The sequence below is a fragment of the Caldisphaera sp. genome (assembly GCF_023256325.1).
In the GTDB taxonomy this organism is placed as follows: Archaea; Thermoproteota; Thermoprotei_A; order Sulfolobales; family Acidilobaceae; genus Caldisphaera.
On sequence record NZ_JAGDXI010000038.1, the window covers coordinates 1 to 54,595 of the forward strand.

At 31.7% G+C, this 54,595-nt stretch carries 62 protein-coding genes and 3 tRNA genes; 30 read left to right on the forward strand and 35 right to left on the reverse strand.

Annotated features, from left to right (window positions below; translation table 11 throughout):
• Positions 1–152 precede the first annotated feature (152 nt).
• The 3 genes from Q0C16_RS05095 to Q0C16_RS05105 form a co-directional block, all read right to left on the reverse strand.
• Complete coding sequence (locus tag Q0C16_RS05095) at positions 153–467, reverse strand: hypothetical protein (protein ID WP_292320110.1); 315 nt, start codon at positions 465–467, stop codon at positions 153–155.
• 130 nt (positions 468–597) lie between these two features.
• Positions 598–888, reverse strand: coding sequence for a hypothetical protein (locus Q0C16_RS05100; protein ID WP_292320111.1), 291 nt, complete (start codon positions 886–888; stop codon positions 598–600).
• A gap of 60 nt (positions 889–948) precedes the next feature.
• The gene (locus Q0C16_RS05105; RefSeq protein ID WP_292320113.1) at positions 949–1,530 is read right to left on the reverse strand and encodes a hypothetical protein; all 582 of its coding nucleotides are present in this window, start codon (positions 1,528–1,530) and stop codon (positions 949–951) included.
• 115 nt (positions 1,531–1,645) lie between these two features.
• On the opposite strand from Q0C16_RS05105, the gene Q0C16_RS05110 reads away from it, so the two are divergent.
• Positions 1,646–2,170 (forward strand): nicotinamide-nucleotide adenylyltransferase, encoded by a 525-nt coding sequence (locus Q0C16_RS05110; protein WP_292320115.1) that lies wholly within the window; start codon positions 1,646–1,648, stop codon positions 2,168–2,170.
• On the opposite strand, the gene prf1 is transcribed toward Q0C16_RS05110, so the two are convergent.
• The 3 genes from prf1 to Q0C16_RS05125 form a co-directional block, all read right to left on the reverse strand.
• Positions 2,167–3,273: a peptide chain release factor aRF-1 gene (gene prf1, locus Q0C16_RS05115; protein ID WP_292320118.1), complete on the reverse strand. Its 1,107-nt coding sequence runs from the start codon at positions 3,271–3,273 to the stop codon at positions 2,167–2,169. The two genes, Q0C16_RS05110 and prf1, sit on opposite strands and share 4 nt — an antisense overlap.
• Positions 3,274–3,413: 140 nt before the next feature.
• Positions 3,414–3,785, reverse strand: a complete 372-nt coding sequence (locus tag Q0C16_RS05120; protein WP_292320120.1) for a hypothetical protein — start codon at positions 3,783–3,785, stop codon at positions 3,414–3,416.
• A 77-nt stretch (positions 3,786–3,862) separates the two neighbouring features.
• Entirely contained in the window at positions 3,863–4,222 is a 360-nt protein-coding gene (locus Q0C16_RS05125; protein WP_292320122.1) for a hypothetical protein, read from the reverse strand.
• Between the two features lie 167 nt (positions 4,223–4,389).
• On the opposite strand from Q0C16_RS05125, the gene Q0C16_RS05130 reads away from it, so the two are divergent.
• The 4 genes from Q0C16_RS05130 to Q0C16_RS05145 all read left to right on the forward strand — a co-directional run bounded on the left by Q0C16_RS05130 (position 4,390) and on the right by Q0C16_RS05145 (position 7,696).
• Entirely contained in the window at positions 4,390–4,692 is a 303-nt protein-coding gene (locus tag Q0C16_RS05130; protein WP_292320123.1) for a hypothetical protein, read from the forward strand.
• Entirely contained in the window at positions 4,631–5,275 is a 645-nt protein-coding gene (locus Q0C16_RS05135) for a hypothetical protein (protein WP_292320125.1), read from the forward strand. The genes Q0C16_RS05130 and Q0C16_RS05135 overlap by 62 nt, the downstream gene beginning before the upstream one ends.
• Before the next feature lie 68 nt (positions 5,276–5,343).
• On the forward strand, positions 5,344–6,066 hold the full coding sequence (locus Q0C16_RS05140; protein ID WP_292320128.1) for a replication initiator protein WhiP: 723 nt from the start codon (positions 5,344–5,346) through the stop codon (positions 6,064–6,066).
• A 463-nt stretch (positions 6,067–6,529) separates the two neighbouring features.
• Positions 6,530–7,696 (forward strand): proteasome-activating nucleotidase, encoded by a 1,167-nt coding sequence (locus Q0C16_RS05145; RefSeq protein WP_292320130.1) that lies wholly within the window; start codon positions 6,530–6,532, stop codon positions 7,694–7,696.
• Positions 7,697–7,717: 21 nt separating this feature from the next.
• Here the strand turns inward: Q0C16_RS05145 and Q0C16_RS05150 are convergent, their stop codons facing one another.
• The 8 genes from Q0C16_RS05150 to Q0C16_RS05185 form a co-directional block, all read right to left on the reverse strand.
• On the reverse strand, positions 7,718–8,725 hold the full coding sequence (locus tag Q0C16_RS05150) for a DNA cytosine methyltransferase (RefSeq protein ID WP_292320132.1): 1,008 nt from the start codon (positions 8,723–8,725) through the stop codon (positions 7,718–7,720).
• A complete protein-coding gene (locus Q0C16_RS05155; protein ID WP_292320133.1) occupies positions 8,700–9,305 on the reverse strand; it encodes a transcription initiation factor IIE subunit alpha in 606 nt (201 codons plus the stop codon). Before Q0C16_RS05155 ends, Q0C16_RS05150 begins: the two co-directional genes overlap by 26 nt.
• Entirely contained in the window at positions 9,292–9,852 is a 561-nt protein-coding gene (locus Q0C16_RS05160; RefSeq protein ID WP_292320135.1) for a tRNA (cytidine(56)-2'-O)-methyltransferase, read from the reverse strand. Before Q0C16_RS05160 ends, Q0C16_RS05155 begins: the two co-directional genes overlap by 14 nt.
• Before the next feature lie 46 nt (positions 9,853–9,898).
• The gene (hflX, locus tag Q0C16_RS05165; RefSeq protein WP_292320137.1) at positions 9,899–10,993 is read right to left on the reverse strand and encodes a GTPase HflX; all 1,095 of its coding nucleotides are present in this window, start codon (positions 10,991–10,993) and stop codon (positions 9,899–9,901) included.
• Positions 10,994–11,488, reverse strand: a complete 495-nt coding sequence (locus tag Q0C16_RS05170; protein WP_292320139.1) for a multiprotein bridging factor aMBF1 — start codon at positions 11,486–11,488, stop codon at positions 10,994–10,996. It abuts the gene before it with no gap.
• A gap of 83 nt (positions 11,489–11,571) precedes the next feature.
• Complete coding sequence (locus Q0C16_RS05175) at positions 11,572–12,330, reverse strand: phosphoribosyltransferase family protein (protein WP_292320142.1); 759 nt, start codon at positions 12,328–12,330, stop codon at positions 11,572–11,574.
• Between the two features lie 15 nt (positions 12,331–12,345).
• Positions 12,346–12,579, reverse strand: a complete 234-nt coding sequence (locus Q0C16_RS05180) for a 30S ribosomal protein S17e (protein ID WP_367117913.1) — start codon at positions 12,577–12,579, stop codon at positions 12,346–12,348.
• 79 nt (positions 12,580–12,658) lie between these two features.
• Positions 12,659–13,030 (reverse strand): hypothetical protein, encoded by a 372-nt coding sequence (locus Q0C16_RS05185; protein ID WP_292320146.1) that lies wholly within the window; start codon positions 13,028–13,030, stop codon positions 12,659–12,661.
• A gap of 428 nt (positions 13,031–13,458) precedes the next feature.
• On the opposite strand from Q0C16_RS05185, the gene Q0C16_RS05190 reads away from it, so the two are divergent.
• Entirely contained in the window at positions 13,459–14,826 is a 1,368-nt protein-coding gene (locus Q0C16_RS05190) for a digeranylgeranylglycerophospholipid reductase (protein ID WP_292320147.1), read from the forward strand.
• Here Q0C16_RS05190 and Q0C16_RS05195 read toward each other — a convergent pair.
• Positions 14,823–15,728, reverse strand: a complete 906-nt coding sequence (locus tag Q0C16_RS05195) for a prenyltransferase (protein ID WP_292320149.1) — start codon at positions 15,726–15,728, stop codon at positions 14,823–14,825. The two genes, Q0C16_RS05190 and Q0C16_RS05195, sit on opposite strands and share 4 nt — an antisense overlap.
• A gap of 110 nt (positions 15,729–15,838) precedes the next feature.
• On the opposite strand from Q0C16_RS05195, the gene cysS reads away from it, so the two are divergent.
• A complete protein-coding gene (gene cysS / locus Q0C16_RS05200) occupies positions 15,839–17,260 on the forward strand; it encodes a cysteine--tRNA ligase (RefSeq protein WP_292320151.1) in 1,422 nt (473 codons plus the stop codon).
• 31 nt (positions 17,261–17,291) lie between these two features.
• Here cysS and Q0C16_RS05205 read toward each other — a convergent pair whose 3' ends face one another.
• On the reverse strand, positions 17,292–17,630 hold the full coding sequence (locus tag Q0C16_RS05205; RefSeq protein ID WP_292320152.1) for a hypothetical protein: 339 nt from the start codon (positions 17,628–17,630) through the stop codon (positions 17,292–17,294).
• A gap of 13 nt (positions 17,631–17,643) precedes the next feature.
• On the reverse strand, positions 17,644–18,165 hold the full coding sequence (gene hsp20, locus Q0C16_RS05210; RefSeq protein ID WP_292320154.1) for an archaeal heat shock protein Hsp20: 522 nt from the start codon (positions 18,163–18,165) through the stop codon (positions 17,644–17,646).
• Between the two features lie 137 nt (positions 18,166–18,302).
• Here hsp20 and Q0C16_RS05215 point away from each other — a divergent pair, with 137 nt between their 5' ends.
• Positions 18,303–18,557, forward strand: a complete 255-nt coding sequence (locus tag Q0C16_RS05215; RefSeq protein WP_292320156.1) for a hypothetical protein — start codon at positions 18,303–18,305, stop codon at positions 18,555–18,557.
• A gap of 464 nt (positions 18,558–19,021) precedes the next feature.
• On the opposite strand, the gene Q0C16_RS05220 is transcribed toward Q0C16_RS05215, so the two are convergent.
• The 4 genes from Q0C16_RS05220 to Q0C16_RS05235 all read right to left on the reverse strand — a co-directional run bounded on the left by Q0C16_RS05220 (position 19,022) and on the right by Q0C16_RS05235 (position 21,029).
• Positions 19,022–19,297 carry a hypothetical protein gene (locus Q0C16_RS05220; RefSeq protein WP_292320158.1) on the reverse strand — a complete coding sequence of 92 codons (276 nt, stop codon included), beginning with the start codon at positions 19,295–19,297 and terminating at the stop codon, positions 19,022–19,024.
• Between the two features lie 186 nt (positions 19,298–19,483).
• Positions 19,484–20,041: a hypothetical protein gene (locus tag Q0C16_RS05225; RefSeq protein WP_292320160.1), complete on the reverse strand. Its 558-nt coding sequence runs from the start codon at positions 20,039–20,041 to the stop codon at positions 19,484–19,486.
• Positions 20,042–20,046: 5 nt separating this feature from the next.
• Positions 20,047–20,556: a 50S ribosomal protein L11 gene (locus Q0C16_RS05230; protein WP_292320162.1), complete on the reverse strand. Its 510-nt coding sequence runs from the start codon at positions 20,554–20,556 to the stop codon at positions 20,047–20,049.
• A gap of 83 nt (positions 20,557–20,639) precedes the next feature.
• Positions 20,640–21,029: a CBS domain-containing protein gene (locus tag Q0C16_RS05235; RefSeq protein WP_292320164.1), complete on the reverse strand. Its 390-nt coding sequence runs from the start codon at positions 21,027–21,029 to the stop codon at positions 20,640–20,642.
• A gap of 98 nt (positions 21,030–21,127) precedes the next feature.
• Here Q0C16_RS05235 and Q0C16_RS05240 point away from each other — a divergent pair, with 98 nt between their 5' ends.
• Entirely contained in the window at positions 21,128–23,083 is a 1,956-nt protein-coding gene (locus Q0C16_RS05240) for an aldehyde ferredoxin oxidoreductase N-terminal domain-containing protein (protein WP_292320165.1), read from the forward strand.
• Here Q0C16_RS05240 and alaS read toward each other — a convergent pair.
• Together alaS and Q0C16_RS05250 are read right to left on the reverse strand one after the other, a co-directional pair.
• Positions 23,078–25,795 (reverse strand): alanine--tRNA ligase, encoded by a 2,718-nt coding sequence (gene alaS, locus Q0C16_RS05245; protein WP_292320227.1) that lies wholly within the window; start codon positions 25,793–25,795, stop codon positions 23,078–23,080. The two genes, Q0C16_RS05240 and alaS, sit on opposite strands and share 6 nt — an antisense overlap.
• 65 nt (positions 25,796–25,860) lie before the next feature.
• A complete protein-coding gene (locus Q0C16_RS05250) occupies positions 25,861–26,193 on the reverse strand; it encodes a 50S ribosomal protein P1 (RefSeq protein ID WP_292320167.1) in 333 nt (110 codons plus the stop codon).
• A gap of 255 nt (positions 26,194–26,448) precedes the next feature.
• Here Q0C16_RS05250 and Q0C16_RS05255 point away from each other — a divergent pair, with 255 nt between their 5' ends.
• Entirely contained in the window at positions 26,449–26,850 is a 402-nt protein-coding gene (locus Q0C16_RS05255; RefSeq protein ID WP_292320169.1) for a CBS domain-containing protein, read from the forward strand.
• Positions 26,851–26,953: 103 nt separating this feature from the next.
• On the opposite strand, the gene Q0C16_RS05260 is transcribed toward Q0C16_RS05255, so the two are convergent.
• Positions 26,954–27,031: transfer RNA gene (locus Q0C16_RS05260), tRNA-Arg, on the reverse strand.
• Between the two features lie 249 nt (positions 27,032–27,280).
• Here Q0C16_RS05260 and Q0C16_RS05265 point away from each other — a divergent pair.
• The 7 genes from Q0C16_RS05265 (at position 27,281) to Q0C16_RS05295 (ending at position 32,570) form a co-directional block, all read left to right on the forward strand.
• Positions 27,281–27,925 carry a 50S ribosomal protein L1 gene (locus tag Q0C16_RS05265; protein WP_292320172.1) on the forward strand — a complete coding sequence of 215 codons (645 nt, stop codon included), beginning with the start codon at positions 27,281–27,283 and terminating at the stop codon, positions 27,923–27,925.
• A 5-nt stretch (positions 27,926–27,930) separates the two neighbouring features.
• The gene (locus Q0C16_RS05270) at positions 27,931–28,953 is read left to right on the forward strand and encodes a 50S ribosomal protein L10 (protein WP_292320174.1); all 1,023 of its coding nucleotides are present in this window, start codon (positions 27,931–27,933) and stop codon (positions 28,951–28,953) included.
• A gap of 2 nt (positions 28,954–28,955) precedes the next feature.
• Complete coding sequence (locus Q0C16_RS05275) at positions 28,956–29,360, forward strand: hypothetical protein (protein ID WP_292320176.1); 405 nt, start codon at positions 28,956–28,958, stop codon at positions 29,358–29,360.
• A gap of 79 nt (positions 29,361–29,439) precedes the next feature.
• Positions 29,440–30,108 carry a GntR family transcriptional regulator gene (locus Q0C16_RS05280; protein ID WP_292320178.1) on the forward strand — a complete coding sequence of 223 codons (669 nt, stop codon included), beginning with the start codon at positions 29,440–29,442 and terminating at the stop codon, positions 30,106–30,108.
• Positions 30,109–30,166: 58 nt separating this feature from the next.
• Positions 30,167–31,147, forward strand: coding sequence for an FAD-dependent oxidoreductase (locus Q0C16_RS05285; protein ID WP_292320180.1), 981 nt, complete (start codon positions 30,167–30,169; stop codon positions 31,145–31,147).
• Positions 31,148–31,155: 8 nt separating this feature from the next.
• Positions 31,156–32,199: a 4-demethylwyosine synthase TYW1 gene (gene twy1, locus Q0C16_RS05290; protein WP_292320182.1), complete on the forward strand. Its 1,044-nt coding sequence runs from the start codon at positions 31,156–31,158 to the stop codon at positions 32,197–32,199.
• Positions 32,200–32,243: 44 nt separating this feature from the next.
• A complete protein-coding gene (locus Q0C16_RS05295; RefSeq protein WP_292320183.1) occupies positions 32,244–32,570 on the forward strand; it encodes a hypothetical protein in 327 nt (108 codons plus the stop codon).
• On the opposite strand, the gene Q0C16_RS05300 is transcribed toward Q0C16_RS05295, so the two are convergent.
• Positions 32,531–33,307: a hypothetical protein gene (locus Q0C16_RS05300; protein ID WP_292320185.1), complete on the reverse strand. Its 777-nt coding sequence runs from the start codon at positions 33,305–33,307 to the stop codon at positions 32,531–32,533. The two genes, Q0C16_RS05295 and Q0C16_RS05300, sit on opposite strands and share 40 nt — an antisense overlap.
• 132 nt (positions 33,308–33,439) lie before the next feature.
• On the opposite strand from Q0C16_RS05300, the gene Q0C16_RS05305 reads away from it, so the two are divergent.
• The 6 genes from Q0C16_RS05305 (at position 33,440) to Q0C16_RS05330 (ending at position 37,060) form a co-directional block, all read left to right on the forward strand.
• A complete protein-coding gene (locus Q0C16_RS05305) occupies positions 33,440–33,700 on the forward strand; it encodes a hypothetical protein (RefSeq protein WP_292320186.1) in 261 nt (86 codons plus the stop codon).
• Between the two features lie 17 nt (positions 33,701–33,717).
• A complete protein-coding gene (locus Q0C16_RS05310) occupies positions 33,718–34,059 on the forward strand; it encodes a hypothetical protein (RefSeq protein WP_292320189.1) in 342 nt (113 codons plus the stop codon).
• Positions 34,060–34,091: 32 nt separating this feature from the next.
• Positions 34,092–34,200, forward strand: a tRNA-Tyr gene (locus Q0C16_RS05315).
• Positions 34,201–34,556: 356 nt separating this feature from the next.
• On the forward strand, positions 34,557–35,396 hold the full coding sequence (gene udp / locus Q0C16_RS05320) for a uridine phosphorylase (protein WP_292320191.1): 840 nt from the start codon (positions 34,557–34,559) through the stop codon (positions 35,394–35,396).
• Positions 35,397–35,443: 47 nt separating this feature from the next.
• Complete coding sequence (locus tag Q0C16_RS05325) at positions 35,444–36,418, forward strand: MBL fold metallo-hydrolase (RefSeq protein WP_292320193.1); 975 nt, start codon at positions 35,444–35,446, stop codon at positions 36,416–36,418.
• A 129-nt stretch (positions 36,419–36,547) separates the two neighbouring features.
• Positions 36,548–37,060 (forward strand): hypothetical protein, encoded by a 513-nt coding sequence (locus Q0C16_RS05330; protein ID WP_292320195.1) that lies wholly within the window; start codon positions 36,548–36,550, stop codon positions 37,058–37,060.
• An 8-nt stretch (positions 37,061–37,068) separates the two neighbouring features.
• On the opposite strand, the gene fdhE is transcribed toward Q0C16_RS05330, so the two are convergent.
• The 6 genes from fdhE to Q0C16_RS05360 all read right to left on the reverse strand — a co-directional run bounded on the left by fdhE (position 37,069) and on the right by Q0C16_RS05360 (position 41,913).
• Positions 37,069–37,785 (reverse strand): formate dehydrogenase accessory protein FdhE, encoded by a 717-nt coding sequence (fdhE, locus tag Q0C16_RS05335; protein ID WP_292320197.1) that lies wholly within the window; start codon positions 37,783–37,785, stop codon positions 37,069–37,071.
• 5 nt (positions 37,786–37,790) lie between these two features.
• The gene (locus Q0C16_RS05340) at positions 37,791–38,855 is read right to left on the reverse strand and encodes an electron transfer flavoprotein subunit alpha/FixB family protein (protein WP_292320199.1); all 1,065 of its coding nucleotides are present in this window, start codon (positions 38,853–38,855) and stop codon (positions 37,791–37,793) included.
• The gene (locus tag Q0C16_RS05345) at positions 38,855–39,703 is read right to left on the reverse strand and encodes an electron transfer flavoprotein subunit beta/FixA family protein (RefSeq protein WP_292320200.1); all 849 of its coding nucleotides are present in this window, start codon (positions 39,701–39,703) and stop codon (positions 38,855–38,857) included. Before Q0C16_RS05345 ends, Q0C16_RS05340 begins: the two co-directional genes overlap by 1 nt.
• An 11-nt stretch (positions 39,704–39,714) precedes the next feature.
• Positions 39,715–40,032, reverse strand: coding sequence for a ferredoxin family protein (locus tag Q0C16_RS05350; RefSeq protein WP_292320202.1), 318 nt, complete (start codon positions 40,030–40,032; stop codon positions 39,715–39,717).
• Positions 40,029–41,342, reverse strand: a complete 1,314-nt coding sequence (locus Q0C16_RS05355) for an FAD-dependent oxidoreductase (protein ID WP_292320204.1) — start codon at positions 41,340–41,342, stop codon at positions 40,029–40,031. Before Q0C16_RS05355 ends, Q0C16_RS05350 begins: the two co-directional genes overlap by 4 nt.
• A gap of 142 nt (positions 41,343–41,484) precedes the next feature.
• The gene (locus tag Q0C16_RS05360; RefSeq protein WP_292320206.1) at positions 41,485–41,913 is read right to left on the reverse strand and encodes a translation initiation factor IF-2 subunit beta; all 429 of its coding nucleotides are present in this window, start codon (positions 41,911–41,913) and stop codon (positions 41,485–41,487) included.
• Positions 41,914–42,038: 125 nt separating this feature from the next.
• Between Q0C16_RS05360 and Q0C16_RS05365 the strand changes: the two genes are divergently transcribed.
• Together Q0C16_RS05365 and Q0C16_RS05370 are read left to right on the forward strand one after the other, a co-directional pair.
• Positions 42,039–42,112, forward strand: a tRNA-Ala gene (locus Q0C16_RS05365).
• 29 nt (positions 42,113–42,141) lie between these two features.
• Positions 42,142–43,203, forward strand: a complete 1,062-nt coding sequence (locus tag Q0C16_RS05370; protein WP_292320208.1) for a TIGR04084 family radical SAM/SPASM domain-containing protein — start codon at positions 42,142–42,144, stop codon at positions 43,201–43,203.
• Between the two features lie 6 nt (positions 43,204–43,209).
• On the opposite strand, the gene Q0C16_RS05375 is transcribed toward Q0C16_RS05370, so the two are convergent.
• Entirely contained in the window at positions 43,210–44,175 is a 966-nt protein-coding gene (locus Q0C16_RS05375; protein ID WP_292320210.1) for an NAD-dependent epimerase/dehydratase family protein, read from the reverse strand.
• Positions 44,176–44,474: 299 nt separating this feature from the next.
• Between Q0C16_RS05375 and rimI the strand changes: the two genes are divergently transcribed.
• The 3 genes from rimI to Q0C16_RS05390 all read left to right on the forward strand — a co-directional run bounded on the left by rimI (position 44,475) and on the right by Q0C16_RS05390 (position 47,235).
• Positions 44,475–45,035, forward strand: coding sequence for a ribosomal protein S18-alanine N-acetyltransferase (gene rimI, locus Q0C16_RS05380; RefSeq protein ID WP_292320212.1), 561 nt, complete (start codon positions 44,475–44,477; stop codon positions 45,033–45,035).
• Positions 45,036–45,167: 132 nt separating this feature from the next.
• A complete protein-coding gene (gene coaBC, locus Q0C16_RS05385; RefSeq protein WP_292320214.1) occupies positions 45,168–46,409 on the forward strand; it encodes a bifunctional phosphopantothenoylcysteine decarboxylase/phosphopantothenate--cysteine ligase CoaBC in 1,242 nt (413 codons plus the stop codon).
• The gene (locus tag Q0C16_RS05390; RefSeq protein WP_292320217.1) at positions 46,402–47,235 is read left to right on the forward strand and encodes an NAD+ synthase; all 834 of its coding nucleotides are present in this window, start codon (positions 46,402–46,404) and stop codon (positions 47,233–47,235) included. Before coaBC ends, Q0C16_RS05390 begins: the two co-directional genes overlap by 8 nt.
• Here the strand turns inward: Q0C16_RS05390 and Q0C16_RS05395 are convergent.
• A complete protein-coding gene (locus tag Q0C16_RS05395) occupies positions 47,227–47,880 on the reverse strand; it encodes a hypothetical protein (protein WP_292320219.1) in 654 nt (217 codons plus the stop codon). The two genes, Q0C16_RS05390 and Q0C16_RS05395, sit on opposite strands and share 9 nt — an antisense overlap.
• A 58-nt stretch (positions 47,881–47,938) precedes the next feature.
• Here Q0C16_RS05395 and Q0C16_RS05400 point away from each other — a divergent pair, with 58 nt between their 5' ends.
• Positions 47,939–48,730 (forward strand): ABC transporter ATP-binding protein, encoded by a 792-nt coding sequence (locus Q0C16_RS05400; RefSeq protein WP_292320221.1) that lies wholly within the window; start codon positions 47,939–47,941, stop codon positions 48,728–48,730.
• Positions 48,720–49,925 carry an ABC transporter permease subunit gene (locus Q0C16_RS05405; protein WP_292320223.1) on the forward strand — a complete coding sequence of 402 codons (1,206 nt, stop codon included), beginning with the start codon at positions 48,720–48,722 and terminating at the stop codon, positions 49,923–49,925. Before Q0C16_RS05400 ends, Q0C16_RS05405 begins: the two co-directional genes overlap by 11 nt.
• A gap of 227 nt (positions 49,926–50,152) precedes the next feature.
• Here the strand turns inward: Q0C16_RS05405 and serS are convergent, their stop codons facing one another.
• Both serS and Q0C16_RS05415 read right to left on the reverse strand, forming a co-directional pair.
• On the reverse strand, positions 50,153–51,526 hold the full coding sequence (gene serS, locus Q0C16_RS05410) for a serine--tRNA ligase (protein WP_292320225.1): 1,374 nt from the start codon (positions 51,524–51,526) through the stop codon (positions 50,153–50,155).
• 540 nt (positions 51,527–52,066) lie between these two features.
• Positions 52,067–54,463, reverse strand: coding sequence for an STT3 domain-containing protein (locus Q0C16_RS05415; RefSeq protein ID WP_292320226.1), 2,397 nt, complete (start codon positions 54,461–54,463; stop codon positions 52,067–52,069).
• Positions 54,464–54,595: the final 132 nt, after the last annotated feature.

Below are 54,595 nucleotides of genomic sequence, written 5' to 3' on the forward strand. Positions count from 1 at the left end.
GTTTAAAATTTCGTCGAGGCCTTTGATACCCAGCTTTGTTAGAGACAATATTCACCACTTCAATCCTATCCATTGATGGTATTACATTTTCTGAATATAAATCTTTTTTCGTTTTTTAAGTACAAAAATTTTTCGTTTTTTAAACTTTTTAACTATTGAATAGAATCTATCATATCTTTAAATGGCTTTTCATCGCCATTCTCTAAAGAATCAACTATACTATCAATTTTTGATGAATCAAAATTTAATGCTCTACATATTATTTTAAATAAAAGCCTTGTAGTGCTACTAGATGAAATTTCTTTTATTAAATTATATGCTTGCAAGGGGTTTTCAATAACTAATAATTTAAAAGACTTCTTATAATAAGTATATGAATTATGATTTAAATTTATGTATAGGCCTAGGGCAACTTTTTTTACAGTTTCATCAATTAATTCTACTATATTGTCAAGCCCCTTGCCCAATAAGTTCACCAGCTAATTACTATTTATTTCCGTCCGTTTTTATTTTTTGCCTTTAGATAATTAAATTCTATAAAACCAGAATATATAATATTTTATATTCATAATTATGAATTAATAAAATCATATTTACTTAAATTAGTGTGTTAACTATATCCTGAAAATTGTTAGGCATAACTTTTTTATTTTTATAAAGATTTTCATAAACCTTATCCAAATACTCTAGAAACAAAGGACAAGTGTCAAACCTACCATCTCTATCACATTTAGAATTTTTGTTTTTCATGGTAAGCATCAGAAAGCATTGTACTGTTTTTTTGTCAAAATAAGGGCATAATTTATATTGTGCTTTAGCGCTTTTTAGCATTTTTAAAATCCATTTTTTCTTTACATCTTGGTCATTTGTCTGCTTTGGTTCACTCACTTCCCTCACCTAAAAACTTAGTTATTAGCTCGAGAATAATAACCTAATTAGAAAAATACTTTACAAAATAAAAACCAAAACTAAAGATAAAATAAAGAGAAAAACCCATAAAGCAATGTCCAACCTTAATATTTTTTCTCCATCTAAAGGAGGTATCGGAATCAAATTAAAGAGAGATATATACGCATTTACCCAACCTATCTCTCTAAGAAAAGCAGAATATAAAGGAAAGCCAAACGATGCTACATACAAAGCTATTGCTATTACTATATTTGTTATGGGACCACCTGCAACAGAGTATAACAAACCTTTCCTTGATACTGGTCCAAGAGTCCATGTCTTAACATAACCCGGCATCAAAAGCTTAATAGGTAATATTGAAGATACAAGCGTTATTAATACTCCCAATACATTAGCAGTATATCTAGAAGCCATATGATATTTTCTTGATAAATACCTATGCATATACTCATGAGAAATAAAACCAACAATAATGCCTATGAATATAGGTGACATATAAAAATATAAATTAATTATTTGGCTTCCTCCTAAAGCAATTGCTATAGATAAAACACCTATTATCCATGATAAAGGCTCTCCAATCTCAGCAAAAATAGCAGCTCTCCACGATTTTTCTTCCAATTTTAACCCCCTCTTATTTTCATGTTAACAGAATAAAAAATAATTAGTAAAGTTCAGATTTAGAAATATTTATGTTTTTAAGTTTGAGAATATAAAACTTAACTGGGGCATTAATTTGGTAGAGAGGGCATTAATATATGGAAGATTCCAACCGTTTCATCTAGGCCATCTGAGCTTAGTTAAGTGGTCCTTTGAGCAAGGATTTGATGAAGTAGCCATATTAGTTGGAATGGCCTCTGAAAACTATACTCCTAGAAACCCATTTACTGCAGGAGAAAGAATAGAGATGGCAAGATTATCAGCAAAAGACAGCGGCATTCCATTAGATAAGATCATAACAGCCACAATACCTACTCTAGAAATCAGCATTGGATGTGCATATTATGTTTTATCTTATATACCAAAAGTTAAAGCAATTTTAACAAGAAACCCTGTTATAAGTAAGGCATTTGCCGATGCCGGTATTGAAGTATTAACACCACCACTTTTTAATAGAAACGAATGGAGAGGAGAAGTGATAAGGGAACTTATGGCAAAAAATGATAAAAAATGGAAGAATTATGTTACTCCTTCTGTTGTAAATTATATAGAAGATATAAATGGGATTGATAGAGTTAGAAAAATAAATTCAGAAGACTAAGATATTTTGTATCTTAATATACCCGCTATTCCCCCAAAAGTTTTGTAAAACCAATCGGATTCAGGCAAGCTATTGGGTATTATAATAACCTTTGCACCTGATTTTTCTGCTTCTTCTTTCCATCTCTCTATATTCACATCCTCATGCAAAAGTAAGATTGAGACCATACCCATTTCTAATGATCTCTTAACATCATCTTCTCCATAAACAACTAGCCCGGTATTCCTTGCTAAATGTCCTTTAAAAGTCTCTAATGCTTCATTAGCCTCTCTGTAAATTGCGAATTGAACAACATTTTGTGCCTTCATTATAACTTCTCTTAAACCTTGTTCCCCTTGATAGGCAACGTCTATAAGCTCTTTATTGACTAATTGCTGCAACCTATAATCTAAATAACCTCCCTTAACAAAATCTTCCTTAGCATATCCTGGACCAGCTATTATGATTGCTTTTAGTTTCCCCATTTCTAAATATGGTAAAAAGTAGTTTGTTACTCTTTCCCCTAACCTTTTTAAAAATTCATCAACCATTTGTTCTATAATTCTATCAATTCTTCGCTGACTTTGCCCACCCATCATATGCTTTCCAGGTATATAATCTTCCACCTCATCTAAGACTTCAAGCCTACTTCCCTTTAATATACCTATAGTTGCTTGATCCCTTTCAACTATTACAATACCCACAACATCTTCACTTTGAACCATTTCCTCTAATATTTCTAAGACAAACTTCTTATCCGTTCTATAATAAAAAACTGGCACCTTTTCTGGAGGACTAAACATATCGCATATGAATTCTCCTGTCTCCATATTTTCTCCGCAAAACGCTACCAAACCGTTTGCAGGGATTTTTTGAAGCATTGAAACTCTATCCATAGCTGCTGAAACTGCTCTTTTTACAGCTTGCCTTGTTCTTTTTAGCTTAATGTTATCGCTTATTGATAATTCATCCCTTAATAATTGCAATACGTCTCCTATAGGCCTTCCTGGAGGAACATAAAGACTTAGTAAAACAGTTGCTGGTGCATTCCATTCTTTTAGTTCCTTTAATACCTGAGCTAATTGTTTTTTATCTATCAACAGCTTTTCTTCTAAGCTTGACATCTTTGTTCCCTCTTGGCTATCACACTTTATTACTATTTAATGAATTCATTTTTATAGTGTATCTAGAGTTAAAAACCTTTTACTTAGTTAAAATTTCCCTTTAAAGTAGGTATATAAAGCTTAATATTAAAGTATAATTTTTATGAAGCTACTTTTTTATATTGCCTTTCACACATAACAGAAGATATAGCGGATATAGCAGATATTAATGGTCTTACATTGGTATAAATGGGATCTCTTGGACTAGAGTTCCTCATAACTGCATTTGCCTTATCAGATAAGATGCAGGCCTCAACTTCCTTTACTAAGCTATGCCCATTTTTATTATCATAAATTATTTTCTGTATCTCCATCACAAACCCTTGCAATATTGCTTTCCATTGTCTAACTAAAATTAAACTATCGTTAACAGAATTTTTAGATACTTCAAGCAATCTTTTTTCAGATTTATCTAGGCCCTCTATGTACTTCATTAGCTCCATTTCGATGCCTGCAAGTTCATCAAGTGACAAGGCCCTCCCCTTTTTTATTATATGTAAATAAGATATATAAGGTGTGAATCTAAGAAAATTTGTTTAAAAATTTCTATTTAAAAACCTTCTCCATCTGATTGATTTTCTATAAGCTCTCCTACTTCTTCAGGCGAGTATCCTCCGCTATTTAGAAGCTCCATGGAATAGAAATAGCCTTGACGGTCAATAATTACAGCCTCATCTTTAAGAAGTTCGTTTAAAGCGTATCTAATCTTATCTTCGCTAGCTAAACCAGATAAATACCTATGAAAGTCCTTAATACTCATCTTACCATTTTTCCTTAATAAATCCAATAAAATGTCCTTCAACTCTTCTTCATTCGGGGCTGTATAAACAACTAAATCTGTGTCCTCATATATTACCGAAAGGTTATCCGATATTACTTTTTCTTCCTCAACTTCTTTTCCATCAGACACTTATATCACCAGCTTTTCTTTAGTTTCAGGCAAAACCTATAAATATCTCTGTTTTTCTATATTATATTAACAAAATTCTGAAAAATTATAAATATTAACATGTAAAAATATGTTAACAATTAATGGACATTTATAAATTTTTATTTTATCAAAAAATTGGGGATAAAATGACAACAATTAAAGGAAAGCTCTATGAGAAATCAGTAAAAGAAGCATTACTAAGCCAGATGAAGAACAAAATTGACATTAATGAAGCTGTTGAATGGCTATATGAAGATTTTGGAATAAAAATAAATGGTTCTTGGGAAAATTTAAGGAGGGCAGTACTAAATAATAGTGAGATAACTCCAAATGATGTTGCAGTTTTCATGATAGAACAAGGGGTTGAAGTAGATGAAGGTGCGTGGAGTGTATTGCCAGCAACAGGATTGCGAGGCAATAGACCAAATAATAAACATAACAAAACCTGAAAAAGGTGGAATACCAGGATATAATATTTATCATGTTATAGAAACATTGAGAATTTTTAAAAACAAAGACGTTGGCAGGCCATTTCTTTCCTCATATTTTAATTTGGGAGAAGCCTCTATAAAAACCATGCTTAGGAGGCTTAAAGAAAACAAACTAATTATACAAATGGGAAAGCGCAATAAATTAACCGATAAAGGAGAAAAAATATTAAAAATATTTGAATCTAAATTAAAAATATTTGAATCTAAATTAAAAATAGAAGGGTTAGAAGAATGCGAAATTTTAATAATGGAAATGGAAGCCCCTCCAAAAGATTTAACTTCTATACATGAAATAAGGGATGAAATAATATCAAATAACTGCAGGATGGCAGTTATTGGTTTTATAGAAAACAACAGTATTGGTTTTCCAGGTTTACCAGATTACTTACAAAGTGAATTAATAAGATGCTCAGAAGAGTTCTCTAATATTGTTAACCGGGGGGTTATCATTATAACTCCTAAATCATGCCTTCAAAGCCTCTATTCTTTTTATGTTGAGATCATAAAACAATGTTGTTTAACTACTAACATTCAGAATTAATGAAAACTTAGTAATACTAAGAAGTACCCAGCAAATCTTTTACAATAAAATACAATAAGGGGGGAATAATGAATAATGACAGAATAGATGATCTAATAAATCAAATAAAAAATAATGAAAAGGGGGGTCCTAGAAGTAGATTAGTTGATGCAATACTTATTTTATTAATATCAAGGCCTATGAGATCTAATGAAATAGCTCAATATTTAAATAAAGAAACAAAATATATTTCTAGCTATTTATCATATTGGAAAGAAAGAGGTTTTGTTGAATATGATATGGGCCTTTGGTATTTAACTCCTAAAGGAGAAGATTTTGCAAGAGAAATAATATCAAAAACTTCTGATGAAAAATTCAATGAGTTTGTTGCTTTGGCACAAAAGGTAGCGGGTGAATTAGTTAAGAAGACAATAAACGACAAAAGTAATATCAGCGAGAAAGGTAAAACTAAGGAATCTTTGTCATTTATTGCGAGTAAAACCAATCTAGCAGACAATAAACGACAAAACAGGGTTTCCCAAGTTGCATGCGTGCTACAACAATTAAAGGATAGCATAGATGAAGAAGAAATGGAAATAACATCGTTTCTCCTTACACACTATGCAAAATATGGAGTAACATATGTTTATCTGGATCAGATAACGGAAAGACTTAATGCAGACTATAATTGGTTATTAAAAAGGTTAAGAAATTTACAAAGTAAAGGAATTCTTTATATATATACAGATCCAAGACTTGGTATTAGAGTTGGGTTAACTAGAAATCTTAAGGACATGTTAAAAAATTGTTAGCATTATAACTAATACTACTTCTTCTGAAATATTATAGTATTAAAACTAAGGGGATGAAACCGTAAGAATTCATTATTAATATTACTGTTTGTATAATGATGACTGTATTATTGTTTTAATTAATATAAGAAAAATAGATTTGAGTTAGAGGAGATTTTTAGAATGTGTAGTAGTATATATAATATAGCAAACACCATAAAAGAATGATAAAAATAGTGTTTAGCATTATTTTATTAAGATAATTTTATTATAAAAGGAAATTTTATAATAGATATACTTAATAGCTTAGATAATTTAATTCAGAAAAGGGAAAAATTACCTATGATGAGTGGTGACGTTACTGAAATTGATGATACAGGACACTCTGAGGTTAATATTAATAAAGGAATTTTAACTTTCCCTCAACACTTAGCTTACCAGGTTAAAAACTAATGAATGCTATTATTAATCAGGTGAAATTGAATTGTCAATAAGCGATTCAAACAAGAAGGCCAGTCAAGATGATGAAGATGAAGACATTTCTTATTTAAAAGAAAGAATAAGATATTTAACACAAATGAAAATTTCACTAGAAAGAGATCTTGAGTATTATCGTCAAGAGATGACTAAACTTTTAGAACCACCATATATAGAAGCCATGCTTTTAGAAGTATTAAACGATGGGAGAGCAATAGTTAAAAGTTCAACAGGACCTAATCTTGTTGTTAAGATAGGAAACAGTATTGATACTTCAAAACTACGGCCTGGGATATCTGTTGCGTTAAATAATAAGGGCTCTACTATAGTGGAAGTTCTTCCAAACATTTACGATCCATTTGTAGAAGCAATGGAAATAGAAGAAACGCCAGGTTTTACATTTAAAGATGTTGGGGGCCTTCAAAACCAAATAAGGGAGATTTATGAAGTAGTTGGCCTACCAATAACGAGGCAGGACCTCTTTAAGTCTTTAGGTATAGATCCACCAAAGGGTGTTTTATTATACGGTCCACCAGGAACTGGTAAGACACTACTTGCGAGGTCTCTTGCTGGTGAAGTAAAAGCTACGTTCATAAGAGTAGTTGCTAGTCAATTTGTTAACAAGTTTATTGGTGAAGGGGCTAGAATCGTAAGAGAAGTTTTTAAACTGGCAAGGGAAAAGAAACCTACAATAATTTTCATAGATGAAATGGATGCTATAGGATCTAGAAGAATTGAGATGGGGACAAGTGGAGATAGAGAAGTTCAAAGAACTTTATTGCAGCTATTAGCTGAGATCGATGGTTTTGATCCTTTAGATAGCGTTAAAGTAATAGCTGCAACCAACAGAGTCGATCTATTGGACCCAGCTCTTCTAAGGCCAGGAAGGTTTGATAGAATTATAGAAGTGCCATTACCAGATAAAAATGGAAGGTTAGAAATATTGAAAATCCATACAAAGAATATGAAACTTAAAGACGTTGACCTAGAATTTATAGCGCAAATTACTGAGGGATTTTCCGGGGCAGAAATAAAGGCCATAACTACGGAAGCAGGCTTTTTCGCTATTAGAGAAAAGCTCAATTATGTAAATCAAGATCATTTCATTAAGGCTGTTGACAAGGTTAAGAAAAGATTAGAAGAGAAAAAGCAAATACTAGGAATTCATATCTAATTTAATTCTTAACAATTGGTTTTACATCAATTTTTGATTGTTAACCCCCCGGTTAACAATGTTTTCTTTTAAATAATTCATTACATATAAGGCAATTTCTTTTGATAAGGGAGGCGGAACCGCTTCGCCGATCATATTGTATTGGGAATCTCTTCCTCCTAGGAAAACATGATAGTCTGGAAAACCCATTAAACGGGCTTGTTCTCTAACTGTTAATAACCTATCCTCAAATGGATGTATAAATCGTGAAGATCCCATAACTGTTGGAGCAGGTCTATATGGATTTAACCTTATAAAATTTCTGAATCTTTTATTTTCAGCTCCTTCGAATTCTATCATAGCCCTTCCCCATCTAGCATTAGAAACTCTTTTCCTCAGCCTTTTAGTTAATGGTTGAGGCTCTTCATGATTAGGAGGCCAATATGATCCTGGGTTTGGCAAATCTTTTAATGCTTCTTCAACGCTTATCATTCTTTGTTTTTTTAGTTCTAGTTTTAAATTGGAAACAAAAACCCTAGTTCTCATGCTAGGCACTCCATGATGTTCTGCGTACAACACATTAAAATAGATCTCATCATAGCCTGATCTTTTTAATTCTTTAAATATAGATTCTTTTATATCGTCTTGCAAAATACCGGCAACGTTTTCTATTACAAAAAATTTCGGTCTAACTTCATTTATTATTCTAATTGCATGTAAATAAAGCTGTCCTATGGGATCGCAATAAAGTCTATCTATAGGATCAGTTTTCCTATTTTTGTTTGTAGGAGTAAAGGGCTCGCAAGGAGGGGAGGCTATTATTACATCAAAGTCTCCTCTTTGATATCCTAAAGATTTTAGGACATTATAATCTATTTCTTTAACATCATCTGCTATTTGCTCTGTTTCGGGGAAATTAGCTTTATATGTTTTTGAAACTGGTGGATCATTTTCTATGGAAACCAAAATATCAAATCCTGCTTCCTTAAATCCTCTTGAAAATCCACCTGCCCCAGAAAATATATCAAGCACTGAAAACTTTGCTCTCATCCTGTTTTATTTCCTCCTCTAATAAAGAAATTCTTTTCTTTAATATATCTATGTATTGCTTATTATCATCTAGCTCTAGCATGCTACCACATTTGGGGCAAATAAAATCGTATTCAAATGCCACATCAAATGTATATCTTGTGTTATCCTTTGGGCATTTATAAAATTCATTATTACTTTCATATGCTACTCTTGATTTAAGCTTTTCCAAAACAGCTTTTTTCCTCCTTATTATAGCTAAGCTGACACCTCTCATATCTATATACCAATAATACCTGGTTGCTCCAGTTTCTGGATGTTTGCCTCTTCTATAGGTTGAAAGCCTAGCATCATATAATAATCTTAAGACCTTTCTAACATCACTTTGTCTATAAGACGTCATGCTTTCTATCTCTTCATCGCTAATTCCTCTTTCAGGATCCGTTTTTAATAATATATCAAGTATCTCTGATGCCATCTTATCATCGGTTTCTGCCTTTAATGCTAAAAGCCTAACAAATTCTCTTAGCTGATTTATATAATTTAGTTGAACTTCTTCCTTACTATCCCCTTCATCATCTTTCAAGTTATCTTCTTTCAACCTTTTTCCCTCTTTTAGATGGTATTATTCTATATTGTGCGTCCCTGTAGTTATATAATAGTTCTCTGCCTTTAAATAATCTATCTAAAAAAATTGCTAAAGCAGCAACTTCACTATGAGGTTGCCATCCTACTGCTACATTGTAATCGGAGTTATCATAATAAAACCTTTCAACTTTTTCTGCCCCAACTATTATGAGCTTTTTCTTAGGGACAGAAGATATCTTATCTATAACATCTTCGACTCCTAGACCATACATCGTTAAATTAATTACTTCTCCTCCTTCTTCTTTCCATTTTTTGACGAATTCTTTTCCATTAACATTGCACAAATAATCGATCTTTCCTCCCCAACTTTTAGATGCCTTTATTAATGATTCCTCAACCTTATTATCACAAATACCTTCTAAGATAAATCCATTTGCTCCAAAGGCTCTTGAAACCAATGCAACATGAGTTGTTATTCTTTTATCCCTTTCTGGTCTATGGCCAAGTCTTAATACATAAACCTTTTCATATATCTTCGAAAGGTTTTCTAGACTATCCATTTTTATACCTAATTTGCTAAGAAAAACATGGTTTATTAACTATATATTAAATGTAAACCTTAATTTTTCTGCTTATACCTATAATTTCTTTTAGCAATTCATCAATTCCTATGTTTTTCTTTGCTGAAATTGGTATGATTTTATTTATAAAGGGAAATGATTTTTTTATAGACTCTGTTTTGTTAGAAATTTCATCACTTTTTATTTCGTCTATTTTATTTAAAACGAAAACTATAGGTTTATTTATAGCATTTAGTTTCTTTAGTATGTCAGTTCCAGCTAATATTTTTTCTTTTATATCTTTTTCACTCTCAGTTATATCGATAACAAAAACTATAATATCTGAAATTGTAACTTCTTCTAACGTTGAATAAAAGGCCTCTATTACTTCAGGAGGCACATCTCTTATGAATCCAACTGTATCTGCGAATGCCAGCTTTAAACCATCATATTTTATCATTTTATGCTTTGGAAAAAGAGTAGTAAAATATTCTGGACCAACAGGTTTAGACTCACCTGTTATTAAATTAAAAAGGGAAGTTTTACCTGCTGAAGCATAACCAACAATTGGGATGCTTATCATTCCTAGTTCTTTTCTTCTCATTAACCTTTCTTGCTCAGTTTTTCTTAACTGCTCAAGTTCCCCCTTTATTTTTGCAAGCCTTGATGTTAACTGTTTTTTATAAGTATCAATTCCATATTTACCTGGGCCTAAGAAACCAGCAAGTTCTCCCAATTTAGTTCTCCTTATATATTCTCTAATTATAGGTAGGTCGTGTTTAATCCTTGCCATTTCTATTTGGAGTAACGCTTCTTTACTTCCCGCATGCTGAGCAAAAATTTCTAATATAAGCTGAACTCTGTCCAGCACTCTTATTTTAGTCTCCTTTTCTAATTTAAATACTGATGAAGGTTCAATATCACCATAATAGATCACTGTATCGAATTCTAAATCTTTCTTGTTATTTTTAATAATTTCTATAAGGTTATCAGTTATTCTTCTACCTCCCCTAAATTTCTTAAATCCAACAATCTCATATCCTGCAGTTTCAGCTAGAATAATTGCTTCATCGAAATGTTCATAGAATTTGCTAGATAAAATCAAAAAAGCTTTTTTCTTATTGTTTCCATCGAAGTCCAATTAATCTTCATCCCTTCTTACAACTACAACATCTCCAAAAGTTACCTTATCTGGAGATAAACTATTTTCTTCTCCTTCATCAAATTCAACAGGCTGAAGGACTTTAACCTTAAGTATTTGCTCTATCTTCTTTGCAAGATCTATAGATGGTTTAACTTTTTCACTTTCAATTTTTTTGAGTAATGCTTCACTTATTTTAAGCTTTTGGGCAAGAACCGCTTGGGTCCAACCTTTTGATTCTCTTCCTTTCCTTATTTCTTCTCCATATCCTTCAACGATTTCAAATTGGTCCATTGACTTGAATGCTTTCTTTGGTTTTTCTACCTTTTTTTGCTCTATCTTTCTCTCGGGCGCAGGCAATGCTCTTCCACTCTTCATAAGCTTATTATAACAATTTGCACACAATATCATTTCAGTTCCATCGACAAGCGCTTTAAAAGGCTTCCCTTTTATCAGGGAGCCACACATTTCGCAGTAAATTTCTTCCTCTCCCAATCTAGCTCGCCACAATTATAAATGTAGAAAAGAGCTTTTTTGGTTATGCTTATTTTTTTATGTTATAAAAATAAGGTGTTTTATCATCTATTCTTTATAACTAGCCCTGTCATAGATTTTGCTTCTTTTTCAAACTCATTCTTTTCCCATGGAAAAACTACCCATTTGTCTACTTCTTCAGCATAGAAATCTGGTACAAGTCTAGTCCAAGGCTTCATATATAATGTTGTGGTCTTTATTTCAGATGGCATGTAAAGAGAAATAGCTTGTATTGCAAATTCCAATGTTAGGCCTGAATCGCTTACATCGTCTACCAATAAAACTTTTTTATCTTTTATAGGTAAAGTAACTGGTTGTCTCATATATGGTCTTTCTCCTTTCTGACCTGCAGCTATGTATAATTTTATTTCCATTGAACCGATGTCATCAATACCTAACCTATCTGCTAGCAACCTTCCCGGGATTACTCCACCCCTTAAAATAGATATTATAACATCAGGCCTATATCCTGATTTTAGTATCTTTTCTCCTATTACATTAATATCATTTTCTATATCTTCCCATGATAATAGCAGAACTTCTATTCCTCCATGGTTAACTGGCAAGATGTAGATTTCTTTAGCTTCTTCTTCATCTTCTTTTATCCTATAATCAACCCCATCTACAAATACAACAAAACCTGATTTAGGGTTTCCATCAGGATCTATGGCTATTGATAAATCTGGATATTTATTTATTAATTTTTTTAAAGCCTCTTTCCAAGAATTTGCATCTACTTCAATTGTTTCATTGCCATTGGCCTTATATTTTAAAGCAGCTAGAAGTTTAATTTTTATGCTCAAAGTTAATCTCCCAGCTCATTGCTGGGCAGTGCCTGTATTTTCTTCTATAATCTTTTGTTTCTTTTTGCTTAACTTTACTAAACTAGTTATATAACCTGCTACCTGATTTCTTAATCTCTTCGATTTATAAGAAGTAATTTTTCCCACAACTTGTTTATTCATATTAAAGTCTTCTGTAAACAGATCTGGATGATCTCTTAACAGTTCTCTTGCGAGACGTTTTATCATTAAAGTCCTTACTTTGCCCAAGCATTCCACCTGAATTATTCGTTAACGCTAGAGAATTTAAAGCTGATTTTAAAGTTTATTGCATCTTTTAGATTTAAGGTTAGGCATGCTCTATACCTAATAATTGCGCTATATCATAAATTACCTTAGGTTTCCAATAGACCTTTTGCAAAGATTTTAATATTCCTAGAATCCATACTATAAATAATCCAAGACCAATAAGAATTGATATAAAGAGGTCAAGGATAGGCATAATTCTTAATAAAATAGTGATAACATCAGCTATAATAATTATTATGAAAAATGATATCGATAAATAAGACCAATATTTAGCAAATTTGTAACTAGGTTTAAGTACTAATGCAAGGATTCCGCCTATTAAAGGAATAAGCCAGGCTATGAAGGCCCACAATTTTTCATCGTCACTAATAACATAATTTTCATTAGATGAACTTGAACTAGGTGAACTCAACGTTTTTCACCAAATAATTATTATATAAAGGGGGTATATAAATACGCTAGTTAATATTTAAATTAATATTTTTATGACATTATATTTTAATATTATTGATAATATTAATCATTATCTAAAAAGCTTAAGTAGTGATCATTGTTAACCGGGGAGTTTACAATAAAAAGAAAGCCTTGCCCCTTCCAAAGGCGGGGAGGAAGTCAGAATAAAAACTATAGTAAGCTTTTTACTACTATTTTTCATAATATTAAATGCCCAATGAAGAATGGTATTACCACTGACTTTGATGATAAGGCTGAACTGAGGGCACAATTAAAAACAAGTTATTAAAATTAAATATATAATTTTAAATATTTTTATAATTTAGTATAAATACTTAGATTTTTCTTTTTAAACTTTATACGTTAAATTAAAGTTGGGGAATTAATTTGACAAAGAGCTATAAATTCGATGTAGTGATAGTGGGCTTAGGTCCAGCAGGGTCTACATTGGCTTATTTTTTAAGAAACAGCGGTTTGAATATTGCAGGAATTGACATGGTTGACGAAGATGGTCTTTGGGGAAAGCCTTGCGGAGATGCTATAGGGAAACATCATTTCGAAGAAACAGGACTCCCTTATCCTGAAGGAAAGGAATTAAGCCAAAAGGTTGACGGCATAGATATAATAAGCCCTAAAAAAGATATTGTCTTAAGGGTTAATGGAGAAGGTTTTGTAATAAATAGAAATCAATATGGAAGAAAACTTGTGAAGGAAGCCGAAAAATCAGGTATTTCAATATTTTTAAAGACAAGAGTTACTAATCCAAAAATTCAAGAAAACAAGTTAGTTGGAGTTAACGCTATAATGCCAAATGGAGAAAACGCTATTTTTGAAGGAAATATAATTGTTGACGCAACAGGTAATGGGGGACTTTTGAGAAGGCTTCTACCAAAAGAATGGCCACCAAATGAACCATTAAATCCTTTAGACACTAACATAGCATATAGAGAAATAAGGGAATTAAATTATGAAGTAGAAGAACCTAGCTATTTGAGAATTTATTTAGACCAAGAAATTTCACCAGGAGGTTATTGGTGGTACTTCCCTGAAGGTAAGGATAAAGCAAACATCGGCCTGGGAGTTCAAGGAGGTATGAATTATCCTGCTCCCAATACTATATTTAAAACAAGACTTGAACAAATCGATTTAGTTAAAAACTATACAAGCGTTATTAACGCTTCTGGCTCAAAAGTTCCAACAAGAAGACCTGCAAACACCTTAGTATGGAATAATTTTATAGGTATAGGAGATAATGGATATACTGTAAACCCAGTTCATGGAGGAGGTATGGGATACGCCTTTGCTTCTTCATATTATGCTTCCCAAACTATTGTTGAGGCATTTCAAAACAAAGATTTTTCAGCAAAAAGCCTCTGGGGAGCAAATCTTAAATATATGAAAGCCATAGGGAAAAGGCAGGCTGGTCTAGACATATTTAGAATATTTTTGCAAAGGTTATCGAATGATGATATACAATATGGATTAAAACATGGAATAATGAAAGCACAGGATGCCTATGAGACAAGCGTAACAGGCGAATTAAGTGCTAATATGGGAGTTTTAGAGAAAGCTACATTAGCCTTAAAAATGCTTGGTAGACCATCGCTTTTATCAAAATTAGTTATAGTTGCAGATTATATGAAGAAGGCCCAGAAGGCTTATGATATTTATCCACAAAGTCCTCTAGAACTAAATGATTGGGTTTCATATATAACATCTTTATATAAAGATTATAAAGCAAAACTAGGAATCTAAATTTCTATTATATATGAAACTATTAATGAAATAATTAGTAAAATTCCAAAGTTTAATACCAATTTAGCAGTCATTACATCAAGAAAATCAAATCTGTCTTTAAGTGATGTTAATATTATTTTAGTTGATTGAGGTAATGTTAGCAACTCTATAAGAGAATAAATAGGTAGTATTTTAAACAAAATAAGAAGTCCTAAAATTATATAAGCTAAAATAATTAAATATACGTAAAGATATTTTGATTTATTATAGCCTAATAATATGGGAAGTGTCTTTATGCTAGAAATGTTATCTCTTTTTATATCTCTTATATTATTTGCCATTAATACATCATCTATTAAAATTGCTATTGGAAGTCCAATTAAAAACCCTATAATAGAAATCCTACCTGTATATAAATAAAATCCTGCTAAGGAGAGAAGTAGCATTGATATTATGACGGAAAAATCTCCCAAAGCCTTATATTTTAAATATAAAGGAGGAGCGCTGTACTCTATACCTATCAGAAAACCTATAAGACCTAAGATTAGTGCTAAAGGTCTACCAAGAATAGCTATTATTATTCCTATAAAAATAGCTATACTACCAAGAATTAATGCTATGTTTTTTACTTCTTCTGGTTTTAATTCTGTATGTAGGGCAAGGTGGAACCTTTTTTCTTGTATGTTATTTAACTTATCTATTTTTTTAATATAATCATAATAATCATTTATAATGTTTGTCATCATGTGAAGGAATAATTCGCCGATAGCACCTAATATTATGAGCATGACCATATAAACATTAATGCCTTTAAAATATGTCATTCCTAAAATGATACCTATCAAATATGTTGCAATAAACATTGGAAGGGACCAAGGTCTAGAGCCTGCAAATATATCCTTAATTCTTACTCTAACCATTTTAACCACTTGCTAGTGATCAATTTCTTTATTGTATGAAGACTTTATAAATTTAATTTTGCAAACCTTTATTTTCTTCAAAAGCATAAAGAAACTGGTGGTAAATAATTGTGTTGCGTATACAAAACACTTACGGGAAAAAAATTGAGATATTCAACCCATGGAACGAATCGTTAGTAAATATGTATGTATGTGGTCCAACTGTTTATGATTACACTCATATAGGTCATGCAAGGACCTTTGTAGTTTTTGATGCTATAAGGAGATATTTATCGTTAAAAGGATATAATGTAGCTTACGTGCAAAACATTACAGACATAGATGATAAAATCATCAATAAAGCCAAAGAGACGAACTCAAATTGGGAAGACATAGCTAATATTTATTCAAAAGATTACTTAGATAACTTAAATAAGCTTAACATAAAAATAGATTTACATCCCAGAGTGACCCATCATATATCAGAAATAATAGACTTTATACAGGGATTAATAGATAAAGGTTACGCATATGTAGCTCAAAGTGGTAGTGTTTACTTTAGTGTAGATAAGTACCCAAATTATGGTAGGTTGAGCAACAATTTTAATAAAGCATATTGGAATCAAGGAGAAGGAATAGTTTCTGAAAAGAAAAATCCTTATGATTTTGCTTTATGGAAATCATATAAAGAAGGAGAACCATATTGGGAAAGTCCTTGGGGTAAAGGAAGACCAGGATGGCATATAGAATGTAGCGTAATGAGTTCTAGGTATTTAGGTAGTAAAATAGACATACATGGAGGGGGATCCGATTTAATTTTTCCCCATCATGAAAATGAAATAGCGCAAAGCGAATCTTATTTTGGTTCATCTCCATGGGTTAAATATTGGCTTCATACAAGCATGTTAACAATAAAAGGGGAGAAGATGAGCAAAAGCCTTGGTAATATAATATCATTAAATGATGCTATATCAACATGGGGGAGCAATATATTAAGGCTTTGGCTTTTGAGTTCTCATTATAGGGCAATAATAGAATATTCTGAACAAAGCTTAAATCAAGCAAAAAGACTTTATGAAAGATTAAATGCAATTTCTCAAGAGGTTGTTAAGAGACTTAAAAAAGAGGACTATACAATATATATGGGAAATGAAGATATTGAAAGCTTTAGTAATTTAAGGAACTTACTTTCAAAATGGTATGAATCTATGGATAATGATTTTAATATGAGCGAGGCAATTAGATATGTTTGGGATTTGACCGATCTTTACTATAAAAGGATTCAAGGCTCAGAATCATATGCTTTAGTATCATTTACTTATAAAGTTCTACAAGAAATGAATAAAGTATATGGAGTTTTAGATGATGTTTTATCAAAAGAGCTTCATGTAGAGAAGAATTTAACTCCGGAACTTATTGACCTTATATTAGAGGTAAGAAAGCAGCTTAGAGAAAATAAAATGTATGATTTAGCAGATCATATTAGGCTTAAGCTCTCATCTATGGGAATAAAAGTTATAGATAAAGGAAACAAATCAGATTATCTACTTTAATTGTAAAAGATTTATAAACAAATTTTAAGATTTATTCCAAATTCTTTGCGGTTTCTCTTAAGTTCTTTGCAACCTCTTCTTTAATCACTTTTATATTATTATAAAGACATTCTTTAACACATTTCTTTTTTTCAATTACATCCTGGATAGTTGAGCACCCATCATAAAGGCATTTATTTTCTATAGAAGATTCGTCAATAAAAAGTGCTATTATGTTATCCATATCAATTCTTTTTATGAATTTTTCGAGTCCTGACATATTTAATAGCTTGTTTAAATAAGTTATATTTATAAGCCTTTTATCTATAACAAATCCATTAAGTTCGGAATTTAAAGAATTTATTATGCTTTCTGCAATTTCTTTATACAAAAGTTTTTCCCCATTACTCTATTTTTATTTCTTTTCCTTTAGGTTCTTCTTTTTTCTTTTTAACCTTTATTTCTAACACACCATTTTTATATGTTGCTTTTACGCTATCAGGATCTATCTTAGAAGGTAATTCTACTTCTTTAGAGTATTTCCTCATATCGCCTGTAGCTTTTATATATATTTTGTCTTCAGTAGCATTTACCTTTATGTTTTCTTTCGCAACGCCTGGTAGGTCTGCAACTATCCATATTTCATCGTTATGATCTATTACATCAACCATAGGTTCTATTTCGTCACTAACAATAGGTTTTCCAAACTTGCCTTTCTTTATATTGCCAAACTCTTCAACTTTAGGTATACCATCTGGCCCAACAAAAATTCTTACCCCATAATAATATGGATTTTCTCCCTTAGTACCTTGCTTTGTTAAATTCTCAAAACTTTCTTCAAATTCTCTCATTTCTTCTTCCATTTCTCTCATTATATCATCAAAAACATCGAATATAGATTTCTTTTTCTTTGGATTATTACTCATTTTCTCACCTATTTAATTAAGAATCGCAGAAGCTTTTAAATTAATTTTTTTGAGATTTAAAATTTAGATATAATATTTATAAAATTATTAATGAATTTAAATACATTTGTTTATAATCCTGGCATAATAAATTATTAATGGGAGAAAAAATGAGTAAGCAAGAAAATTCATTAAATGTGATAGAAATAGAAGGGCTTGCAATGGATGGTCTCATAAAGAGTTTTACAGTGATTCAATGCGATAAACCAAAGGAGTATAAAAAAATTCGTGCAGTGACATTTGATGGTAGGGAAATAGAGACCGCATGTATTGAACCTGACGCTGCTAATAGGTTAACCATGGTTATGAACCTATATTTAAGAAATTGGTCTAAATATATAAACTGGGGATGAATCCTTTTTCATGTTAGTGAAGATCTTTTTATATCCATTCACGTTTATTATTTTATTTGGAGATTTCCTCTAGTGCTATTATGTATCAAACGTTAAACTTACGAGTCCACCTCTTATATTAGCTTACTGGTAACCCCGGGTTTCCGAGAGCTGCTCTTGCAGGGTGGCGAAGGGCTTAGGGAGACCGCAATGAAGTCAAGGGAGGCAGTCAATGACTATTAAAGATAATCAATGCCCGCTCTTGGCTGAGTGGTAGCGAAGAAAAGAAAGCATAATATTAAAAGCTAATTACTTTTTAAAGTTATATAGTTAAATGGCCCCGCTGTCTCACGTTGCCTGAGACCCCATATTGGGGTATGAAGATGACGGGCAAACGGTAATGCGGGGTACAATAAATAACTTTAAATTAATTTTCATAAAGATATTACAAAACTAATCAATACTTTTATAGATAAAATTTAAGATTAAATCTTTTCCTTGCACTTTCCAAACATTTTTTCTGAATCTGATTTATATTGATCGATTATTTTTTTCCATTCTCCATCTATTTCTTGGTTTTCTATAAGCATATTATAAAGAGCATATTGTATGGCTAACCTTATAAAAGAACTTCTAGATATACCGCATTTTTCTGTTATTTTATTTATTAAGTTTAATTCATAAGACGATATTTTAGAACTTATCGTTATATCATTAGTAGGTTTAACATCGATTACTATGACATTTTCTTCATAAGTCAAATCAAACACCTATTAATTATATTTTGCCGTATTATATATAATTTAACCAGATTTTTAAATATGTTTAGCTCGGAGTAAATAATAAAAGGTTTAAATTTTCTAATGATTGTATACACTATATAAGCTTTTATCAAAACTAAAGTTATGCATTATCTAAGCAAGATATTATTAAATTCAAAATAAAAATCATAGCATGTTTAATGCATTTTCAATTCCTACTTTATCTACTTTATCTATTATAATGCTCTTTCCTGAACAGAGGATTATTTGATCATTATCTATTAATCTAAATTTTCCGTGAAATATTTTGAAGCCTTCTTTTTTATCTATTATACCTTCTTCAAACCTTGTACAATAAAAATCGTTTGTATCTTCTACCTTCTTTATATAGCTGTCTATTATATTTAGATAAACTCTATTGTAATCTAATGTAGTGCAAATCCTTAAATTACCGTTTTTGCAAATTAAAACATTTTTCTTTTTATTATAAAACATTTCTCCTTTACAAAATTTTCTTATTATACTAAATTTTTTCTTAAAATTAATATAGTCATAATATAAGACAGAAATTAAAAGAGTCGTTGATGCAACTAATATTATATATATGATATTTTTTATTAAGTTTGATGTAATCAAAACCATTGAAAGAAAGTATAGGCCAAAATCCAAAATTAAGTCAAATATTATAAAGCTCAAGGATCTATTAAAATATTCTTTAATTAAATCTACTTTTTGATCTTCCATAAGCTTCATCTATTCAGATATTCTTTTTCATATTTTTCTATTAGTTCCTTATGTTTCCCCTCTTCAATTTCTCTAATTACGTCTTTGGGATTTTTTCCTTCTACGGTCAAACCTATACTTTTGGCAGAACCTAAAATTGACTTTACAGCGGCTTCTAAATTCTTAGATAGAAGCTTTGGACTTGATCTAACAGCAATCTCAACTACTTTTTCTAACTTTAAATCTCCTACCTTCTTATGCTCAGGATCTCCGCTAGGCTCGGAAGCACCAGCCTCCTTTAATAGAATTGTTGTAATAGTTGGTATTCCAACTTCTATTTTATATTCTTTTGTAGAGGTGTTTACTGTTATCTTAACAGGTATTGTCATACCGCTAAAGTCTTTAGTTTTTTCATTTATCTCATTAATTACTTCTTTAACATTTAACCCTAACGAAGATAGAGTAGGTCCTAAAGGTGGACCTGGTTTTGCAGCTCCACCTTCAATTTGTATTGTTATGACTTTTTCTTGAGGCATCTTAATCAACCTTCTAGCTCCTTCTCTATAGCTGTAGGTTAAGTTTTTAAGGATTAAATTAAAAAATTTGGTTTATAAAAACATTAAGGCCATGCTCCAGAAGCTAAGACTAAACTAAGTACATCTTTTATATTAGCTACACCTAATATATTTCCTTGGTCATTAACTATAGGTATGTGCCTTATATTACTTTCAACCATCTTATAGGCTACAGCTATTATAGGTTCATCAACCTTTGCTGTTATCAACTTGGTGCTCATATAATTGCTTATGGGTGTATTTAACGAAGCGTTATCTACAATAGCTCTTACGAGATCTTTTTCTGTAAATATGCCCACTATTTTATCATCCTTTACAACTAAAACGCTATCTACTCCTTTATCTTTCATAATTTTTGCAGCATCGCTTAATGGAGTATTATAACTTACTGTAATAGCCTTTTCTTTAGATATTATGTCCTTCAAGGATACCAACCTCCACTCCCCATATTTCACTTATTTAATATAACATTTATATATTTAACTCTAGTTTTTTGCTTATTTATTGATATAAAAATAGCGAAGTGACAGAAATGAAATTCAAATCTCTGTACATAGATGTGTCCAAAGAATCTTATAATTTTAATGATGAAGAAGATCCAGATATTTTAGGTATAATTGATTATGGATTAAAGATTCATATGAAATATAAGAGCTATTTATTAGATCCGCTAGATCCGAACAACCCTACAGTATTTGGTATAGGCCCATTTGCAGGAGGTATAGTTATAGGTAGTCATAGAATAGTGTTTATCTTTAAAAGCCCAGTATCTACAGGAATTCATGTAAGTGAACTAGGAGGAGCTGGTTTTGCTTTCTTTAGGACAGGATTAGATGGAGTAGTTGTTAATGGAAAATCTAGAGAGCCAAGCATTATAACTATTTATTCTAGCGATAAAGGTCTTAATGTAAAGATAGATTATATAAAAGAAGATGAGCTATGGAATGTATATAATGGTTACGAGGGATATAAAGGTACAAGAGGACTTACCCAATATATAATATCAAAAGATAAAGATAGTATAATAAAAAACAAATCAAGAGTTATAGTAGTGGGTCCAGCTGCTTTTAAAACGAATTTTGCCGGAATTTTCAGTTATGTATTAGATGAACATACTGCAAATATCACATCTGTTTCTGATTCAGCCTCAAGAGGAGGAGGAGGTAGCGTATTAGCTAAAGCTCATAATGTTGTAGGAATAGTTGTAGGAGGCACTTTGAAGAGGGATAATCCTAATATAGGTAATATAAAGTTAATGAACCAAATATCGCAAAACGTTTATAAAAAGCAATACATGCCAACCTTGCTTGATAAAACAGTAAAATATCGTTTTGACCCTCAAACAAAAACTGGAGGTACATTTGGCGTTAACTATATACATTATAAGGAGCTTGTTCCATACTTAGGTTATAACAATGTTTATTATAGTAGAGGAGTTAGGCTAATTTTACATGACAAGGTTATAGAAAATTATTGGAAGCCTTTTGAAGATAATGTATTTGATGGAGGAAAGCTTACTGATGCATCAAAAAATTGTGGAGAACCTTGCTCAGTATCTTGTAAAAAGATATATAAAGGGACTAAAATTGATTACGAACCAGCTCATGGCGTGGGTCCTATAAGTGGTATAATAACTATGGATGAATCAGCTAGCTTAGTCAATTTGCTTGATGATTTAGGGTTAGATGCAATAGAAGCTGGTCATTTAATATCATGGATATTTGATTTAATAGATAAAGGTCTATTAAATCCAGAAGACGTTGGGCTAAATGATTATCCTGTTTTCGATCCTGAGAGGATTGATAAAGAATCGAGCATTAAGAATTCTATTTTAGCAAGAAAACTTATCGAATTAATTGGGTTTGATGAAAATAATAAAGTATTAAAAATTATTTCAGAAAGAGGATTAAGATCTGCTGCTAAGGAACTTGATAACATTTATCACGATAGAGTTAGTAAAATTGGTTTAAGATACGAGGATTTATTAGTATATGCAGCTTTTGGTAAAGAAGGATATATGACTCCTAATTATTACTGGAGTCCTGGCGTCTTGGCTCCATTATATGTTTTGGGGAAATATTGGACAGATTATTCACCTTCTTTCAAAGAGCCAGAAGATTATGAAACGGTAAGCTTGAAGAGAGCTGTACTTGAATATATAGTTGCTAACGCTGGATTTTGTAGGTTCCATAGAGGGTGGGCTGAAGAGATGATGTCAGAAATGTACAAACAGCTGATTGGTTTAAACGTTGATCTTTATTCTCATGGATTAAAGATGTATAAAACAATTGCTGATTACCAACTAAAATCTGGTGCAGAGCCAGAATTTTGGGAATCTAAGAAAGTAATGGATATAGTCGCATCTCTAGCTGCTGAAACTAGTGCAACAGGTTGGGAGGATTCTATGTATCATAAAGAAAAACTTAAAAATTGGTGGGAAAGGTTTTATAATAAATTAAATCAAGATTTAAATAAGGTTAGTTTATAAGACTTCTTTTATTATGTTTAGCATATCTTCGCTATTTACGTTCTTATTGATAACTAAACTCGCGTAAGATCCTTTACCCCCTCCTGACCCATTTAATTTGCTTGATATTTTTTTAGATATTTCTCCAAGATCTATTTTAACCTTTTCACCAGCTGCCATTTCTATAAACGTTTTGTTATCGTTTTTTATTAATAAGCCTAATAAGAGTTCTTCATCTTTATTGGTGAACTTCTTTAAAAATTCTCTTGCATAGCTTATATCGTTTTCAGGAAACTCTATGAAAGCTACTTTAACATTATTTATAATGGGAGCTGTATTTATTATATTTCCAATCTGCTCTTCCCAAAGCCTTCTATAAGCCTTAATTCTATTATTTAGTTCATTATTTTCATCTTTTAATGCTTTTACTCTTATTATTTCTTCTCCTTGTTTTGAACCTAAGATTTTTCCGATCTCTTCCATTTTATCTTCTTGCTTTTCCATTTCTTCAGGAATTCTAGTTCCTGCTACGTACTCAAATCTAACTATGCCATCTTGAATTTTCTCGACCTTAGTTATTTTTAATCCTCCTATTTCTCCTGTATTTGTTAAATGCGTCCCAAAGCATGCTTGTGTATCCCAGTTTTCAATATCTATAACTCTTATTTTAGGGGTCATAGGTACACCTCCTTGATATAGCCTAAATCCATACTTGTCTTCAGCTTCAGTTCTGCTCATATATAAATGATTTATAGGTCTTCTCTCATCTATTACCTTATTGGCTAATCTTTCTATTTCCTTCAGTTCTTCCTTACTGGGCATTTTATAATGTGTTATATCTAGCCTTCCCTTTTCAGGTGTTTTCTCAGCTCCAGCTTGCCAGACATGATCTCCTAGAACTTTTCTTAAAGCCCCCATGAGTAAATGAGTTCCTGTGTGATGTCTCATAAGTCTATATCTCCTAATCCAGTCAATTTCTCCATATACATCTTCGCAATTTGTATCTATTTCTTTATCGGCAACGTGAACAACCACATCATTGACTTTTTCTACATCTACTATTCTATATTCTTTATCACATATATTCACTTTGCCTAGATCATTAATTTGTCCACCACCTGTTGGATAGAATAATGTTGAATCTAATATAAAGTACTTACCCTTATTTCCTAACAATTTTGCTATGAAGCTTTTTGCATAGGGATTTTGATGGAATAAAAGATTTGTTGATTTAAACTCTTTTGCCCAAGATATTATATCTTCTGGAAGCTTATTTTTTTCTTCTATTTTTCTAACTGATGTTGGAGCTTTATGTCTTGATGCAATAATTGAATAGAAATTTATTGGTATATCTATATTTACTCCCCTCTTTTTAGCTTCATCTGCAATTATTTCAGGTGGAATTCCATAACTATCATAAAATTTTATAAGATCTTCTAAGCTAATATTTCCAGACTTAAGTGTCTTTAAAGTTAATTTTATCCCTCTATTTAATGTGTCCTTAAACTTTTTTTCTTCATCTATTATGACATCTATTATATAATTTTGATTATCTACTAATTGATTGAAATCATTTCCCCATAATTTAATTTGGAGTTCAACTAGATCTGAAAGACTTACATCATCTCTTATAAATCTAAGTTGTTTTAGTGCCCTTCTTATTACTAGTCTAGCTAAATACCCCTCTCCAGTATTGCTAGGTACAATACCATCTCCAAGCATAAGGGAAATAGTTCTAGAGTGATCTAATAAGCTGTACAAACGAGCATCTAATTCCATGTATGATTTAATTTCATCATAACTAAATCCAGTATTTTTTGATATTCTTTCATAGAACTCTTTAACACTCTTAGGATCTTCTGGCTCAAGTCTTCCAGCTGCTTTAAAGGCTTCCCATAATACTTTCTCGGGAGGCTCTTTTACGCCTAAGATTTTTCTGTATTTATCTAAAGTATCTCCAAATATAGCTTTAAATGCTGTTGGAGTTTTTTGGGTAAACCAAGCCATCCTTTCTACTCCATAGCCTGTATCTACAATTTTTAATGGCAATTCTACATATTTTCCGTTCTCTACTTTATACATCATGAATACTAAAGTTGCTAATTCTAAACCTCCTACTGTTACTTCAAAGCAAGGACCTGCATTACCTCCTCCTTCCCACCAAGATTCTTTAAATACTAATAAATCCCCTGGAATTTTCAATTCCTTTGTAAAGAACTCATATGCATATCTTACTGTTTCATCTTTCCAATAGATTTTTTTATCAGGATAATTAAATGCATGATGAGCTGCCATTTCAAATGTAGTTAAATGTCTTCCAATAGTTAGACCGACATTATCTATATCTTCTAGCCTAATGCTAGGTTGGCTGATAACCAATGGATTAGCTGGAGGTGGAACTAATCCACTTGTAACATGAGGCTGAAAATCAACAATGCTAGCTATTGTTAAGTATAAGTCCTCTCTCCATCTAGCAACAACAGGTCTTGGTTTTATAGGTGTGTGTCCATTTTTTTCAAAAAATTTTATAAATTTTTCTCTTGCCTCTCTAACACTTAAACCATTAATAGAACTTATTTTATCAAACCAATACTCAGTATCAGGAGCATCTTGGCATGTATCGAATTCTTGATTTAATGTCCAAAAATCTTCTTTACCTATTTTGCATTTTTTTCTTATAAATCCGTTCTCTTTAAAGAAGTCAAGCTTGTAATCTTCTGGATTTAGCCTCATCACTTATTAACACCATTAAATGAAAATAGTTTGAGAAATAATAAAGTTTTTTAAAAATTTATCGTTTACATTCCAAATAATCCGCTTAGGCCTTCGCTTACATCTACTTCTTTGTTTTCTTCCTCTTTCTTCTCCTCTTTCTTCTCCTCTTTCTTCTCAGCTTCTGCCGGTGCTGAAACAGGTGCTGAAACAGGTGCTGAAACAGCAACCGCGGCGTTCTTTAAGACTTCATCTAATTTTAATTCTGATATGCTTGCTACTAGCATTTTGACCTTTGCATCATCTGCTTGAAGGCCTAAAGATTCGACTACCTTTTTAAGATTATCCTCACTTAGTTGGGCACCTGCATAATATAAAGCAAGTGCTGCATGCACATATGCTTTTCCTTCTTGGGGCATTTTTTATCAACCTCTAGCTTGCAGTTTTAAGTGTGTAAGCGCAGACTATAAAAGCGTTGCTTAGGGGAGAAAAAATTAAATTAAAGAACAACAATAAACAATTTATCATTAAAAAAGTTTGTTATCTTTTAAAAGAATCAAATTTACTAATTTAAAAAAGTTTACTTTTTAGATACAAAGGAAATATTTATTTGTATAACCCACTAGAAACCCATTTATATTTCTGCAGAGATTACAGAAAAGAGGTGTAAGAAAATGTCAGCAGTTTTGGGTTTGAGGGTATCAGATGTAATGAAAAAGCCTGTTACCGTTTCTCCAAATTCATCAATAATTGAAGTAGCAAAAATTATGTATAATAATAAAATAGGTAGTGTAGTAGTTGTATCACCTGACGACAAAGTTATAGGAATTTTTACAGAGAGAGATTTAACAAGGGTAGTTGCTGAAAATAGTCCATTGAACAAAAATGTTGGAGATGTTATGACAAGGAATCCTATTTTAATAAAATACACAGAGGGATTAAGTAAAGCGATTTCTTTAATGTATGAAAAAAATGTTAGGCACTTACCTGTTGTTGATGAAGAGGGAAGAATTAAAGGAATAATTTCTACAAGAGATTTAACTGGTGTATTAAATAAGCTAACATCTTTAGAGTAAAAATAATTTTAATAACAATTAAATTTATAAAATATAATTAATTTATTTAACAATTTATTGCTAAAATGATAAATAGCATGAGAGGGACTTTGTATTTTAAATGTGGCGGACCCGGGGGGATTTGAACCCCCGACATTCGGCTTAGAGGGCCGACGCTCTATCCTGGCTGAGCCACGGGTCCTCATGGCCCGCCTATTTCTAGGCTCAAGGCGTTTTGGACCCTTCGCCTCTCTTTTTAAAACTTGAACAAATTTGGTTATATGCTTTTCTTTCCTTAGTTTTAGCCTTTTCTCTTAATAATCTTTCTTAAAATATTTATTAAACAATATTCTATTAAAATAGTTTAACTTTAAAAGTGAACGAAAGGGCTTAAAAATGCAGAAATATGTTAGAGATGTAGAAACGAGAAAAAATAACAGGGTGCTTGGAATTGCCTTTAGATAATGAAATAATAAAAGGTGCAGTGGATAAGGCTAAGACGCTTGGTAAGCAGAGAAAATTCAAACAAAGTATCGAGCTTATAATAGCTTTAAAAGACATAAATATGAAAAGCAATGAGGCCAAATTCAGAGAAGTTGTTTATCTGCCTCATTCTCCAACTAAAGAGCCAAATATATGCGTTGTTGCTTCAGGAGATCTTTTACTTGAGGCAAAGAAATTAGGCCTAAGAACTATTTCCAGAGAAGAACTAAACGCAATGAAAGGTAATAAAAAGGCTACAAGAGCAGTTGGTAATAGCTGTGATTGGATTTTAGTTTCATCAGACTTAATGGGTTTGGTTGGTAGTATTTTAGGTCCTGCACTAGGTCCAAGAGGTAAAGTCCCTATTGCCATTTCTCCAAAGTCAAACATAACTGATATAGTTAACAATTACAAAAGGGCTGTATGGGCAAGGTTAAGAAATGAGCCACAAGTTCAATGTAGAGTTGGAACCGAAGATATGAAAAATGAAGATTTAATTGAAAATATAAACGCAGTATTTAATACCGTTGAATCGAAAATAGGAGCAGCTAAAATAGCAAAAGTATATGTGAAGAAAACTATGGGAGTCCCTGTTGAAATAGCTTTAAGGTGATATAGATGTCTATGTTGGTTCAGAAAAAAGGAAGGAAGGAGCCGCCAGAAAGCAAGAAAAAGGAGTTGGAAGAATTAATTAATTTAATAAAAAGCAAAAAATATGTAATATTTGCTGATTTAGAATCTATGCCTACAAAGCAATTGCAATTAATTAAGAAGGAGTTAAGAAACGATTCTATATTTAAGGTTTCAAAGAAAAGATTAATATTAATGGCTTTAGAGAAAGTTGGATTAGAAAAGGAAAAAGTTGAACCTTATCTAAAAAACGGAGTTTTAATAATTTTGACTGATACAAATCCGTTTAAGATATCTATGAAAATAGATAAGTTAAGAATTCCTGCCCCAGCTAAGGCAGGTCTTCCAGCGCCAAAGGAAATAGTAGTACCAGAGGGAGATACGGGTATTAGACCTGGTCCTATGGTAAGCGTTTTCGGTAAACTTAAGATACCATACGAAGTTAGAAAGGGAACGATTTATATAAAGAGTGACACTGTTGTTGCTAAAAAAGGTGATGTAATATCGCAAGAATTAGCAAGTCTTTTACAGCAACTTGGAATACAACCATTCGAAATAGTGCTTAATTTGATATTAGCATGGGATGGGAAGACTATAATACCGAAAGATGTATTGCACGTAGATTTGGAATCATTCAAGTCAGATCTAATAACTGCAGAAAAAGAAGCCATAGGATTAGCAATAGAAGCCACATATCTAGATGTACCAGAGGCTTTGAATTCAATATTAATAACTGCAGAAAAAGAAGCCATAGGATTAATACAAGAAGCAGGCCTTGCATTAGATAAAGATACCGCAGAACTTACATTACAGAGGGCATATGCGGAAGAAGAGGCAGTATCTTCTTCATTAGGAGATAAAGCTAAAGAATTAGGCATAGAAGTTGCAAAGCCTATAGCTCCTCAGAAAACCCAAGAAGTGAAGGAAGAAAAGAAGAAAGAGGAGAAGAAAGAGGAAGAAAACAAAGAAGTAGATGTAAGCGAAGGCCTAAGCGGATTATTTGGAATGTAAACATGGGAATCAAAGAACAATACTATAATTTTATATGGGATTGTGTAAGGAATGGATTAAATAATGATGGGATAATTTCTTTGAAAAGATACGATCAGGTATTAAATAATTTTTTAAAAGCATATAAGAGCTTTTCAGAGATACCTGTATACGCTAGATTTTATTTAATTGTTCAATCCTTTATTTTTACAACAATAGATCAAATAATTGATATTTTAATAAACGAATATGGTATTAAGGATATGGAAGGTTATTTTCAAGAATTATTGGATTTATTTAGTGACCTAAGAAGAGACATTGTACAAGAGGCAAAAGAATATAATGTGTACGACGATAACTATAAAAAGACTTTGATTTTAATAGATATTATAAGAACTCTTATTGAGAGGTTAATTAAAAATATCTAAAAAGTAATATTTTATATATTTAATAAACTAAAGAGAATAAATATAAGTCTTAAACTGTATACAGAACAGGGGAGCAAAGATGTCAGAAACAGAATCAGATAAGCAATCTAAGTACTCTGATATAGTATATGAATTATTAAAAAAGGATATTTTGAATAGAAGATTTGAACCTAAGGATAAGCTCAGTGAAACAGCTTTGGCAAAGCTTTATAATGTTAGTAGAACCCCTATAAGAGAAGCCTTACATAAACTTGAAAAAGAAGGTTTGGTAGTTAAATTATCAGATGGTTATCACGTAAACTTTTTAACTAAAGAGCAGATATTGAAACTCTTCGAAGTTAGATCTATATTAGAAGGGCTAGCAGCTGAAAAAGCAGCATTAAATAGAGATCCTGAACTTTTAAAGAAGTTAAGAGAAGCTGCTGAAGAATTTAGAAAAATAAGCAAAAATGATCCATTAGCGGCAGCAATTGCAAATAGTGCTTTTCATGATATAGTTGCTGATCTCAGTGGTAATGAATATCTTAGAGATATTTTAAAGGATATAAGAAATAAATTAGCCATAGTTAGAGTAGATTTGTTTGCATCAGCAAATAGGGTTGAGCAAGAAATTGAAGAGCATTGGAAAATTTATCAAGCAATAGAGAAAGGAGATCCTCAAGAAGCTAAAAAAGCTGCACTAGAGCATCAAAACAATTTAATTGAATTTATAAAATCAAAGAAAATGGTGGGCGGGCTATTAATATAATTTTTTAATACTATAGCTTAAAAGCACTTAATTAATATTATATTTTGGTGAAAGCATTATGTCATTAAGACTTGGAACTAAAATATCAAGACCTCCAAAAGGGGAACATTACGATACATTAATAGTTGGAGGAGGACCGGCGGGCTTTTCTGCAGCTATTTATGCCTCAAGGTTTTTGCTGAAATCTGTAGTAGTTTCTGAAGATATTGGAGGGCAATTAAATTTAACTGATGTCGTAGATGATTATCCAGCAACACTATCAATTAAGGCTTCAGAACTTGTATCGAGATTTAGAGATCATGCTGAAAAACTGTTTAAAGTGCCAGTATATGAATTTATTTCAGTAAAAAAATTTGATAAAATTGAAGACGAATTTCACGTAGTAGGAAGCAATGGTTTAGATGTTTATTCTAAAACAATAATATTGGCAGTTGGATCAAAGAGGAGAAAGCTAAACGTACCCGGCGAAGATACTTTTACTGGAAAGGGAGTGAGTTATTGTAGCATATGCGATGCTCCATTATATAAAGGGAAAGACAGCGTTATTGTAGTCGGAGGAGGAGATGCGGCTTTAGAAGGAGCGCTTTTATTAAGTGGCTATGTTAAAAAAGTCTATTTAGTTCACAGAAGAGACCAATTTAGAGCTAAACCTTTTTATGTAAACCAAGTATTGAATAGGAAAAACATAGAGATACTATATAACAGCTTTGTAACTCAAATAAAAGGAGATAATTTTGTTAAAAGTGCTGTAGTATTAAATAAGGATGGAAAAGAAAAGGAAATTGATATAGATGGCATTTTTATTGAAATTGGTTTTGAACCTCCTAAAGATTGGTATCAATCTTTAGGGCTTGAGACAGATGAAGCAGGTTATATAAAAGTAGATGACTGGATGAGAACCAATATACCAGGGGTTTTTGCTGCAGGGGATGCAACTAGCAAATGGAAGGGTTTTAGACAAATAGTAACAGCGGCAGCATCTGGATCTATAGCCGCTTATAGTGCTTATACTTACTTGACTGAGAAATCTTCAAGGTAGGTGAAAAAATGGCAGAGCTCAAAACTGAAGACATTTATCAGGCGCTAAATGAAAGACTTGAAAGACAGGGATATCACTTAATCGGAAACCATAGTTCTGTAAAAAAATGCTATTGGAATCATGCAGCAATAGCAGAACATAGGTTTTGCTATAAATCAAAGTTTTATGGAATTGAAAGTCATAGATGCATTCAGTTAAGTGTTTCTAATCATTGGTGTTGGAATGCATGTACACATTGTTGGAGATTAAGGCCTCAAGATGTTGGCTTAGAATGGAATGAAACTAAAATGCCATATAACGATGATCCCAAATTTATTGTTGAAAATGCTATAAAAGAATATAGAAGAATTATGAGTGGTTATAAGGGCAGGCAAGGAACTGATATGAAAATGTATCAAGAAGCTATGAACCCTAAACATGTGGCAATAAGTCTAACTGGAGAAGCAACTTTATATCCAAGGTTAGGGGAATTAATAAAAGAATTTCATAATAGAGGTATATCTACTTTTCTAGTTACAAGAGGTATTAGACCGGATATCCTGGCTAATCTAGAAGAGGAGCCCTCTCAATTATATATTAGCCTTGAAGCCTGGGATAAAGAATCATACAATTTATTTAACAAGCCGTTAGTTCCAAGGGGATGGGAACTTACTTTAGAGACATTGGGAATGTTGCCAAGCTTTTCGTCAACGACAGTTTACAGGATTACTGTAGTTAAAGGCTTTAATGATAGCGATGAAGCGATTAAAGGTTTTGCCAAGCTAATTAAGTTAGGGCTTCCGAATTACGTTGAGGTAAAGGCTTATATGTATGTCGGAGCAAGCAAAGGGAGACTTACTAGAGAAAATATGCCAAACTACGATGAAGTAAAAGAAGTTGCTAAAAAGATAAGTAATGAGAGCGATTATCCTATAGTTAGTGAAAGTGTCCCTAGTAGGGTTGTGCTATTAAGCAACATGGAAAAGCCAATAAGATATGGAAATGGTATGCCAATGGGATGGAGCAGCGTAGAAGAGGAAGAAAGCCCTGGAGAATACGATGATGAACCATAAAAAAGCTCCCTGTGATTGAAAGATTCCAATTGATGTGATGATTTATGGGTGCAAGCTCTGAGGGAGCTAAAGCTAACAAAGAAATAAAAAATATATTAATAAAGCTTCTTGAAAATTATGAAGAATTTTTTAGTAGGGATGAGAGATTAAACAGTGATGGAATTAGATTATATAAAAGAGTATCATATTTTTTGCATTTAATGGATAATAAAACTTTAGTAAATTTATATAAAAAATCCTTTAGGAACCCTACAATAGAAAACATAATAGAGTTTGCAAAATATTTTATAGATGCGGAAAATATTAAAATAAGTACGTTAAATAATATTTATTATGAAGAAATGTTTGAGTTTAATGATGTTAATGTATAAGATAAATAATTAGCGGAACTTACTCCTATAGTCATTTGCGATGCAATTGAGACCCCATCAATATAGACTACAGTTGCTGTGAAGGTTACAGGATAATTTGCTGGCATTACAGCAGTTGATGCTGGAGATATTGATATTTCAAAACCTGGATACTTTTTATTGAAGACCGGTATATCAGTAAATCCCATATTTATTGTTGCATAAGAATTTGGTGGTTGTGCTTGACCTAAAGAGATTGCTTGCCAATCAACTTTATATATTTGACCAATATAATAAATTGCGTAAAGAGGGCCTATACCAGGGAATGGTTCTAAATAAGAAGTTCCTGTATAAGGATTAGTAAAGTAATATGAACTAGTATAGAATGTATAATAGTTTGATGCATTTATTGGGATTGTTACATTACCTATTACGACGCCTAAAAAAGTTAATCCTGTTTCATTGTATTTGTAGACTATTTTTTCAACAACACTATTTGTAGTAACATTGTATAATAATGCGGTACCGTTTTGATATGTTGCATTGTTAAAAAGTTTAACATAGGAATTTCCAAATATAGGAGAATAAATTTGATATTGCATATAAGATATTTTATTTAAAATTTTACTTAATGGAGGTTGCGGATATATATGTGCAAGTGGTTTAGAATATCCGCTATAAGTATAGAGCCCAATTCCAGCTGATATTAAAGTAGCAGCAAACAATATTAACATTATAGTTGTTGCTTTTGAAACCATATTTCTTTCCCCTTCTTATGCTATACAGAATTAGGAATTATAAACCTACTTTTTAAATCCATATAAGCAAATTGAAAATATTAGGAAAACATTTAAAGCCGAATTGCTAAAAAATCATAAAGGTGCAGAAAAGTGACAATAGGATTAGCGAAAGGAGCAAATGCAATGGGTCATGTAGGTTGGATAACAGTAAGGTGCCGTATTTGTGGAAGGTACTTAGATTTATCAGGCCAAAAACCAAATGCAAGGCATGAAGAGGTAGTTTATGTATGTCCTAAATGTGGAAAAACTGTAGATGCTTATTTTTGTGCAGCTGATGCAAAGAGACTAAGATACCACTGTCCTTATTGTGGTTCTCAATTAACAATAGCTTCTCCTTTAATTAAAGAATAAATTTTTAGGTGCATGTTTTGATTGAAGAGTTTGTTTTGAGCAATAAACAAAAAGGAGTTAAAATTATAACAGATAAAGAAATTATTTATTCTATGGATTATTATGAAGAAATAAATATCAAACCAGATTGTATAAACAGAATTTCTATAAAAGATGTAGAGCTTTGTTATTTTAATATAAGTGAAAATTGTAAAGGTTTAATTGCAATAACACCAAATACAATTGAAATAATATCTTTGAGATATTTTATGGATAAAAAAGAGAGCGAGATTAAAATAAATGAGAACACAATTTATAATAATTGCATTGAATTGTTAAATAATTTTAAACTTAATTATAAAAAAGAGCAAAATCCTTAAATCCCTAGTCACCTATCTATAAATGAAGCCGGCCCGCCGTAGCTCAGCGGCAGAGCGCCCGGCTGTAGTGGGACAGGGCTGTATCGGCCTTTCTTTGCCGATACCGGGTGGTCCGGGGTTCAATTCCCCGCGGCGGGACCATCCCCTCTAACAAAGGAGCCATTAATCAATTTCTTTGGGTTCATTATATCCTTTGAGGTGATGTTTTAGATTTTAGAATTTTTATTATATTAAATTAATTTCTAATAAAATAAAAACATATTTTATATTCTAAGACATGAAAATTTTTTTAAATTCTGAAAAATATCGTGCTTTGAATAAACATTCAGATTTCTTATAGTTGATTCATTAATGGAGAGAAGGTAGCAATAAAATATAATGCTTACAATAATGATTTGTTAACTTTTGCACTTAGGTTTAAAATACCTAGGGATAGTTACAAAATTAATGAATACCCTGCTGAAAGCGAGGGTCAGTTAATTTAGAGGGAATGTGTTATGGATGAAAAAATCATAAGTGCTAAAAAACCCGAAACAAAAGAAGGTAAGCAATATCATATATCTCTTTCATCAGGAGAAGTCTCCAAATACGTTCTTCTTCCAGGAGATCCGGATAGAGTGGATATAATAACTTCCTACATGGATTCGTATAAAATAATATCTTCTCATAGAGAGTATAGGACAGCAAATGGGAAATATAAAGGTGTTGATATATCTGTGACAAGCACTGGTATAGGTGGTCCTTCGATATCTATAGCATTAGAGGAGTTACTTAGAATTGGTTCAAATACTTTTATAAGGGTTGGGACGTCGGGAGCTTTGCAATCATATATAGATATCGGCGATTTGATAATTGGAACTGGCTCTTATAGGCTCGATGGAGCTAGTAGTGATTATGTTGAAAAGGCATATCCTGCAGTAGCAAGCTTTGAAATCGTTAATGCTTTGATTCAAGCTGCTGAGAGCTTAAATATAAGATATCATGTTGGTTTGGTTGCTAGTACAGATACTTTTTATGTAGGTCAGGGAAGACCAGGATTTAATGGTTATTTACCAAAAAATAAAGAAAATATAGTTGAGGAATTAATGAAGTTAAATGTAATGGCATTTGAGATGGAAGCTGCAACACTATTTACTCTTTCGCAAATTTTCAATGCAAGAGCAGGTTGTGTTTGTGCAGCTATTGCGAACAGAATAAAAGATGAATTTATTCCGAATGTTGGGATTAATAATGCATCTAAAGTTGCGTTGGAGGCTATTAAGTTGTTGTCTGAGTGGGATGAACTTAAAGAAAAATATAATAAAAAATGGTTTTATCCAGGTTTGTTAAAGATATAAAATTAGAGATATAAAACTCAGCTTAATAATAATAAAAGTGAACTAAAATGGATGCCAAAATTGATAAGAATGGAGCAATATTGTTAGGTAACAATTTTACAGTAGATGGTTATAGCAATAGGCCTATAAGAGTTGTTACCCATGCTCACGAGGATCATATGAAAGGTTTGAGAAAAAGCATAAAGGAAAGCATTTTTATTGTTGCAACTCCAATAACGCATGAGTTCTTGAACATACTGGGTTATCATATACCAGAAGAAAAGGCCATGAAGCTAGATTATGACAAAACCATAGAAATAATGGATGAAAAGATAACATTAAAAAAATCAAGGCATATAGCTGGAAGTGCTCAAGTTATGGTCGAAACAAAGAATGGAACAATGGGATATACTGGAGATTTTAAATTACCTGGAACGGAACCATTAAAAGACTTAGATACATTAGTAGTTGATGCAACGTATGGAAATCTAAAGTATCAAAGAGGTTGGGCTGATTGGGATGCATTAGGGGCTTTAATGAACTTAATAGAAGAATATACAAAAAGAGGTCCAATATGGATTTATGGATATAATGGAAAATTGCAGGAAATTATGATATTGTTAAGAGAACGGGGTATAAAGAATAAATTTTTAGCAGATGAAAAAACCTTAAGGATGGCTCAAATAGCATCCAATTATTATGGAGTTAACTTAGGAGATACAACGATATTTAATAAAGAATTGGTAGAAGGTGATTCGATTATTTTTGTTCACACATTTAGGCATCAGGATTTTAGTAGGCTTGAAGGTACTCATATTATGTTAACCGGTTGGGAACTTAGGGGAATTGCAGTTAAGGTAAGCGAAAATCAGTTTAATGTGTCTTTTAGCGATCATGCAACATTTAAAGAAATTATAGAATATATAAAGGAATCCAACCCTAGAAAAGTTATAATAGATGGTACAAGAAGTCAAGATTCTTGGTATATAGCCAAATATCTTTCTAAGATTTTAAATATAAGAACTGAAGTAGAGCCAAAATAGTTAGATTCCTTGTTTTATGAGGTCATACATTTTATTTCCAGAAAATCAGTATGAAAGTTATAAAACTACCTATTTTTTACAAATAGATGGTGAAATGTCACGGAAAATGTTCAAGAAGCAAATAAGAAATTGGAGTTACTTAGCTCTTCCCTTAAGTACTTCAGATCATATGAAATTATCGTGCCCCCAATTTTGATGAGTTCTGGAATTATAGTAGGTATATTATCCAATTTATTAAAATCTTATCAAACATTATCATTATCTTTAGTAGTTTTCGCAATTACATTAGCTTTCGCTGGATCTGCTATGGAAATTACTTATTTACTGATATTAAAAAGAATAGAAAAAGTATTGCTTAATAAAAATGAAAGCTTAGCTCTTAATATTGTATTAATAGCAATTTTAATGATGCTATATTTTGTAATAATAGGGATGCCGTTGGTTCAATACTATCAAAGTAATACATTAAAAAAATTATCTCAACTGTCACAAAACTACAAAAATTGTATATTCGATAACCCTTTATTATCTTTAATAACATTTGGATATGGTTTGTCTATATATCAAGCATGTAGTGGGCTAAATATTGTTAACATTATAAACAACACAATAAACAGCTTTGATTTATCTATTAAAAAATAAACAAATTATTAATCAGAAATTGGTAATGCCCCTTTAAACTTCTCTCCTCCTAAAGCAATTAATGGAAGTACTATGGATGGCGCTTTAATTGATTCATCAAGAATTATTCTCCAGCTTGTTTTACAATTCTGGCAATATACTAAACCTACTCTACCTTCTTTATCGCTGAAAACTCCTAGGCTGAATTCCTCATTATTTCCGCAATAAGGGCAAACAATTTTCTTTTCTGAAACTTTCCATATATACCCGCAAAAGTGACAAACCATTTTATATTCATTATTGGCTTTTACCATTGTCTTGCTTTCAGAACCACATATAGGACAATACGGGGTTAAATTTAAGATTTCCCCATTTTTTTCTTTATATTTTTCGGCATAAAGTCTAGATACGGCTTGGAGAGCTATTAAAGATGCCTTTGCTCCTTTAAAATTCATATTACCTTCCAAAGCCTCTTTAAATGCCTCATCGGCATTATTAATATCTATTTCTTCTCCTAAAGCTTTAGACACTTCTTTTATTAACGTTTGCATTGTTCCGTTTTGTGAAAGTTCTGAAATTAGCTTGTTGAGATCATCTAAATTTAAATTAGTTAATTTATTGTTTACATCGTTTATTATGTTGAGTTGTATTTCTTCAATTTTTCTTGCTGTTTCTATATCTAGCTTAAATCCAGTTAGATGACCATATTTTCTTAAAGAAGAAATAAATTCCTCTAAGTTGTTCAAAAAAATCAGTCTCCTTTTAATTGTTTTTTAAGAGATTCTATCTCTTTTATTAGAGCTGGGATTATTTGTTTATAGTCACCAACTATTCCATAATCTGCTTGCGAAAATATTGGCGCGCTAGGATCGTTATTAATAGCTACAACAACTTCTGCTTCTCTTATTCCAAACATATGTTGCGCAGCACCGCTTATTCCTATAGCCAAATATAATATAGGTTTAACAGATTTACCTGTTTGCCCAACTTGTTTTTCATGTGGTATCCATCCCATATCAACAGCTTTTCTGCTACCTGCAACAGCAGCATTCATTTTAGATGCTAATTCTTCTAATAATTTGAACCCCTCTATATTTCCAAGCCCTTTTCCTCCGCTAACTATTAATTCAGCTTTTTCTATTGGGACTTCATTCACTGCAAGAGTTTTTCTTGAAACTAATCTAGCTTTTGGCTGAGGTATATAATCAATACTCTCTTCAATAATTTCTCCTTTTCTATTCGGATCCCTGGGTGGTAACTTGAAAACATTAGGTCTTGCTGTACCTATTTGAGGTCTTCTAGTAGGAGTTTTTATATAAGCAAGCAATACAGCACCAAATGGAGGTCTTATTAATAATACATCTTTTGTTTTTTCATCTACATCGAAATCTGTACAATCAGCCGTTATACCTGCTCTCAGAGTATTAGCGACGTATGGCCCTAATTCTCTACCTTTCATAGTAGCTGAAATGAAAATTACAGCAGGTTTGTACTTTTTGGCTAACTCGGCTATAGTTCTGGCATATATATGAGGGGAGTACATTGATAGCCTCTCATCATCCAAGACAATAACTTCGTCTGCGCCATATTCAATAAATTCTTTAGCATATTTTTTAACATTATGGCCAACTAATAATCCTACGATTTTTGTGTTTAATTTTGTTGCTATTTTATTTGCAGGCGTTAGCATCTGTAGGCTTGGCTCAGATAAGCCATTCTCATCAACTTCTCCTACTACCCAGACGTTTTTAAAATCATTTAAGTTCTGACAATCCCATTCAGGACATACATTGCAATCGCTTTTAGCAGAGCTCATTACTTTCCACCCCCTTCCTTTAGAGCTTTAATCAAAGCTTTAGACGCCTTTTCATCCTCCATTAAAGTCTTTATAAGCCATTTTGCAGCATCTTCTCCATCTTTAGGAGTATAAATAACTTTCTTTCTTGGCACTTCAGGTACATCGACAGTTTTAGCAACTATTGTAGGTGATCCTTTTAGGCCTGTACATCTAGGGTCAAGCTTTAATTCATTATTTGTCCAAGTGGTGAGAGGCTTCTCAACTTTGTATCTTATTTTATTTAATAGCCTAACAGGCCTTGGTTTTAGTGCTTTCATATGGGTAGCTATAACAGCAGGTAAATCTACCTCCCAATCTTCTATGGCATTTTCTAATACTCTTTCAACTAGGATTTTGTTATTATCTATCAATTTAGCGCTATGAGCATAATAAATATAAGGCCAATCTAGCCAGCTAGCAGTTTGCGCTCCTATATGTGCAGTACTAGAATCTATAGTTTCTTGACCAAAAACTACTAAATCAACTTTACCTATTTCTTTATCTATTTTCTCAATGGCTTTTGCTAATACATAACTTGTTGCTAGTGTGTCTGCTCCAGCATAAACTCTATCCGAAACTAATATAGCTCTATCAACTCCCATTCCTATTAAATACTCTAATCCTCTTATCGCCGGTGGAGGAGACATAGTTAACGCTATTACTTCTCCTCCATAAGCATCTTTTAGCTGTAAAGCTAATTCTATAGCAGGCATATCATGTGGGTTTACAATACTCGGTACACCTTCTCTAATCAAAGTACCTGTTTTAGGATCAATCCTTACAGACGTTGTACCCGGAACCCATTTCATACCAACAATAATTCTCATTTATACCACCCTCATGTAAACCTATAGAAAATACCTTTTCCACTTTTTGGATAATTCCATGTAATTGCTTCTAATGGGCATATAACTCTGCATGTTCCGCATTCAACGCAACCTTCATAACTGAAAACAATTCCATTATCAGACAAAACATAACAACCAGCTGGGCAGAGATAAACGCATGGTTTTGTCTTACAGTTACCGCATTTGTTATAATCAACGATTATATGAGGATCTTCGTCTACATTCCATATGTCGCTCTGTAATATATCTTCCAATTTCATTGGTTTTTCTTCCTTTTTCTTCTCACTACTTTGCGTGCTTGTGCTCATATGCTTTTCACCAACCCAAAAGCCTGAGAAATTAAATCAAAAGGTCCAACCTTTTCTTCTTTTAATGCTTGCATTAATGCATCGTAAACTGTTTCTTGTTTATATTCTCCTTCGAACATTTTCTCCATAACCTTAATTAATATTGAGGGATATTTAGACATTAATATTGGGTCATTCATTAGTTGTTCAGCTCCCCTATGTTTAAACAGCTCGTTATACATAAAGCTGCTTCTAACATTTTTATCATATATTTGTAGGTTCTCATACGTAAAACCTCCATTGTTTCTAGCAAATTCAACAGCTTCGGCAGCAAGCTTTCCGCTGTATACTGCATAATCTACCCCTCTAAAGGTATATCCTGTAGATAATAGTAATCCTGCCGCATCGCCTACGATTAATAATCCGGGATACGCAAACTTTTGTGGCATGAAGTGTGTTGCCCCTTCTATTGTCAAATGAGCTCCGTATTCTGAAATTATCGCATCTTTCCAATAAGGCTTAAAATATGGGTGAAACCTAAATTCTTCAATAAGCTTTGATACGTGCTCATCAAATTTTCCGTTTTGAATAAAATCTATCGAGTGCTTAAGATGTAGAACTAAACCCATGCTAATGCTATCCTTATTTGTATATATGAAGCCTCCTCCTGGTAATCCTTTAGTTATATCACCCATAATAACCCATGCTACACCTTCATCTGGATTAAGATTAAATGATGATTCTATGTTGTTTGCACCTACCTTAAGTATTTCTTTAACTCCAAGGGCTATGTTATCAGGCTTTAATCTTTCAACAATACCTAGTCTTTCTAGTAAAAGCCTATTAACTCCTTCAGCGTCGACAACTACATCAGCTTCAATGAAATCTGGACCACTTCTTACTCCTACAGCTTTTCCATCTTTCATTACTATTTCATCTATGGTTACTTCCGTTACAAATAATGCACCAGCATCTTCAGCTTTTTTAGACATCCATTGTGTTAGCTGCGTTAAATATGAGACAAAGCTAATCTTTTTCTCAGCCTTATATTCAAATGTTATGGCTTTATCTCCTTGGACCATACTTATTCTTTCTTTAGTGACCCATCTTTGTATAGGTGCTTCTTTATCTAGTTGGGGCCAAACTTCTCTTATTGGTGGTGCATAAACTCTTCCTCCATAGAGGTTTTTATCCCCTAATCCTCTCCCTCTTTCTATAAGAAGTACTTTAAACCCCTTTTTTGCTAGTAAATATGCTGCGGAAGACCCTGAAGGTCCTGCTCCGACAATAATGACATCAAATTTAGTTGGTAAATCAGGCAATCCATTCACCCAAGTCTATAGTTTCCGATTAAAAAATTATAATAAGTGGTTAAAAACTAATTTAAAATACAAATAATAAACGATTTAATATATAAGTATTTATTATTCTATTTAAATTTTATTTTTATATTTTAAAATAAATAAATATTAATTAAAATGCTTTAACTGGTTGTTCGGCCCCACAGGCTTCGCATACTAGTACCCATATCTTGCCACGGTGTTCTATTTTTGTATCTATACTACCGCATGTTGGGCATTTTACATAAGATTTTACAAAAATATCTAATAATTGCTCAATAACCTTTCTAGATACCTTTACATTTAATATTAGTTGGCCCGAATAATCTTCATAAGAACCGGCTGATGCTAATTCTTTAAGTAAATATCTTGAAACAAGCTGAGGATCTCTTTTTAATTTTTGTGATATATCTCTAAAATTCTTAATTATAGTTTGTGTTCCTACTCTTATGAGTTGTGCCTCTGGAAGTTGTAGATCAGATGTACCGCTTTTTGGAGGTATTTTTTGGTAAACTCTTTCTAAAAGCTTATCATAGTTTTTTAGCAAGTCTTCTTCTGGCATATCAGTCACCTTTCCCTCGTAAATGTGAATTTAGAGGTTATTAATTTATTAGTATGCGTATAACAAGTAAATAAGATATTTTTATTATTATTTTTAAATCCTAGGAGAAACGATAATTATCGCGTGGGCCGGTAGCTCAGACTGGAAGAGCGCTCGGCTTGCACCCGAGAGGCCCCGGGTTCAAATCCCGGCCGGTCCATTTTTATTTAGATAATTAAGTGAGAGATAATGCTGTGGCTAATAATAACAACAGGCGAATGCAATTTAAAATGCGACTATTGTGGAGGCTCTTTTCCAAAAGAAATAGTGCCATGGAAAGTAAGCTATAATATTGAAAATTTAAAAAAATTAGTTGAAAAAGATAAATCACCAACTATAATATTTTATGGCGGTGAGCCATTATTAAATTATAAATTTATCGAAAAGGTTATAGATAATTTAGAAAAAGCGAGATTTGGAATACAAACTAACGGTTTATTAGTAAAAGTATTACCTAAGGATTATTGGAAAAAAATTAATGTAGCATTATTATCGATAGATGGTAGGCAAGAGATAAATGATAAACATAGAGGAAAGGGAACTTATAAAAAAGTTATAGAAGCTGCAAAATACATAAAAAATGTAAATCCTAATATAGAAACAATAGCAAGAATGACTGTAACAAATGATTCAAATATATATGAAGAGGTCATTCATTTAATAGAATTAAACTTATTTGACAAAATACATTGGCAATTGGATGTTGTTTGGTCTAATAAATGGGATTTTGTTTCATGGGCAAGAAATAACTATGTACCAGGCTTAAGAAAACTGCTCAAATTTTTTGTAGAAAACTTAAAAAAAGGAAAGATTATTAAAATAATTCCATTTGTTGGAATATTAAGTGCTCATTACCATCAAGGGTACATTGGTTCTCCATGTGGAGCAGGCTATAGATCTGTTACTGTTTTATCAAATGGAAAAATCTTATCTTGCCCAATAGCAGTTAGAGAAAAATGGGCAAATCTTGGAGATATATATAATGGATATAAATTATTAGAAGAACCAATGCCAGATTATTGCAAAAAATGTGAATTTAGGAAGTATTGCGGTGGTAGGTGTCTCTACGCTCACATGGAACCATACTGGGGAAAAGAAGGCTTTATAGAAATAGACGAAGTTAACAAAGAATATATAAAAATGGTTTTATCTATTATACCTGAGGTAGATCAATTAATTAAAGAAGGCATAATAAAGGTAACAGATCTATATTATGATCCAACAGCTGATTCAACAGAAGTAATTCCATGAATAATCTTACGGATTAAATCCATTATTTTCAGCCCAATTAATAAAATCTTTAAATGCTATATCAAAATCAGTAAAATTAAATTGGTCAAGATATTTACTTTTATAGATATAAGAGGATTTTATTGATCTATAAATCATCTTTATTGGTGAAGAAGGTAAAGAAATATAATTTCCAATTTTAATTAAACCTTTTAAGGGAATTGTCAAACATCTTCTTTTTTTAAAATAATTGCAAAGGTAAGAAGATACCTTTTCAATGTCAACTTTTTGAGGCCAATTAACATATATCCATTTTCCATCAAAATTCCCTTCCGTTGATAACTTGACAATCCTTGCTAAATCTTTCGAGTATACTAAATTTTCCCCTCCTATCTTTATCTTTATGTTCCTTTTTGATAAGCTATAGACAGCTTTCCATTGGGGTTCATATGCATACGGTCCAAAAACTGTTGATGGTCTAAGTATAACATATTTATTATTTAATTCCTTTTTATTCTTTAATATTAATCTCTCACCTTCTGCCTTTGAGATTTCATAAGGAGTTTTTTGTGAAAATAAATTACTGTCCAAATGATTTTCTTCCTCATAAATGATAGAACCTTTTTCAAACTTAGCTTCACCTATTGAAGCTATGCTGCTTATATATATTATTCTAGACGAAGTTTCTTTTGAGATTTTAATTACGTCGTTTAAAATATAAACATGCGCATCCATCATGGTTTTTAAATCTCCAGAAAGCTTTCCTATAGTATATATAAAATTATCTGCATCAATTCCCTTTAAACTTTGATAATCTATTTTATCTACAATAACAAGCTCTGATCCTATTTCTCTTAACTTTTTTGTTATATTTGGTCTTTTCTTTATAGAAGATCCTCTAGATATAACAATAACTTTGCTTTGTTTTGCCAGTTCTGTAGCTATATTAATGCCAACAAAACCAACGCCACCAATTATTGCATTTTTTATCAATTTGATCCCAATTATTCTATAATCTAAAAATTAATATTTTTAAATATACGTTTATAATACTAATTTATGTAGATTTTTATTTTTTGCTAAAAACAAACCTCTATGTAAAAGCTTTATTTTTGAAGGTTCTAAAATATAATAATATTAAAATCTCAGGCAAACATAAGATATAAATAAAATAGAGTTTTTCATAATAGGAAATTTCTTAAATCATTTAAGAGTGTCTTGCTTAATAATAAATAATAAATATATGGTTTTATATTTCTTCTTTTTTTATTTTAAACTAGAAAGGTGGAAAATTGAGCCAAGAGATTAATTTCATTATAAGAAACGCAGATGAAAACGATATACCTGAAGTAATGGAAGTAAATTTAAGGACATTACCAGAAAATTATTGGTATGGATTTTACAAATTTGTATTAGAAAGATGGGGAGACATTTTCCTGGTTGCTGAAATGGATAAGAAAATTATTGGGTACATAATGAATAGAGTCGAAGATGCAAGGGATCCGGTGTTATATGGTAAAGAAAATGAACTTATTAAAGAAAAGAAAAGAAGCATAGAAGATATAATGAGTTCCTTTAAGAATATGTTTTCTGAGTCACATAAGGTTGGTCATGTTATATCGATAGCCGTCCTTCCAGAATATAGAAAAAAAGGAATTGGAACGGCTTTGTTAAATGAGGCAATTAATAGGATGAAAAACAACTATGGAACAGAAGCGGTTTATTTAGAAGTAAGAGTTTCAAATAAAGAGGCTATAAGCTTATATAAAAAAATGGGTTTTGAAGAAGTTAGAATTATTAAGGAATATTATAGAAATGGAGAAGACGCGTATGTCATGGTTAAGAAGTTATAAGTCATCGAGGTTTGTCTTCCTTTTTGTCTTAAGAGTGTAGTCTCTATTTTATTGTTAAATATTAATAGCTGTTTATTGTTAAGCTTAGGTTTTAAATCTTTAACTAATATAAGCTATAATAGGTGTTAGATATTGGAAACAGAAGAATCTAAGTTTCATCCATCATCAACAATAATAAAAAGTTTTAGCGACACTCTTAAAGATAAGTGTGTTATACTAGCAGTAACAGCTAGTATTTCTCTTTATAGATCACTAGATACAGCAAGGTGGTTAATGAGAAGAGGAGCAAAAGTTAAAGTTATAATGAGTGAAGAGGCCTCCAATCTAATAAGTCCTGATATGTTTTATTGGGCTACTGGAATAAAACCTGTTGTAAAGCTTACAGGAGCAACAGAGCACATATCTTTAACAAGAGAGTGTGATGCAATGTTAATCGCCCCAGCTACATTCTCATCAATGTCTAAAATAGCTTATGGCATAACAGATAACCCAGTATCTTTAACTGCAATAACTTTTATGGGATACAACAAACCCATAATATTAGTACCTGCAATGCATGAAAAAATGGAAAATACAAAGCAATATGAAGAAATAGAAAAAAGGCTAATTCAAAGCTACGTTTTTATAATAAGTCCTTATGTTGCAGAAGAAGTAGCTAAATATCCAGACCCTCAGTTTGTTGCAAGAGTAACAGGATCCCATATGTTAAGACGTTATGATATGAAGGGCTTAAAATTGCTCATTACTGCAGGAGCAACAAGAGCTTGGATCGATGATGTTAGATTCATAACAAATCCGAGCTCTGGAAGAATGGGTATAGAATTATCTATAGAGGCTTATTCAAGAGGAGCTGAGGTAGATTTAGTTCATGGCCATACTGAAGTCCAAATACCTCATACTGTAAATTCTTATCATGTTGATACAACAGAAGAAATGGCAAATAAAATTGCTGAACTTACTTCTAAAAATAACTATGATATAATAATAGGGGCTGCAGCTCCATTAGATTTTGACGTTGAAAAGTTTGAAGGCAAAATGAGAAGTGAATTAAGTTATAACATAAGTCTTATTCCTGCTAAAAAAACATTGAAGTCAATATATAAAAGGCCTAAGGTCTTAATATCATTTGCAGCAGAATCCATAAAAAGTGATGAAGAGCTTATAGAAAAAGCAAAAGAAAAAATAGTTAAATACAATTCAGACATAGTTGTTGCAAATCCAGCTAATTTGTCAGGAATTGGTTTTTCAAGTCTTTATGATAAAGCAGTGTTAATATTTAAAAACGGAAAAATAATAAGTGTAGAGAAAACTTTAAAAGAAAACCTTGCTAGAGTAATACTTGATAGTGCTTTAAACCTAATAAGAGGTGGGTAAATTGGGGATTACAATAAATGATGTCATAAACATTGATTATGAATTTGCAAGAAAAAACATTGAAAAATTTATAAAGAATGAAATAGAAAATTCTGGGAAAAAAGGATATGTAGTAGGATTAAGTGGTGGAGTTGACTCTGCTACCGCGTATTATTTAGCAGCTGAAGCTATAGGTATAGAAAATGTTATCGCCCTAATAATGCCAGATGTAAATGTTACTCCTAAAGAAGATATAAATGATGCAAAAGATTTAGTTAAAAGGTTAGGAGGTCAAATGCATATAATAGATATTTCTCCGATTGTAGAAGTATATAGATCAACATTACCTATATATCAAGAGAGTGATGAAGTTCCTTTAGGAAATGTTAGAGCTAGAATTAGAATGACAATTCTGTATTATTATGCTAATAAGATGTCAAGACTAGTTTTAGGAACTGGAGATAGAAGTGAAAGCTTTATTGGGTATTTCACAAAATATGGCGATGGAGGGGTTGATATATTACCGATAGGTTCTTTGCTTAAATCTCAAGTTAGAAGGTTAGCGCAAAAATTAGGGGTACCAGATAATGTGGCATTAAAACCAAGCAGCCCTAGACTATGGAGTGGGCAAATGGCCGAAAAAGAACTGGGAATTTCTTATGACCAGATAGATTTAATAATATATTCAGTTATTGATAAAGGTTATTCTATAAAAGAGGCATCAGAATTAACAGGTGTTAGTATTGATGTCTATGAAAAAGTATTTAAAATGAATAGAGATAGCGAACATAAAAGAATATTACCTAAATCTATAGAAGTTGATAAGGTAATAAAATATTTAAGTTAATCTATTTTTGCTTATTGTTTCTTCAAATTCAAATTCTTTTATGCTATTTGATTTTTTGTTGAGGCTTGTTATCAAGCTTTCTGCCATATCAATTATTTTTTCTGCCATATCGATTTCATTTAAAAGCTCATTTTCATATTCAGGTTTAGCTTTTGTCAAAAATTCAACTATCATGGGTAGATCGTTAAAGGCTATCTTTTTAAGTAAATCTTTTTCCTCTGATGATAGTTTTTTCCTCTTTGATATTTTTTCTAGTATATTATAGATATGTTCTGGATCAAGACTATAAAATTGTATTTTAAGTAACTTTAGCTTAGGATCTTGGGTATTACCTGAATTTCCTTCATATCCATATACGGCATCTTCTAATGCCTTTTTATTAATTATATTCCACCAATGCTGAGAACCTGATTTATAAGTTGTCCTTATTATTTGATATTCTTTTTCTAGTTTAGCCAATAAAGGAACTGGGTTATAATCTAAACCATATTTTATAAGAAAGTCCTTTAAATCTCTTAAATCAAAATCACCAAGTTTAGCTTTTTTATATGTTTTTGATGCATCGAGGAGGGATTTTAATACATAATAACCTCTATCACCATATTTGGCTAGGAACTCATTTAATGTTGTCCCCTCCTCTTCCAATATTTATACACCTAGTTTCATTAATGCTATTAATTTTCAGGTTTCTCAGAGTATATTAGTGAATAACATAATGCTTCCAGGAGTTGAGGTTCCTGTAGACAATAATACGCATTATTCAATAATAGCTGAAAAAATATATAAGAAAATAGGTAAAAAAGAAATACTGAAAGGTGTTGACTTAAAAATTAGGTATGGAGAAATACATGTAATAGCAGGTCATAATGGTGCAGGAAAGACAACTCTTTTTAGGATATTGGCTGGATTGCTTAAGTATGATTCTGGAAAATTATCAGTTTTGGGTTTTGATCCTAATAAAAATCAACATGAAATAAGTAAATATTTAGGATATGTACCGGAGGACTCTTCTCCATATGAAAGGCTTACAGGTTTTGAAAATTTAAGAGTTTTTGCATTAATTTATAGCAATGGCGATGAGAAAATAGCTGAAAAATTCATAAAGAGAGGAGCTGAAATATCTGAGCTAACTCATGAAGATCTCTCAAGAAAAGCGGGAGAGTATAGTAATGGAATGAAGAAGAGATTGCTTATAGCCAGAGCAATAATGCATAATCCAAAGCTTGTGTTGCTAGATGAGCCAACAAATGGCTTAGATGTTTTTTCTGCCTATAAAATAAGAAAGCTAATTAAAACAATGTCTTCTAGTGGAACCACATTTGTTATAGCGACGCATAACATGTCTGAAGCAGAAATGCTTGCTGATAGGATAACATTCATTGCATATGGTACAATACTTTATTCTGGTTCAGTTAAATCAGCGATAGAAGATTTTAACTCAGTCAACCTAGAAGAAGCTTTTATCAAAGCCGTTGGTGAAAAATATGAAGTCTAAAGCTATTATATGGAAAGAGTTATTGGATTTGAGCAGAGATAAAAGAACTTTAGCTGCTATGATATTAATACCATTTATAGGATTACCTGCAATTGCTTTGCTTGCAAGCGGCTTGACTTATGCGCAAACAACAACAGTTTACATAGAAGTTCTAGATAAAAATTCAACCGATATAGCTAGATTCATATCTTCTCAGCTCATTAGCTACGCGAAAGGCAATGGATTAAAGGTAAACGTTACTATATCTAATACATCTCCAACAAATGTTTACAATATATTGCTCATAATTCCTAAAGGTTTTTATGGCAATATTTCTAATATAAATGGCGTTGGAATAGTTTATTTAAAAAGCCTAGTTGGAAGCATACAAAGTAATGAGATAGAATCATTAATAGAATCCGTATTAGGGCAAGTAGAAAACAATATAGTTGTAAATAGAGTTCAAAAGCTATCTAATATTTCGGGCATAAAAGTAAATACAACTAACTTTTTAAATCCAATTAATATATTTACTGGCTACTATCTTCCATCTGGGAAACCTGCAACAACTTCTCAAGTTGAGCTAAGCTTTTCTGCAAGATTATTAGAATTTTCGTTATTTTTTGTTGCAAATCCGGCAATTGTTTTTATGGGAGACAGCATACTCGGTGAGAAAGAAAGAAAAACTTTAGAAACATTAATATCAACACCTGCTCCTAAGACAACAATAATTGTAGGGAAGATGTTTGCTTCAATAGTTATTGGTTTAATAACAGCTATAGCTGATAGTTTAGGCGTTATAATTTATTTATCGATGATAGCACAAGGAGGTTTAAGGCTAACTGCAGGCCTAATTCTTGTAACATTTTCTGTAAGTGCTATGCTAGTTATAATGACAGCAGCAATAATAACACCAATAGTTTTAAGGAGTTCATCTCTTAGATCTGCACAAGCCATGTCTTATCTTGTTATGATGATAGCTCTTGCTATTTATTTTAGCACGTTATTTGTAGATATTCAAAGACTTCCACGTTTTATAGAAGCTATACTGTTGATTATACCATTTACTCATGCAGCATTAGCTATATCAAATTATGTATTAGGTCAATATCTTTATATGATTATTAACTTTATTGTTATGATAGCATTTACATTAATTGGTGTTTATATTTCTATAAAAGCCTTTGATAGTGAAAGGTTAATAGTATCTAAATGATGTATTTGTAATAAAAATCTTTAAGAGCCTACAGCAAATGTTGAAATAATATAATATTCAAGTTCCTTTTCATCCTTTTTTGTAACTTTGAACTCTATCTTTTTCTCCTTAAATTCTCTAGAATATATTTCTTGGCTCACTACTTTCACCTATTTAATATATTGGTGACGGAACCTTATAAGGGATAGTCCTAGTAAAAATAGACTTTTGTCTATAGTCTATAAAATTTATGGTCTTTTGCTTTTAGGCGTTATAAAATCTTTGGGTGCTTTTTCAAACATTTCTAGATATTTTTTAAGAGGCTTAGGTATTATAACTGTTCCATCCGATTGTTGGTAATTTTCTAATATAGCTGTTATTGCCCTAGTTGATGCAATACCAGTGCTATTTAATGTATGTACATAGTCCCTAATCATACCTTTTCTTCTTACTAGCCTTATGTTGAGTCTATAGGCTTGCCAATCTGTACAATTGCTTCCGCTAACCATCTCTCTATACTTGCCTTGACCCGGCATCCATACCTCTAAATCATATTTCTTAACTGCGCATGCTCCCAAATCTCCAGAAGCAATGTTTACTACTCTGTATGGCAATCCTAATCCTTGAAAAATTTCTTCTGAATTTGAAATAAGCTCTTCATGATACTTTTTGCTATCTTCTGGTAAGGAATATATAAACTGCTCAACTTTATGGAATTGATGAACCCTAAAAATACCTTTTAAATCTCTATTACCAGCTCCTGCTTCTTTTCTAAATGCAGGGCTAAATCCAACATATTTCTTAGGTAATTCATCGTCATATAACTCTTCGTTATAATATAGGGCAGCAATAGGGTGTTCTGCCGTCGCTATCATATATAGGTCTTCGTTTTCTATTTTATATATAGCATCCTGAAAAGTAGCTAAGTCTATAACTGAATTTATTATATCATACCTTAGCATATAAGGTGGCAAAATTAAACTGTATCCTTTAGATGTTAGTTTATCAATAGCATAAAATAAAAGAGCGAAATCAAGCCAGACTATATCTTCAAACAAATAATAAAATCTTGATCCTGAGACTTCAGCTGCCTTTAATGTGTCTCCTAGTTTTAAAACGTTTTCAAGCATATCTGCATGACCTATTGGTTTATAATCAATTATTTCATAATCAGCTTTTAGTCCATATTTTTCTGTTTGTTCTTTAAATTGTTCTATATATTCTTTGTATACCTTTGCCTTTCCCCAAAATCTTATAGGTACTGTGGCTTCTTCACCTCCTACTGGTACATCATCTAGAACAATGTTGGGTAAATTTCTTAGAGCATAGTCTCTTTTATTCTCTATCTCTTTGAGCTCTTTTTCAGCATTTTCAAGCTTAGCCCTTAATTCTTTAGCTTCTTCAAGCAATTTCTTTTTTTCTTCATCTTTAGCTTTAGCTATGGCGTTACTTACTATGTTGTGTCTGTGCCTTAGTTCATTTATTTCTGTTAAAACTTTTCTCCATTTATTATCCAAACTAATTACTTCGTCAATTATATTTACATCCATTTGTCTTTTTTTAATGCTTTCTTTGAGTTTTTCTGGGTTGTTTCTTAATAACTCTAATATTGACCAGGGCATTTTACTCACCAAAGAATTGTAAAAAATAGGACTATTTTTATTTATCTAAAAGCCATTGGCAACAGTTCAATAAACCGTGAAGCTTATATATCTTAAATACAACATTTATCATACTAAGAGATTCTAAGACATAAGGAGGTAGGCCTACGTTTTACATCTAAGTCCCATCTAGACGGGTTTACCGAAAAGTAGGTTAAGGAATTTTAGGTGTGAGAAATATGGATTCACTCTAGATAAATAGTTGAGAACATCATTAAAAATTTGCCTCAAGATATGCAGGTTTTCCCATATACGTGGAATTCCACGTATATGAGTTAGGGTTATCCCGCTAAAGAGGAAGAGAAGGATGAAAAAAGAAATTATGCACTGTGACCTTGGAGAAGCCCAAGGTATAAGAATTGAATATAAATTCATAAAAATTCTATTAAGCTTAAATCCTAAATTGGTTTTACAATATAAAATTTTTTGAATTTTAAATTATTTTTTTAGTTTTCTACTTCATATTTCTTTAAAGATAAATTTTGGTGTGTTTTATAAAATTTATCCGACCCACTTATACAGAAACACTATAACGCTATAGAAATAAACTGAATTTCCATTGTTCACGTTTATTGGGTTTGAAACAAATATTGCAACAGGAACAAATTGATGTAATGGAGTTGGTGTAACGGGCTCTGGAACGAAACCTGATGATGTTGCATAAGCTATGGCTGTTGGTGTAAAGTTTGTAGCGTTTTTGAGGAATTCAGCTCCTTGACCAAATACTCCATATTGCTTTAGACTTGCAATACCATTTAGCATCATACTATAAAGTAAAGTGTTTAGTACATTTGTGACATTTTGTGATGGAGATCCAACAAATCCTGGGAACTGTACAAATGTTGCGCCTTGATATGTTGTTTCAGACGTATAGTTTGTAAATAATGGAGAAGATAAAAATGGATTTACCTTATATGCAATTCTAAGCATTTGATATGATTTTGCTATATCTCCCATACCATAGGTTATTGCATAAAATTGGGCATTTGGACTCAAAGTTATTATATTTGGATATGGAAACATTATAACTTGTCCTGTTGAATTTTGATATTCTCCAACAAAAACATCATATGATAATAGATAAGTATTATTTGGTTTAGCATGTAAATAGTTTAACAAAGCAGATGCCTCATCTTCATTTCCTGTTAAAATGCTAGCTAAAACTTGAATCTGAGTACCATTTAAAGTAGCTCCATCAGCTACTGTTGTTCTGTTAGAATTAACTGTAATCCAATATCCATAATCCCACCAACTTATTACAAGGGCATTGCTGCTTGTGTTTTCTTTAAGATAGTTTAACGCATTGGTCCAAGCATTGTTTAATGGTACAACAACTTTTGCTCCTGTAGGTGTTTGTAAAGTTAGAGGCTGCATCCAACCAGTACTTAATGCAGGTGCCATGTATTGCATTGTTGCATAATCTTGATATCCGTAATATATTCCGAAACCTACAATAATTATACCTAATAGTATTGTAACTATTATTGCTGTCTGATCTATTTCAGTATTCTTGCTTACTTGCTTTCCTTTCTTATAAGTCACTTCTTTTTTAAACATCAAAAATATTCCAATAGTTATTCCGGCTGTAATATCGAAGAAATAGTTTGCAGAAGCTAAGAAATACGATTCGTTAATATTCCCATACAAAAATAAAAACGCTGCTACAAAAAATGCTAGCATTAATGTTTCAGTTGGTACACCTATTCTTTTTTTGGCTAAATAATAAATTAATCCTATTAGCCCTATTGAAGAGACGAATATAACAGGTCCGTATGATTGAAATATTGATGCCAAATTGGTTCCTGAATATTCTGCTACAGTAAGGGCTATAACTGATGATGTTGGTGTAACACCAAGTGCTAATAAAACTCTTGATGGGAAAGATAATATATCTGAATAAATAGCTGCTCCTATTATAGCTATTCCAGCAATAATGACCCAAATATGAACTTTATAGCTAAAACTTTTTGTTATGCCAATTTTGTTTAAAGGTATTTTATCAAGATACGATTCTATTAAATAAACTACTAATAATATAGGTATTGCGAGTCCTAAACTTTTAGTGAAGTAGTGTAAACCTGCAGCTGGTGATAATATTACAGGTATCGCAAACCCAATTGAAAGGAATAAATGCTTAATCCAATTATTAAAGTTAGGCTTTGATATAAAGGGATCTAATATTAAAATTAACGATATTAAAAGCGTTATATAATCATATCCTCCCCACATCCATGAGACCGCTCCAGCAATTAATCCTCCAACAAATAAATAGATAAGAGATCTGATTCTTTTAAATGACTTATATCCTAGTGCAAAGAAAAGGAACGCAAGAGAAAAGAATGCAAGTCCCGCATTAGTTTTACCAGGATAATCTGCAAAAGCCTTAAATAAGAAAGCCCCAGGATAAAATGCAAATGCAAATGAAGATATGAGACCTGCAAGTCTTGAATTGGTTAGTTTCCATATAGCAAAGAAAAGTGATATTGTGCTTAATCCTGCCATAAATACAGGTTGCAAAGCAAGCGTTTGTATAACATCAAGGCCAAACTTACTTGTTACATATTTTGTAATAAATGCTATGAGCATGGCTCCCCCTATATATTCGGTCTTTAAGAAATTTCTGCCCCATGGGTACCAAAACAGTTTAACATCTGTTAAGCCAGCTAAATTAAAACCATTATGATAAAAATAGTTAGATAACCAATATAAGATCCATGGATCATTACCATTTAATACGCTTATACCATAAAGTTTAGCAGGTATTAGCCTAATATATACTGTTATAGCAGTGATCAAAATCGCAAAGACTATCGATAATATTGTACCCAACTTTTTATCTAATAATTCCATAAAACTTTTAGGCATAGATTTTTGCTCTTTTTTACTAGCTTTACTCAACTCCTTCTCACTCTCTAACCAGTTAATATTAATTTAAATTGACTGGACTATATATAATTTATTTTTTATTTCCTATTTGGGCCAATATTAAAATTTAATAAAATATTATAATTTTAATCTAATATATTAATT

Bases quoted from the DNA above. Each gene is read 5' to 3' on its own strand.
- Q0C16_RS05240 (WP_292320165.1), top strand. From the start codon at position 21,128: ATGAAATTCAAATCTCTGTACATAGATGTGTCCAAAGAATCTTATAAT.
- Q0C16_RS05280 (WP_292320178.1), top strand. From the start codon at position 29,440: ATGTCAGAAACAGAATCAGATAAGCAATCTAAGTACTCTGATATAGTA.
- Q0C16_RS05340 (WP_292320199.1), bottom strand. From the start codon at position 38,855: ATGAGCTCTGCTAAAAGCGATTGCAATGTATGTCCTGAATGGGATTGT.
- Q0C16_RS05225 (WP_292320160.1), bottom strand. From the start codon at position 20,041: ATGGAAGATCAAAAAGTAGATTTAATTAAAGAATATTTTAATAGATCC.
- twy1 (WP_292320182.1), top strand. From the start codon at position 31,156: ATGGCAGAGCTCAAAACTGAAGACATTTATCAGGCGCTAAATGAAAGA.
- Q0C16_RS05325 (WP_292320193.1), top strand. From the start codon at position 35,444: ATGGATGCCAAAATTGATAAGAATGGAGCAATATTGTTAGGTAACAAT.
- Q0C16_RS05275 (WP_292320176.1), top strand. From the start codon at position 28,956: ATGGGAATCAAAGAACAATACTATAATTTTATATGGGATTGTGTAAGG.
- Q0C16_RS05215 (WP_292320156.1), top strand. From the start codon at position 18,303: ATGGGAGAAAAAATGAGTAAGCAAGAAAATTCATTAAATGTGATAGAA.
- Q0C16_RS05295 (WP_292320183.1), top strand. From the start codon at position 32,244: ATGGGTGCAAGCTCTGAGGGAGCTAAAGCTAACAAAGAAATAAAAAAT.
- Q0C16_RS05350 (WP_292320202.1), bottom strand. From the start codon at position 40,032: ATGAGCACAAGCACGCAAAGTAGTGAGAAGAAAAAGGAAGAAAAACCA.
- Q0C16_RS05195 (WP_292320149.1), bottom strand. From the start codon at position 15,728: ATGGTTAGAGTAAGAATTAAGGATATATTTGCAGGCTCTAGACCTTGG.
- Q0C16_RS05405 (WP_292320223.1), top strand. From the start codon at position 48,720: ATGAAGTCTAAAGCTATTATATGGAAAGAGTTATTGGATTTGAGCAGA.
- alaS (WP_292320227.1), bottom strand. From the start codon at position 25,795: ATGAGGCTAAATCCAGAAGATTACAAGCTTGACTTCTTTAAAGAGAAC.
- Q0C16_RS05370 (WP_292320208.1), top strand. From the start codon at position 42,142: ATGCTGTGGCTAATAATAACAACAGGCGAATGCAATTTAAAATGCGAC.
- serS (WP_292320225.1), bottom strand. From the start codon at position 51,526: ATGCCCTGGTCAATATTAGAGTTATTAAGAAACAACCCAGAAAAACTC.
- Q0C16_RS05230 (WP_292320162.1), bottom strand. From the start codon at position 20,556: ATGCCTCAAGAAAAAGTCATAACAATACAAATTGAAGGTGGAGCTGCA.
- udp (WP_292320191.1), top strand. From the start codon at position 34,557: ATGGATGAAAAAATCATAAGTGCTAAAAAACCCGAAACAAAAGAAGGT.
- Q0C16_RS05150 (WP_292320132.1), bottom strand. From the start codon at position 8,725: ATGAGAGCAAAGTTTTCAGTGCTTGATATATTTTCTGGGGCAGGTGGA.
- Q0C16_RS05360 (WP_292320206.1), bottom strand. From the start codon at position 41,913: ATGCCAGAAGAAGACTTGCTAAAAAACTATGATAAGCTTTTAGAAAGA.
- hsp20 (WP_292320154.1), bottom strand. From the start codon at position 18,165: ATGAGTAATAATCCAAAGAAAAAGAAATCTATATTCGATGTTTTTGAT.
- Q0C16_RS05140 (WP_292320128.1), top strand. From the start codon at position 5,344: ATGAATAATGACAGAATAGATGATCTAATAAATCAAATAAAAAATAAT.
- Q0C16_RS05160 (WP_292320135.1), bottom strand. From the start codon at position 9,852: ATGGATAGTCTAGAAAACCTTTCGAAGATATATGAAAAGGTTTATGTA.
- Q0C16_RS05255 (WP_292320169.1), top strand. From the start codon at position 26,449: ATGTCAGCAGTTTTGGGTTTGAGGGTATCAGATGTAATGAAAAAGCCT.
- Q0C16_RS05130 (WP_292320123.1), top strand. From the start codon at position 4,390: ATGACAACAATTAAAGGAAAGCTCTATGAGAAATCAGTAAAAGAAGCA.
- Q0C16_RS05345 (WP_292320200.1), bottom strand. From the start codon at position 39,703: ATGAGAATTATTGTTGGTATGAAATGGGTTCCGGGTACAACGTCTGTA.
- Q0C16_RS05270 (WP_292320174.1), top strand. From the start codon at position 27,931: ATGTCTATGTTGGTTCAGAAAAAAGGAAGGAAGGAGCCGCCAGAAAGC.
- Q0C16_RS05285 (WP_292320180.1), top strand. From the start codon at position 30,167: ATGTCATTAAGACTTGGAACTAAAATATCAAGACCTCCAAAAGGGGAA.
- prf1 (WP_292320118.1), bottom strand. From the start codon at position 3,273: ATGTCAAGCTTAGAAGAAAAGCTGTTGATAGATAAAAAACAATTAGCT.
- Q0C16_RS05300 (WP_292320185.1), bottom strand. From the start codon at position 33,307: ATGGTTTCAAAAGCAACAACTATAATGTTAATATTGTTTGCTGCTACT.
- Q0C16_RS05250 (WP_292320167.1), bottom strand. From the start codon at position 26,193: ATGCCCCAAGAAGGAAAAGCATATGTGCATGCAGCACTTGCTTTATAT.